This window comes from Pantoea sp. AG1095, from assembly GCF_003208415.1.
In the GTDB taxonomy this organism is placed as follows: Bacteria; Pseudomonadota; Gammaproteobacteria; order Enterobacterales; family Enterobacteriaceae; genus Pantoea; species Pantoea leporis.
On the sequence record NZ_QKMJ01000010.1, the window covers coordinates 115,343 to 173,013 of the forward strand.

General features: G+C 53.4%; 38 protein-coding genes (2 of these 38 running past the window's edge). 21 read left to right on the forward strand and 17 right to left on the reverse strand.

Annotated features, from left to right (window positions below):
• Positions 1-42: the final stretch of a M48 family metallopeptidase gene (locus DEU53_RS18500; RefSeq protein WP_101761934.1), read on the forward strand. The gene continues 711 nt to the left of window position 1, outside the view; the window shows 42 of its 753 coding nt (coding positions 712-753); its start codon lies off the left edge, out of view; its stop codon occupies positions 40-42.
• 161 nt (positions 43-203) lie between these two features.
• On the opposite strand, the gene DEU53_RS18505 is transcribed toward DEU53_RS18500, so the two are convergent.
• Both DEU53_RS18505 and speB read right to left on the reverse strand, forming a co-directional pair.
• Entirely contained in the window at positions 204-608 is a 405-nt protein-coding gene (locus DEU53_RS18505; RefSeq protein WP_110868004.1) for a YidB family protein, read from the reverse strand.
• Between the two features lie 54 nt (positions 609-662).
• Positions 663-1,583, reverse strand: a complete 921-nt coding sequence (gene speB / locus DEU53_RS18510) for an agmatinase (protein ID WP_101761932.1) — start codon at positions 1,581-1,583, stop codon at positions 663-665.
• A gap of 488 nt (positions 1,584-2,071) precedes the next feature.
• On the opposite strand from speB, the gene DEU53_RS18515 reads away from it, so the two are divergent.
• From DEU53_RS18515 to DEU53_RS18540, 6 genes are all read left to right on the forward strand, one after another.
• Positions 2,072-2,848: an ABC transporter permease gene (locus tag DEU53_RS18515; RefSeq protein ID WP_110868005.1), complete on the forward strand. Its 777-nt coding sequence runs from the start codon at positions 2,072-2,074 to the stop codon at positions 2,846-2,848.
• Positions 2,845-3,528, forward strand: coding sequence for an ABC transporter ATP-binding protein (locus DEU53_RS18520; protein ID WP_110868006.1), 684 nt, complete (start codon positions 2,845-2,847; stop codon positions 3,526-3,528). The genes DEU53_RS18515 and DEU53_RS18520 overlap by 4 nt, the downstream gene beginning before the upstream one ends.
• 46 nt (positions 3,529-3,574) lie before the next feature.
• On the forward strand, positions 3,575-5,977 hold the full coding sequence (locus tag DEU53_RS18525; protein ID WP_110868007.1) for a glycosyltransferase: 2,403 nt from the start codon (positions 3,575-3,577) through the stop codon (positions 5,975-5,977).
• Positions 5,974-6,894 carry a hypothetical protein gene (locus DEU53_RS18530; protein ID WP_110868008.1) on the forward strand — a complete coding sequence of 307 codons (921 nt, stop codon included), beginning with the start codon at positions 5,974-5,976 and terminating at the stop codon, positions 6,892-6,894. The genes DEU53_RS18525 and DEU53_RS18530 overlap by 4 nt, the downstream gene beginning before the upstream one ends.
• A gap of 71 nt (positions 6,895-6,965) precedes the next feature.
• The gene (locus DEU53_RS18535) at positions 6,966-8,078 is read left to right on the forward strand and encodes a Stealth CR1 domain-containing protein (protein ID WP_233501812.1); all 1,113 of its coding nucleotides are present in this window, start codon (positions 6,966-6,968) and stop codon (positions 8,076-8,078) included.
• An 84-nt stretch (positions 8,079-8,162) separates the two neighbouring features.
• Positions 8,163-8,804, forward strand: coding sequence for an acyltransferase (locus DEU53_RS18540; RefSeq protein WP_158527640.1), 642 nt, complete (start codon positions 8,163-8,165; stop codon positions 8,802-8,804).
• A gap of 110 nt (positions 8,805-8,914) precedes the next feature.
• Here the strand turns inward: DEU53_RS18540 and DEU53_RS18545 are convergent, their stop codons facing one another.
• The 10 genes from DEU53_RS18545 to speA all read right to left on the reverse strand — a co-directional run bounded on the left by DEU53_RS18545 (position 8,915) and on the right by speA (position 40,217).
• The gene (locus DEU53_RS18545; RefSeq protein WP_110868010.1) at positions 8,915-10,129 is read right to left on the reverse strand and encodes a capsule biosynthesis protein; all 1,215 of its coding nucleotides are present in this window, start codon (positions 10,127-10,129) and stop codon (positions 8,915-8,917) included.
• Positions 10,130-10,132: 3 nt separating this feature from the next.
• Positions 10,133-12,163, reverse strand: a complete 2,031-nt coding sequence (locus DEU53_RS18550) for a capsular polysaccharide biosynthesis protein (protein WP_110868011.1) — start codon at positions 12,161-12,163, stop codon at positions 10,133-10,135.
• Positions 12,164-12,175: 12 nt separating this feature from the next.
• Positions 12,176-13,852 carry a polysaccharide biosynthesis/export family protein gene (locus DEU53_RS18555; protein ID WP_110868012.1) on the reverse strand — a complete coding sequence of 559 codons (1,677 nt, stop codon included), beginning with the start codon at positions 13,850-13,852 and terminating at the stop codon, positions 12,176-12,178.
• A gap of 23 nt (positions 13,853-13,875) precedes the next feature.
• Positions 13,876-15,024 (reverse strand): capsule biosynthesis protein, encoded by a 1,149-nt coding sequence (locus tag DEU53_RS18560; protein WP_110868013.1) that lies wholly within the window; start codon positions 15,022-15,024, stop codon positions 13,876-13,878.
• 490 nt (positions 15,025-15,514) lie between these two features.
• Positions 15,515-16,741, reverse strand: coding sequence for an HlyD family type I secretion periplasmic adaptor subunit (locus tag DEU53_RS18565; protein ID WP_110868014.1), 1,227 nt, complete (start codon positions 16,739-16,741; stop codon positions 15,515-15,517).
• Complete coding sequence (locus DEU53_RS18570) at positions 16,738-18,909, reverse strand: type I secretion system permease/ATPase (protein WP_110868015.1); 2,172 nt, start codon at positions 18,907-18,909, stop codon at positions 16,738-16,740. Before DEU53_RS18570 ends, DEU53_RS18565 begins: the two co-directional genes overlap by 4 nt.
• Positions 18,906-20,357 carry a TolC family outer membrane protein gene (locus DEU53_RS18575; RefSeq protein WP_110868016.1) on the reverse strand — a complete coding sequence of 484 codons (1,452 nt, stop codon included), beginning with the start codon at positions 20,355-20,357 and terminating at the stop codon, positions 18,906-18,908. Before DEU53_RS18575 ends, DEU53_RS18570 begins: the two co-directional genes overlap by 4 nt.
• Positions 20,358-20,431: 74 nt before the next feature.
• Entirely contained in the window at positions 20,432-36,526 is a 16,095-nt protein-coding gene (locus tag DEU53_RS18580) for an Ig-like domain-containing protein (protein ID WP_110868017.1), read from the reverse strand.
• Positions 36,527-36,833: 307 nt separating this feature from the next.
• Positions 36,834-37,523 (reverse strand): EAL domain-containing protein, encoded by a 690-nt coding sequence (locus tag DEU53_RS18590; protein ID WP_110868018.1) that lies wholly within the window; start codon positions 37,521-37,523, stop codon positions 36,834-36,836.
• A gap of 714 nt (positions 37,524-38,237) precedes the next feature.
• Positions 38,238-40,217, reverse strand: a complete 1,980-nt coding sequence (speA, locus tag DEU53_RS18600) for a biosynthetic arginine decarboxylase (protein WP_101761914.1) — start codon at positions 40,215-40,217, stop codon at positions 38,238-38,240.
• A gap of 782 nt (positions 40,218-40,999) precedes the next feature.
• Here speA and metK point away from each other — a divergent pair.
• From metK to ruvX, 8 genes are all read left to right on the forward strand, one after another.
• Positions 41,000-42,154 carry a methionine adenosyltransferase gene (metK, locus tag DEU53_RS18610; protein ID WP_061720231.1) on the forward strand — a complete coding sequence of 385 codons (1,155 nt, stop codon included), beginning with the start codon at positions 41,000-41,002 and terminating at the stop codon, positions 42,152-42,154.
• 471 nt (positions 42,155-42,625) lie between these two features.
• Complete coding sequence (locus tag DEU53_RS18615; RefSeq protein ID WP_110868021.1) at positions 42,626-44,020, forward strand: sugar porter family MFS transporter; 1,395 nt, start codon at positions 42,626-42,628, stop codon at positions 44,018-44,020.
• Between the two features lie 82 nt (positions 44,021-44,102).
• On the forward strand, positions 44,103-44,615 hold the full coding sequence (locus tag DEU53_RS18620; RefSeq protein WP_137386420.1) for a SprT family zinc-dependent metalloprotease: 513 nt from the start codon (positions 44,103-44,105) through the stop codon (positions 44,613-44,615).
• An 88-nt stretch (positions 44,616-44,703) separates the two neighbouring features.
• Entirely contained in the window at positions 44,704-45,411 is a 708-nt protein-coding gene (endA, locus tag DEU53_RS18625; RefSeq protein ID WP_101761911.1) for a deoxyribonuclease I, read from the forward strand.
• 73 nt (positions 45,412-45,484) lie between these two features.
• Positions 45,485-46,216, forward strand: coding sequence for a 16S rRNA (uracil(1498)-N(3))-methyltransferase (gene rsmE / locus DEU53_RS18630; RefSeq protein ID WP_008107252.1), 732 nt, complete (start codon positions 45,485-45,487; stop codon positions 46,214-46,216).
• 77 nt (positions 46,217-46,293) lie between these two features.
• Entirely contained in the window at positions 46,294-47,238 is a 945-nt protein-coding gene (gshB, locus tag DEU53_RS18635) for a glutathione synthase (protein ID WP_110868023.1), read from the forward strand.
• Positions 47,239-47,320: 82 nt separating this feature from the next.
• The gene (locus DEU53_RS18640) at positions 47,321-47,884 is read left to right on the forward strand and encodes a YqgE/AlgH family protein (protein ID WP_101761908.1); all 564 of its coding nucleotides are present in this window, start codon (positions 47,321-47,323) and stop codon (positions 47,882-47,884) included.
• The gene (gene ruvX, locus DEU53_RS18645; protein ID WP_110868024.1) at positions 47,884-48,300 is read left to right on the forward strand and encodes a Holliday junction resolvase RuvX; all 417 of its coding nucleotides are present in this window, start codon (positions 47,884-47,886) and stop codon (positions 48,298-48,300) included. The genes DEU53_RS18640 and ruvX overlap by 1 nt, the downstream gene beginning before the upstream one ends.
• Before the next feature lie 143 nt (positions 48,301-48,443).
• Here ruvX and DEU53_RS18650 read toward each other — a convergent pair whose 3' ends face one another.
• Positions 48,444-49,436 carry a type IV pilus twitching motility protein PilT gene (locus DEU53_RS18650; protein ID WP_101761906.1) on the reverse strand — a complete coding sequence of 331 codons (993 nt, stop codon included), beginning with the start codon at positions 49,434-49,436 and terminating at the stop codon, positions 48,444-48,446.
• Between the two features lie 16 nt (positions 49,437-49,452).
• Here DEU53_RS18650 and DEU53_RS18655 point away from each other — a divergent pair, with 16 nt between their 5' ends.
• Genes DEU53_RS18655 through hemW form a run of 4 tightly spaced genes read left to right on the forward strand, consistent with a single transcriptional unit; the run spans position 49,453 to position 52,485 of the window.
• A complete protein-coding gene (locus DEU53_RS18655) occupies positions 49,453-50,160 on the forward strand; it encodes a YggS family pyridoxal phosphate-dependent enzyme (protein ID WP_101761905.1) in 708 nt (235 codons plus the stop codon).
• A 12-nt stretch (positions 50,161-50,172) separates the two neighbouring features.
• Complete coding sequence (locus DEU53_RS18660) at positions 50,173-50,727, forward strand: YggT family protein (RefSeq protein ID WP_008107240.1); 555 nt, start codon at positions 50,173-50,175, stop codon at positions 50,725-50,727.
• A gap of 20 nt (positions 50,728-50,747) precedes the next feature.
• Entirely contained in the window at positions 50,748-51,341 is a 594-nt protein-coding gene (locus DEU53_RS18665) for an XTP/dITP diphosphatase (protein ID WP_110868025.1), read from the forward strand.
• Positions 51,334-52,485: a radical SAM family heme chaperone HemW gene (hemW, locus tag DEU53_RS18670; RefSeq protein ID WP_110868026.1), complete on the forward strand. Its 1,152-nt coding sequence runs from the start codon at positions 51,334-51,336 to the stop codon at positions 52,483-52,485. Before DEU53_RS18665 ends, hemW begins: the two co-directional genes overlap by 8 nt.
• Before the next feature lie 40 nt (positions 52,486-52,525).
• Here the strand turns inward: hemW and DEU53_RS18675 are convergent, their stop codons facing one another.
• The 4 genes from DEU53_RS18675 to trmB form a co-directional block, all read right to left on the reverse strand.
• A complete protein-coding gene (locus tag DEU53_RS18675; RefSeq protein WP_110868027.1) occupies positions 52,526-54,289 on the reverse strand; it encodes an Ig-like domain-containing protein in 1,764 nt (587 codons plus the stop codon).
• A gap of 176 nt (positions 54,290-54,465) precedes the next feature.
• Positions 54,466-55,182, reverse strand: coding sequence for a DUF2884 domain-containing protein (locus tag DEU53_RS18680; protein WP_110868028.1), 717 nt, complete (start codon positions 55,180-55,182; stop codon positions 54,466-54,468).
• Between the two features lie 156 nt (positions 55,183-55,338).
• Positions 55,339-55,665, reverse strand: a complete 327-nt coding sequence (locus tag DEU53_RS18685) for a YggL family protein (protein WP_008107231.1) — start codon at positions 55,663-55,665, stop codon at positions 55,339-55,341.
• On the reverse strand, positions 55,665-56,384 hold the full coding sequence (gene trmB, locus DEU53_RS18690) for a tRNA (guanosine(46)-N7)-methyltransferase TrmB (RefSeq protein ID WP_008107230.1): 720 nt from the start codon (positions 56,382-56,384) through the stop codon (positions 55,665-55,667). The genes DEU53_RS18685 and trmB overlap by 1 nt, the downstream gene beginning before the upstream one ends.
• Positions 56,385-56,538: 154 nt before the next feature.
• On the opposite strand from trmB, the gene mutY reads away from it, so the two are divergent.
• Both mutY and DEU53_RS18700 read left to right on the forward strand, forming a co-directional pair.
• Entirely contained in the window at positions 56,539-57,624 is a 1,086-nt protein-coding gene (gene mutY / locus DEU53_RS18695) for an A/G-specific adenine glycosylase (RefSeq protein WP_110868029.1), read from the forward strand.
• Positions 57,624-57,671: the 5' portion of an oxidative damage protection protein gene (locus tag DEU53_RS18700; RefSeq protein ID WP_007890330.1), read on the forward strand. 225 nt of this gene lie beyond the right edge of the window; 48 of the gene's 273 nt are visible here — the first part of the coding sequence; it begins with the start codon at positions 57,624-57,626; its stop codon lies off the right edge, out of view. The genes mutY and DEU53_RS18700 overlap by 1 nt, the downstream gene beginning before the upstream one ends.

The window sequence follows — 57,671 nt, forward strand, 5'->3', positions numbered from 1 at the left end:
CGCGCCCAGCATATTCGTGAGCGTATTGCGGCTGGGAAATAGATCGTGCTTGCTGTCCCCCTCCTCGGTCCTCCCCCATGAATGGGGGAGGAAGATGCTGCCACATGTCAGTGAGGAAGCTGCATTTAGCTGCGTCTCCTTCCCCCATTCATGGGGGAAGGCCGGGATGGGGGACAGTAAGCAAAGATCAAAGCAAACAATCTTCAACGCTTAAACAATCCATCCACCATCGCACCCAAATCCTGGGTATTCGACGTCTTAATGTGGCCCTGCGGCGATAGCTCATCAATCACCTGCGGCAATAAGGCAGCCAGCGTACCGGACGCACCATGTACATCGGTGCCGAGCTTATCCGCCAGCGACTGCAGCTGATCATTGCCAAGCGCATTTTGAATCTCGCCGCCATCAATCGACATGTTACTGCCGCTGCCAAGCCAGCTATTCAGCACCTGCCCGAGTCCGCCCTGTTGAAACTTCTGTAGCAGCACTTCAACGCCGCCCTGTTCCTGCACCCAGTTCCAGATAGCCATCAGCTGTTGCATCTGGTTGCCCTGCCCGCTTCCGTTGCTGTTTCCTAGCGATCCTACTAAATCGTCCAGTAAACCCATAGTCGCCTCCGCAGATTAATTAACCGTCAATAAGTGTAGCCGCAGGAGAAAGGATTAACCTTTATTTGCCGCCTGCACGTGCAGCATGTCCAGCGCCAGTGTGGCTGCGGCCAGCGAGGTCAGATCGGCGTGATCGTAGCCCGGCGCCACTTCCACCAGATCCATACCGACGATATTCATGCCCTGCAAACCGCGAATCAGCTTGGTGGCTTTATCGCTGCTCAAGCCGCCAATCACTGGCGTGCCGGTGCCCGGTGCGTGGGCGGGATCCAGACAATCGATATCAAAGGTCAGATACACCGGCAGATCGCCAACGGTACGCTTCACTTCCGCCAGAATGTCATCAACGCTGCGATCGTTGACCTGCGCGGCATCCAGCACGTTGAAGCCCAAGCTCTTATCGAACTCGGTACGAATACCGATCTGTACAGAGTGCTGCGGATCGATCAAACCCTCTTTTGGCGCGGTGAAGAACATGGTGCCGTGATCGAAAGTAGGACCATTGGAATAGGTATCGGTGTGCGCATCGAAATGCACCAGCGCCATTTTGCCGAAGTGCTTAGCGTGTGCACGCAGCAGCGGCAGCGTGACGTAGTGGTCACCGCCAAAGGTCAGCATGCGCTTACCGTTCGCTAGCAGTTTCTCGGCGTGCGCCTGCAGTTTGTCGGAGAGATCCTGTGAATCGCCAAAGGCATAAACCAGATCGCCGCAATCCACCACGTTCAAACGCTGGCGCAGATCGAAATCCCACGGCCAGCGACAGCCTTCCCACGCCAGGTTGGTGGAAATCTGGCGGATTGCCCCCGGACCTAAACGGCTGCCTGGACGACCGGAGGTCGCGGCATCGAAAGGAACACCGGTGATCACCCACTCAGCGTCACTGTCGTAAGGCTGGAAGTTGAGGGGGAAGCGCATGAAACCAAAAGCGTTAGAAACCAATGAGTTATCATACTGATTGCCCAAGGTGTTATGCATAACTGGTCCTCTTAAGATCCGTAAGTCGATAGGTCTGTTTAGGTATAGATGAAAAAAATCCCCTCAACGTAAATACTACGAGGAAGGGATAGATGGGCGTGATTATTACGAAGATTGAAGTTGGGTGCAATCAATGCTTTGACGTGGTAAGCCTCCAGAAAAATCAAGGTCAATCATTTCGGCTGGAGAGAGCTTGAAACCACAAACGATAATAATTTAATCAAGAATGTTTTGAGCAAAGTGAATAAGGAAAATTGAGCCTTTTCTCAATTATCTTCATAGGAAGGCAGGCAATAATTTCATCGATTGAAAAGTAGCAAATACGATACAAATCAAATAACAACCCATTTAATCAGCTAACTGTAGATGGCAAATCAACGCGACCATTCGAGTCTGCTTATTATCTATTATCTTATCTTCAGCGCATTGGTAACTGTTAAGCCAAGGGCGGTAGCATATCTATTAATCAAGAATACTGTGAGTTTTAAATGGCAAGAAGTGGATTAAATGTACAAAGCGCCACGATTAACGCATTGTTTTTTAGAGAGATAAGAACCAGATTCGGTAAGTTCCGTTTGGGGTATCTCTGGGCGATACTAGAACCATCAGCCCATTTATTAATATTGATGGCCATTTTTGGCTTCATCATGCATAGGACAATGCCAGACATTTCCTTCCCTGTATTCTTACTTAATGGGATCATTCCCTATTTCATTTTTTCTAATATCTCTACTCGATCACTTGGAGCAATTGACGCGAACCAAGGCTTATTTAATTATCGACCGGTTAAACCCATCGATACTGTTTTAGCAAGGGCGATGTTAGAGACGATTATCTACGTAACTGTCTATATATTTCTGATGTTGATTGTTTGGGCTGCCGGGGAGTATTTTTCTGTAGAAAATCTACTGCAAATAGTGGGTGCATGGAGTCTTTTGATTATTTTCTCATGTGGCGCTGGACTCATTTTTATGGTGATAGGTAAAACCTACACAGAAACGCAGAAACTTTTGCCAATTCTCCTTAAACCGCTCTATTTCATCTCGGGAATAATGTTTCCACTGCACGCAGTGCCGAAAGATTACTGGCCATTTCTACTCTGGAATCCCCTCCTGCATGTGGTGGAACTCAGCCGAGCAGCCGTGATGCCGGGCTATAGTAGCGAAGGCGTCAGCCTCATTTATCTCGCCATTCTCACACTAACGACATTATTTTTGGGGCTTGCCATCTATCGCACCCGTGAAGAGGCAATGCTGACATCATGATTAAGATTGAAAATCTCACAAAGTCGTACCGCACCTCATCAGGCCGGCACTTCGTGTTTAAAGATTTGAACCTCACTCTGCCAGGTGGAAAAAGTGTGGCGTTGGTTGGCCGAAATGGCGCAGGTAAATCAACATTACTGCGCATGATTGGTGGTATTGACCGGCCTGATAGCGGCGCAATCACTACCAATAAAACGATTTCCTGGCCGGTAGGCCTTACTGGCGGTTTTCAGGGCAGTCTTAGCGGTAGGGAAAACGTTAAATTCGTCGCGCGTTTATATGCCAAACATAATGAGATGAAAGAGAAAATAGATTTTGTTGAGTCATTTTCTGAATTGGGTAAATACTTCAATATGCCGTTCAAAACTTATTCATCCGGAATGAAATCAAGATTAAGTTTTGGTTTAAGCATGGCTTTTGATTTTGATTATTATCTTGTGGATGAAGTCACCGCGGTAGGTGATGCGCGCTTCAAAGAAAAATGCTCAAAGATGTTCCAGGAACGACATAAAAGTGCGAGTTTTTTGATGGTGTCGCATAGCTTAAATACGCTCAAAGAGTATTGTGACGCAGCTATTTTCATTGGTAGGGATAATTATGTCAATTATTATGACTCGGTAAATGATGCTATTGAAGCTTACTTAAGAAGTGAAAATAACAAAAATACTATTCCAATATAAATAACACCGCTGATCATTTTACAACAATCTATTTTAGGTAAGAGAAATGAAGGGAATCGAACATCAAGATTTGTTGATACTCATTGGAGAAAAAGGAGGGTTGCAAGCCCGTGATAATGGCTTTTGTTATTTTCAGCATAGAATGAAGTCAGGATTTAAAAACACTTTTTACATATATAGCAAACAGAATGTCGACATAGAAAAACTTTTACCTTTTAATAAAAACATCATACTTAAGGATAGCAAAAAGCATCATAAGATATTTTATGATGCAGATTACCTCCTGCTTAATGACGGATATCTTGATACTTTCCCCTCTTTTAATAAAAAACCGCTAGAAAAGGGCTGGGCTCCCATCGTATACCTTCAACACGGGATCATCTCTTACAAGAGAATATTCATATTTAAAGGTCACTACAACGGTAGAATAAGATATTTTAGCACTTCGTTGAAGTCAGAGAAAAATATCGTTATCAATACACTACAAACACAAAAAGATATTAACCAAACAAAAAGATTAGCCATCAAATACAAAATACCACACTACGATGACTTTTTTTCCAGGAATAACCTGGAAGATTTCTACATCTTGCTACTCCAGCGCTATTACGTTAACAAAAATTCTGTTGAGGTAGATGATTTACAGGCGCTAAAGAAACTCATACTGAATATTGGTTTCCTCGACAAAAGAGTGATCAATAGTGGCTTGTCGCGACATGAGCTACTACCAATGAAGAAGAAAAATGAAAAAAACATATTATTCTTTTTTACCTGGCGTGAAGAGTGGACAAAACCTGGCGATGACAATCCATTTTTAGACATAGTCCAGCAGATTAAAAACAGCCAAGGAATAATAGATTATGCAAATAAAAGAAATTTTAACATTGCATTTTATTTGCATGAAAAAATACTCCATCTTAAACCAATGATAGAAAAACTCTTTGATGGAGCTATTTCATTTGTCGGGCACGATGACTTTTCAGTAGTATTAAAAGATACTGCTGTTTGCATAACAGATTACTCATCAATTGCCTTTGAATTTAACCTGATAAAAACACCGGTTATTTTCCTACAATTTGACTATGATAATTACAAGTTTGAACGAGGTCATTTTTTAAAATCCCCCTATGAATTCAACGGTTCAGTCGTGCGTACTATTGATGAACTTGAAGACCTATTTTCAGACAAAAGCATTGATTTCAAGATCAAACATCGAGCCAGAAAGGATTTCCTTAAAGTCATCCGTGATTATGAAAATTTCAATAAAACCAATAAATTTCTGGATAAAGTGATTGCCAATAAACAACAGCACATTGTTTACTGCTGTTATAATATCTATGGCGTAGGTGGAACAGTACAAACAGTTATAAACCAGGCAAATTATCTGGTTTCTGTTGGCTATCAGGTATCCATTATCTCAATGCGGCGCACCAGTGATACACCTAAGCTACAACTTGATCCCAGTGTACGTATTGAATATCTCAATGATGCACGCAGCAATGGCAAGTTCCGCACAAAGCTGGATAATCACCTCGCTCAATATTCTTCAAAGATTTTTAAAAAATCAGAAGATCTTTATAATGGCTTATCTTTGTTGACAGACTTCAAACTGGTAAGCATTTTAAAAACCATTAAGAACGCAACAATTATAGGCACATTCCCAGGCCTATGTGTGAATATCATCAAGCATGCCCATAAGTCTAATAAAGTCATTGTTCAAGAACATCGAGAATTTAGCTCACACTCTAAAGAAATACAGAAAACATTGTTAAGAAACTACCCTAAAGCTTATAAGGTACTTACTCTCACCTCTTTTCAAAAAGAAGAGTATAATGCTCAAGGAATTAGTAAGGCTACCCCCATTCCAAATGGACTCGAAGATAAGTTCCCACTAATTTCACAATCGGGCAGGGATATCCAGAAGAAAAGAATTGTTTCTTTTGGTCGTTTGGTTGAGCTAAAACAATTCAATTTATTAATAGAATCTTTTGCAAAAATAGCAAAAAAATTCCCAGATTGGATTTTAGACATTTTTGGTGACGGTGATGAAAAAGAAAACCTCATCAATCAAATTGCAACGCTAGATTTAACATCACAAGTTACCATTCATCCACCAACATCATTAGTTTATGAAGAGATCTACAATAGTGCATTCTGCGCACTCACATCTGCTAAAGAAGCTTTTGGGATGGTCTATATTGAAAGCTTTAGCATGAGCAAACCTGTGGTTAGTTATGATATAGGCTATGGTCCTAAAGATTTCCTGGTGAATGAATATAACGCTTTAGTTTCTCCCTGTTTTGATACACAACACTTTGCCATGAACATGGAAAGACTTATGGCTGATGAGAACTTACTAATTCAACTTGGAGAGAACAGTCGAAAAACCTATCTTGAAAAATACGAAATATCTAAAGTTATGGATAAGCTATTAAAGGAGTGTGAATGATGACTAAAACATCAAAATTATTAAATACCCCCGGTCTTTTCTTTAAGGATGCTTTTAAGAATATTCTGGGTGGAAGATCAAAAGAAATAATTAATGCAGTAAACACAACGCCAACGGTTGAAACAATCACTGAGCCTCCATTACTAAAATATTATAATGAAAAACTAAACATTCATTTAATAGTCATCGACACGATAAGTGATAAAATAAAATTCAAAGAAAGCTTAATAAGGTATCAGTATCGTAGTATTATTAAGTACACTAATTTTAAAAGTCTCTCATACATTAGCCAAAGTATAATAAGCAACAACAGTGACATAAGTGTTTTTAAAAACTACAGTGACGCCTTCAAAAACAAGATAAGAAACATCAGTCCAAAACGAGAGTTATTTATATTTATAGATTTGAACTTTCTATTCCTTAAGAAGGTTACGAATAAAGATTTTATATCTCCAACGGGTATTCCTTATACTTTCATTAAGAATAAAAAAAGAAACATCGACCGAGTAAAAAACACCTTTGCAGAACACTTCTGTGAATTTGATTATAATTTTTCACCCGCTGAAAAATTCTGTTGCGTTGATAATATGCAACTTTGTCATTACAACAACATACTTGAGTCTGTCAGTAACCCACATGATTACTTATTCGAGTTCTTACCCATTTCTAACACTATGACTAAGGGAGAGCAAAGTATAATTAAATCACCCATTCAGTTTGCCCTGCTTGATAGAGGATATGAAGAAAAATTCATCTGGATACAATCTGTGCATGGCTCGAAAAGATGTCCTCTCGCCGTAACATTCAACAAGATGAATGATAAAAACGATGACTATGCTATGTTTTTAGATACGATTGTTCCTCATGTTTCACGTGACGAACACTATTTATCCGTGAAGCAGGAATTGAGTCATTAAAATAAAAAAATAAATTAGTCCATTCTCAAAAATCACAGGGTGGATTAATTTTAAAAATGAAACCCAATAAGATGCTAACTATTTCTCTTAGAAAAATCAGGAAATTCAGGAAATTCAAAAGAGCACCAATACTCTTTTTGAGAGATTACCTATTAAAACGACACCCTTTAATCTTAAATCATAACAATATAATCAATGCAACAGAAGGTATTATTGTTAGTGCTTTACAAAACTCAATAGCTTCCTTCAAACCTGCCTTCAAAATCGATGTTGTATACACCTGGGTCGATGCAAATGATTCAGCATGGTTGCAAAAAAAAAGGCTGCACAGCAATGCAGACATATCATATGCACTTTATGCAACTGAAGAATCAAGATTCAGTAACCATAATGAACTCTATTACTCTCTACTCAGTATTGAAAAAAATATACCGTGGGTAAACAGGATATTTATAGTCACTGACCATCAAACACCATTAATTCCAGATAGCCTCAAGGATAGAGTGGTGTTAGTTGATCATTCCGAAATCATCCCACAACAATATCTGCCCACATTTAACTCACATGTAATTGAAGCTTACCTACACAAAATTAAGGGATTATCAGAACACTTTATTTACTTCAACGATGACTTCTTTGTTGCTCAAAAAAACACCCCTGAGCATTTCTTCAAGTCAAATGGGATAGCGAGTTTATTTGTCAGTAACAAAAGCACTTCATATTCTCCAGGTAAAGAAAGAACAACAGCAACGTTATCAGCATGTCAAAATTGTAACGGTATTTTCGAATCAAAATTTGCTGTTCGATTTGACAATACACTGACTCATACGTATGTACCTTTGATTAAATCTGTTTTTGAAGAAAGTGCGTCTATGTTTCAACATGAAATCGCTGCATTTTCCAAAAACAAATTCAGAGCGAAGAATGACTTAAATGTTGCTACCTTCCTCGTTCCTTATCATCAATATATTCTGGGCAAATCCGCGCCGAATCTGGACATCTGTTTTTATTTTAACATCCGCTCTCCTGCATCAGGCAGTTTCTATCGAGCGCTTATTAATGGCAAAAAAGACAATAATCTCCCACATTCATTTTGTGCGAATGACTTTAGCTCTAATGAATTTAATCATGATGGTTACAGTGAAAGATTGAATGAATTTCTATCATCATTTTTTATCTCGTAAAGTCATGACGTAAAAAGAATGACAAAGCTTCTTTATAGTGATTGCAATCGAAAAAAATTTAATATGAATAGGAACAACGTTGTTATGAATGATAGTTATGAGAAACAGATTGCAAGCTTCATTGCAGCAGGGAATGTTGTTATAGGTAAACCCGAAAAAGTTTTAGGTGATTTCAGTCTAAATTTCCAATCAGGTAAGAACTCCAGCATTACTTTCAGCGAAGGATGCATATTAAATAATGTATCTATTAATATGGAAAATGGTAACGGTGAATGGAAAGTTGGTAAGAAAGCTTACATTCGCGGACGTTACTTTATTGGTGCTGGATCTAAAATTGAAATCGGAGATCAAACAGCAATGAATCGTCATGTACTTATTGTTGCTACTGAAGGCGCATCAATCACTATAGGTAAGGATTGCCTCTTCTCTGACATAACGATGTCTACGACAGATTGGCATTCAATCATTGATGATATGACTGGAGAAAGAATAAATCCTGCCAAATGTATTGTCATTGAGGATTCAGTATGGCTGGGTGAGAATGTCACAATTCAAAAAGGCATTACGATTGGAAAGAATAGTATAATTGGCTCAAAAGCTTTAGTGACAAAAACCATTCCGCCAGGAAGTTTAGCCGTTGGTATTCCTGCAAAAATAATCAGAGAAAACGTCAGGTGGCAGCGTACACTCATTCCTATGGACTTCCTGCCAGCAGAACCTTACTAAACTAAAATGGGCTAAATATTGAATGGGAACCCGTAATTGACGAACCATGCTGCGCCTGAGTGTCAGCATGGCGTTAATTAACAACGCTGAAATTGAGCTCATTTAAAGTTTTACACGTCTTCTAATTCATACCAAACTTTACTTGAAAAAACGTTCCATTGGTAATAATGGATATTAACTTGCGTCTGGCAGGTCAAATGTGACATAAAATTTTTGAACAAATAATTATCTGTAGTAAATTTATCTCGCCAAAAAAAATCCAAACCCGACTGAAACGTAACTCCTCGAATGTCGTACAATGCCTCTCCCATCACTTTTAACCGCTTACCATGCATCAACGCTAAAATTCCTGCAGTGCTGTTAATCGTAACCACACCTTGAGCATGTGAAATTAATTCCCGCAAAGGGAGATCATGAATATAAACTACTCTATCTATAATATTTAAACGCTTGCAGAGCTCGTTGATCAGCGCTGCGTAATTGCGATGCCCGCAATCCATTGGATGATGTTTAATCACCAGATAAGTATCCGCTGGTGCATGCTGCGCAAAAGAGCACATTACCTCACGGATATAATCCCGCACATCATTATAAGGGCTATGATGCTCTATTTGACTGTCATTATAAACCTGTAAAATCGCCAGGTAATAGCATTGGTCTAAGCCAACCGTTAATCTATTAAGTATATGCCTCTGCTTAAATTGATATAATGTCTTGCGCCACCCAGCCCGAAACCAATATGTGGCTTCGCGCCAAGGTGAAAATGGTTTATGGTGACAATATTGGTTAAAGGTATGTCGATAATACCAGCTAATGAAGTAATACCAACTGACATGCGCCATCCTGCGGATTTTAGATGGATAACATGCCTCTATTTTCGCTGCTGGCTGCGCCAGTAGCTGTCGATAGAACTCAGCATCGCGCGGCAATGAAGAGTTGCCATTGACACCGCCCTCCTCGAGCGTAATAAAATTTGGTCGCAGATATCCTTCTTCGAATACGAAAAATCTTACCCCTTGCGTATGCGCCCAGCCCTTCGCTACCTTATGCAGCGTCCGGCAATCGCCAAAGCACAAAATCGTATCAAAGTCATAATCCCGCTTAACTTGGTTGAGCCAAGCCGAAAACTCCTTTTCTGTTTGCATGAACGCGAGGTATTTACGTTTACGGCAATAGAAGCGGTCGCCGCCGTTGAATACGACATTCACGGCTTCACGCCCTAATGACTCCAGCCAATAAGCCATGTCATTAAAGAAAGGTCCCATTGGCCCTTGCAACAATAGGAACTGCTTTCCTTTTAGCAGCTTTTTAATAGCTTCACTCATGTTTTAAAATGCTAACTTAACCTTAATAAACATTGATAACTTTTTTCCCATCCGCATAAGTCTGTCTCGCCAATTTTTATCAATCACCATATTTGCTCGTGGCGTATTGATAAGAATTTCAATGGCTTCTTCTACTGAAATAGCATCCAGTCGTAACGGATGAATGTAAGTCGGATAGGCAATTAATGCTTGATAGATCAAATCGTAAAGGCCTAATTGTTTCACTCGGCGGAAACAATCATGCTCGTCATATGTTAATCCCCATCCAGCATAGAATGGCATGCCGTAGCAGTACACGCGTTTGCCATGCAATAAAGCTTCGAATCCTGAAAGCGATGTCATCGTATGTACTTCATTGGAAACCTGAATACATTGAATAATGTCTGCATCCAGCGCCTGATAATCAGCATATTGATTAATTTCTCTATCAGTAATATGCCCTTTGCGGTTGCCTACTACTACATCTGGATGTGGCTTGTAAATAATGTATGCCGCAGGATTACGCTCCCGTACGGTTCGTAACAAATCCCGATTAGTACAGATTGTAAAGGTGCCAGTCTGAATAGATGCATCATTTTCTACCTGGCCTGGCACCAATAATACGCGTTTACCTTTTGAATCGGCTGGCAAAGTAAAATCAGCGCCAAGATTGTATTTACTGATTCTGTTATTTACGAGCCGATGATGAATCTTCCTCGCCCGCGAACATTGAGCATCGGTTAATTCACTTTCATTGAGCAACATCTCTAAATCACTGGGTCGTGTGGCATCGTAATAAATACCACGTTTATCCAATACCAAGGACAACGGCGGCATAAGATCTGAACCCAGGCCCGAAGAGCGTAAAAAACCATCTTCCATCCGCCAAACAGGTAATTGTTGGGCTTGCGCTTTTTCCAACCAACGCTGCTCGCCAGCAATTCCCCATACCACACACGCGGTAGCCAGTTTATTACTTTTTGAAAAACTCAGCGTATTGGTAGCGGTACGCAAAAACGGTTTAAGGATGGTGTATTTCCACATCGATAGACCCGGCGCCCAAAGATGTCCGATACGTGGTAGCTGATAGTTGCGTTGCAATTGGATCCAATGCAAAACATCAAACAGCGTTGCGGGCTCGCCGGTCAACGGATGGATATAGCGGCTATAGCGCAAGTAGGCCGCCGCAAACAGTTGCTCAAGCGTAGCGTTACCACGGCGTTCACTTAGCTGCTTAGCTTGTGGATGGCGATCGTCGGTCAATCCCCAACCGGCATACCAGGGTTGGCCAAAGCACGTCACCGGTTTACCTGCCATTAATGCTTCAAATCCATACTGCGAAGTCATGACATAGACACGTGAGACATGCCGCAACAGAGATTGTGGGCTCACATCATCAGCCATGAGATGTATGCGATGCGTGGATTGGAAGGAGTGGTAATATCCCGACTTCTTGCCTTGTAGTACGTCCGGATGGACCTTTATCCACACCACGGCACCAGGATTTTCCCGTATCGCCGCCTCTAACATCACGACAAAACTATTCGGCCCCGCATTGCCATAGGTTACGGACATGTCACCTAGCGTTTGGTCAATAACCAATACCACATTGCTGGTTGCACATGCTCCTGCAATAAAAGCCGGAGCCTGATTATATTTCGATAAATCTTGCTCAACGATGATGCTCATTGCTCGTTTGGCATCATCGGCAAGCCGTTGATTAACGGCTCTTTCCTGGATCATCTTCTCTAACTCGCTGGGCCGGTTAGCATCGTAATAGATCCCCAATCTATCCAGCACCAGTGAAAAAGGTGGCGCGCCATTAACGCCAAGATCCAGCGAGCGGATATAGCCATCTTCCAGTCGCAGCACTGATTTTCCTACACTACGCGCCCACGCCACCGGCTGACGTGTATTGGGACGATATCCCCACACTGCAATGGTGGTCACGGCATCGGCGACAGGCCGTTGCAGCGATAATTTCTGGCACGGCTGGGCCAGGAAATTACGCAAAAATGGAATTCGCCAGATGCCCGAAGAGAATATACCAATCATCACGATGCACCCTTACAGCGTAAGAACCACTTTCGCCGCAACGGCTAATTGATACAGGATGGTGGAGATGCCGCGCGTCACTTCGATGCTCTTCGATTCATACTTCGGCAGCACCATTAACTCATCACCTGGATTCAGCGCACCGACATCTTCCGCGTCTTCAGCCGCGCCGTTCTGGCGAATAACGATGACGCGCGCATTGCCGGACTTCTGCGTAAAGCCACCGCTTTTGGCAATGTAATCTTTCGCGCGTAAGCCTTTCTCCCAGCTCACTGCATTCGGGAACAGCACTTCACCATGTACCAGCACCAGTGAGGTTTTCTGAGGAATGCTAATCACATCACCATCTTCCAGCAGCGTGGCCGCGAGGTTTTTCTCGTTCAGAATGACTTCACCTTTTGGCACGACCTGACGCGCTTTCGCCACAAATCGGCTGACCAATTGCGCTTCCTGGAAGCGGAGGCCAGCCTCTTCCTTGGTGGATGATTGCGCAGAAAGCGAGGCTTCCTCTAACTTCTGCAACGCCAGGTTCATCATCTCTTTCTGGCGGGAGGCCACGGAGGGACGATACAGCTTGATGGCACTCATCTGCGACATACTATTAGGTCGAATCTGCTTCAACACCGCCTGCATGTTGGATCCGTAAGGCAGTACCATCGCGTGTTCACCTGAGTGTGCGCCTTCAACGCGGACCTGAATCGTGCTGGCATAGCGATCGGTGCTCACAATCAGTCTGTCACCATCTTGCAGGAAGCGGCCGTTCGCCTCGCGAATTGGATAATATTCGCTGCGCTTTGCTAAACCTTGCTGGCGCACAATAGTAATATGCGTCGCACCCGGTTTGACTCGCGCCCAGCTCAAAGCTTCGGTGACAGGAATAGTGCTATTGCGAAATTCAAAGTTATAGCTATTAAATACATCGCCTTGCACATTGAACGTATGCTGACGCGGCCCGACCACAATGGTGTCGCCGTCGGCAAATTGTGATAATCCCAATTTACCGTTAAGCAAAAAATCATACAGGTTGATATTGGATCGCACTTTATTGCCACGTTTCACTGCAATATCGACGTAACTTCCACGTTCAGGATCAACGCCGCCTGCTTTAATCAAATAGTTCAATAGGGAATCCGACGTCACGCCGCCATATAAACCCGGGCTGTGGACAAAACCGGTGACGTAGACTTTCACAGGCTGTGCCTGTAATAGCGATGCATACACACTGACGTTGGCTTGGTAGACCTGCTTCACTTTGCTGGTAATTAACGCGTTTAGCTGGCTGTTACTGATGCCAGCGACTTTTACCGGCCCCACATTTGGCAGGAAAATGTTGCCTTTGGGATCAACCTGCAACGCGCCGTCAAAAGTAAATGCGCCCCATAAACGCACCTGAACGCTATCTCCTGGATTCAGGATATAGCCGGGATTGAAACCTACGCTTGCCCCGTTCTCTCCGCTATTGCCATTGAACAGCTGAGCACCAAACATACGGCTAAGTACCACAGGTGCGGCTGGCAGAGGCGTATCATCAAATCCGCTGTTATTGCTGCTGATATTTGCCGGTGCCGAGTTGAGCAGAGATTGTGTTTTAACGCCGGTTAAGTTTGCATCAGCGTTAATATTCAAGGCCGCATTGGCCTGCGCAGTGAAGCAAGCTGCGATCATTACAAATGATTTTAAAATTTTCATAACAGACTCATTCTGCGACAGCATTAATCCCGATGATCTTCAATCACCGCCAATATCAGTTTCAGGGTGCCAAACATTAAGCAGCACACCAGCAACCAGCAGGCGATCAAATACGGAATATTGGGGAAAGTGGACTCTTGCGGCTGCTGCGGTGAACTGATCACCGAAAGCACTTTCAGTTTGCGAGCGGCTTCCACGCGTGTTTTTTCGATAGAGGTCAGCGCAAGCTTGTAAAGCTCATTATCAAAGGTGACACGCGATCTAATCTCTTCAAACTCCACCGCCATGCGGTTAAGTTTGTCGCCCTGCGGCGCGGTGATTTTGCCTTTCTCGTTATCGATCTGCGCCTGCATCGAGGCAATGGCGTTACGTACGCTGACAACTTGCGCAGCGTCATCACGCAGATAGGTCAGCAGAGTACGCAGCTCCGCTTCCATCTGGATCTTCTGCCCCATCAGCGTGTTAACCAGTGAACTGGCTGCTAACGCTTGCGCTTCAGGATCCAGCACATTGTTGCTGTTCTGATACGCCAGTAGCTCGGATTTACTGTTATTCAGGCGTGAGCGGGACTTTTCCATCTCCTTTTCCGCAAAGGTCAGCTGATCACGCGCAATACGGTGCGACAACTCATTAATGAAGCGTTCGGACTCTTTCAGCACCGCTTTATTAAAGTTAAGGGCAAAGTCCGGCGTAAAGCCTTGCGTGCGAATAGCCAGCAATCCCGCTTTATCGTCATACGTTACGCTGATACGTTCACGATAATAACGCAGGAATTTTTCGGCAGTTTCATCAGGAGACAGATGGTGCAAGAAATCCAGCCCGCTTTGGCTGAAGGCTTGACGGAAATTAAGTTGTTTATCTAGCACTGCCAGCATATCCGGCGAATTGATGTACTCCTTTAAGTAGAGTGCATCTTCCACCGAACTGGGATTAATCGCCCCTAACAAAAAGCCAAAATTCACGCTATTGCTGGCAAGATCATCGGAGCGTTTAATCGCGACTTTGGATTCGCTCACAAAACGCGGCTGACTGAATATTGCCAGATAAATAATCAGCAACGTCATTGGGAGAAAAATGATCGCTTTTCCGAGGTGCTGTTTAAGATTGGCGAAAGAAACAACGCCCAATCTTTTTTCAAACTTTGATAAGGTGGAATTCTCTTTTATTAACATGAAGCAATCATCAAATATTCATAAGCGTGCCGTAGCACATCATTGAGGTTCGGCCTGCGGCTCTGCGCATTAATAACCCTGCCGCCCCTCGAGGAAAATCCAATATTTCGTGATGTTTTTTGGTGACGAATTGCAGCGTATTAAAGAAAAGTACCGCGTCCGTCTTCCCGCGCTCGAAAATAAAACCACGTTGATTTGTTCATAATTTCATATGCGTAACGTATCAAAGCGCTCAGCTTAGCGTTAAGCGCACTTAGCGCCTTTGAGAAACGGCTTGTTATCGTTCACTTCGGGAACCCCTTTTCTCTAATAACAAGCCAGCTCAAGACATTTCTTGCTGTAATTAATTATATAAGTGTGGGATTTGATATTTAACGGTTCGTGTAATAGTTGCCGAAACTTCATGGTGCCCTCATCAATCGCCCAAATAAAAAACCGCCGTTTCCTGAAGAAAACAGCGGTTTTAAACTAACGCGTTATACCGTTCCAATTAGCGTTCCCGCATCGCCTCTTGCGCTTTGTTAAACGGCTTAATCAGATAATCCATCACCGTCTTCTCACCGGTCTTGATATCCACGGTAGAAACCATGCCGGGACTGATGGAGAAGCGCTTACCGGCTTTATTCTGCACGTAGTCGTTATCGGTGCGGATAAACACGCGGTAATAGTAAATTTCCGGTTTCACCTCATCCTGAATGGTATCCGGCGAGATGCTCTCCACCACGCCGTTCAGGCCGCCATAAATGGCGTAGTCATACGCCGAGATCTTCACCACCGCCCGCTGGCCGGGACGGATAAAGGCGATATCGCGCGGTGACAAACGCGCTTCAATCAGCAGACGATCGTTCATCGGCACAATGTTCATCAGCTCGCCATTCGGTGGGACCACGCCGCCCACGGTGGAGACTTTGATGTTTTTTACGATGCCGCGCATCGGCGAACGGATGGTCAGTCGCGTCACCGTGTCTTCACGCCCTTTCACCACTTGCGCCATGCTGTCGGCTTCGGCGTTGGCTTTCGCCAGCTCCTCACGCGCCTGCACGTAATATTGCGAACGCATATCGGTGAGTTTCAGCTCCAGATCTGATTTATCGCGCTGCAAACGCAGCACTTCCACGCTACTGGCGGCACCGGTTTTGGCCAGACGCTGCGTGATGGCCAGCTCGCGGTTAGCCAGCGCCAGCGACTCTTTAAACTGCGCAGTCGCATCAGTGAGCTGTGCGCGGCGGGTTTTATACAGCCGCGTTTCTGACGCCATCAGATCGGGGAACTTTTTCAACTCTGCCGGGAAACTCAGCGGCTGATCGTTCACTTCCGCATTGAGGCGCGCGGCGGCAGCCAATGCCGCACGATAGCGTGCCGCACTTTCGCCGACGTTGGATTGCGAGCGCGTGGCATCGAGGCGCGCCACCACTTGCCCGGCCTGCACCTGATCGCCTTCGTGCACATACAGCTCGGTGAGGATGCCGCCTTCCAGCGATTGCAGCACCTGATCGCGCGAGCTGGGAATCACTTTGCCGGTGCCGGTTGAGACTTCATCCAGCACGCCAAACCAGGCCCAGATCACCGCAACGAGGATCAGTGCGGTGCTGATGACGATCAGCCGCACCGCGCCGGTGTAATGGGTTTCTGATCGCAGCTCGCCGAGCAGATCGTCGGATGAATCCACTTCTGCCGCCGTCACTAAGCGCAGTCTTGCCGGTAATTGTTTGATCATGATTGCGCCTCCGGCAGGTTGCCGTTAGCACGCGGTGCCGGCAAGGCGTTCTCTTTCGGGCTGTCCATCACCAGTTGTCCCTCTTTCAGCACCAGCACACGATCCACTAGCGCGAGGATCGCCGCACGGTGCGTCGCCACGATCAAGGTGCGCCCGTTGAGCCACTGACCGAGACGTTCGATAAACTCTTTCTCGGTGTGATCGTCAAGCGCCGCCGTCGGTTCATCCAGCAGGATGATGTTGGGATCGCGCAGCAGCATACGCGCCAGCAGCAGCGACTGACGCTGTCCGCCCGAAAGCCCAACGCCGCCTTCCATGATCGGATGGTCGAGGCCGAGCGGCAGACGACGAATGAAATCTGCGCCGCCGCTGACGGTGAGCGCGCCAAAGATCGCATCATCGGTGGCGTGCGCCGCGCCCATGGTGAGATTCTCGCGCAGCGTGCCGTGGAACAGCCGCGCATTTTGCGTTAGCAGGCCAACGTTACGCCGCACATCGGCCACATCAATGTGCGGCAGGCTGAGGTTATCCAGCCGCAGTTCACCGCCGACCAGATCGATGCCGCCAATCATCGCCTGCAGCAAGGTCGATTTACCCGAACCGTTGCGTCCCAGCACCGCAATGCGCTCGCCCGGTTTGATGGTCAGGCTTTTAATGCGCAGCGCGATGTTCATTGAATCGGTGTAGTAACGGAACATCGCGTCGGTAAACTGGTAGTGACCAAACAGCACCGGCGTGTGAATCCGCGTTTCGTCTTTGCTGTTTTCCACCGGCAAATTCATCAGCGCATCGAGGCTGCCTTTCGCCGCTTTCACCTGCTGCCAGCGCGCCAGCACGCCGCACAGCGTCGCCATCGGCGCGATCATGCGTGAAGAGAGCAGCGATGCCGCCACAATCGCACCGGTGGTGATATCGCCGTTGATCACCATCGGCGCACCGATCACAATCACGCTGGCGTATACCAAACCCTGCACCGTCACGCCCCAGGTAATCAGCGAGTGCATCACTTTGCGCATCTCCACGCCGGATTGCGCGGTAATGCGAATGTAGCTGTTCCACTGTTGCAGGAAGCGATCCTCCGCCTGCATCAGCTTGATATCTTCCAGCCCTTGCACGCTCTCCACCAGCACCGCATTTCGCAGCGTCGACTCTTTCAGGTTCTGCTGCGCCAGCTTCGCCAGCTTCTTCTGGCTCAGCACGCCCGGCAGGATCATCAGCAGCACCGCCACCGGCGCAATCCACGCCAGTTGCGGCGCAATAATCGCCATCACCAGCATGAACAGCAGGAAGAACGGCATATCGACAATCGAGGTGACCGTGGTGGACGTAACCATTTCGCGGATCGCCTCTAGCTCGCGCAACTGCGAGATAAAGGTGCCGGTCGAGCGCGGCACCGCGCTGTTACGCAGCCGCAGTGCGTGACCAAATACCCGATCGGAGACGCGCATATCGGCACGCTTGCCCAGCAGATCGGTCACGTGATCGCGCCCAACGCGCAGAATATAAGTGAACACCACCGAGATGATCACGCCGATATACAGCACATACAGCGTGGGATAGGACTGCGCCGGAATCACCCGATCGTACACCTGCATTGAGAAGATAATGCCGACCAGCGCCAGCAGGTTAATCAGGAAGGATCCGAGCATCACGTAGCCATACGGCCGCAGATCGTGCAGCACCAAACGGCGCAGCCAATCCGGTTTTACCGTGGCGAGATAGCGATCGACGCGGCTATCTTTGGCGGCGGTAACCGGACGCAGCGCGGCGGCAAAGCGGATTTCCGGCAGCAACGTCTCCAGCGCAATTGGTGCGGGCTGTTCATCACCGGCAAAATGCACCCGCACGTCATCGTCGCCATCAAACTGGGTAATAACGCCCACCTGACCGTCGGCCAGCTCGATCGCCAGCGGCAAGCGCCAGCTGGTGATCTCCCACTTATTCTCTTCATATAATTGCAGCGATAAGCCGGCCTGGCGCGCCAGATGGCGTAACGCTTTATCGCGCGACTGTTTGCCCTGCCATTCGGCAGCGGCCATGATCATGCCCGGCGAACAGGGCAAGCGATAATGGCTGGCGATCAGGATGATTGCGGTGGCCCATCCGTGTAAGGGCACGTTTCCCCCGGACGCGCTATCAGGTGCGTCGGGAATCTGTAATTGCGTCATGGCTGGATCTCCACGGACTGGATCCGCTGATTATTCAAAGCAAACGCCGACCGCATATGCCCGGTGCTGTAGAGGCAATCGAGCTGCAGTGAGCGTAACTGGCTGATGGTTTGCTGCAATGTGAAACGGGTCTGGAACACTTCCTGCTCGGCGTTGAGCACGTCCAGCAGCGGACGGGTGCCGAGTTGCAGATACTGATCCTGATAGAGCGACTGGGTTTTCTCGCCCAGCGTCTGTTGCCGACCCATGATCGCCAGGCTGAGTGCCAGGCTTTGCGACGCGTTCTGCGACTCACTCAACTGCTGACGCGCTTTAAGTCGCGCCGAGTTGACGGCCGCATTGGCGGCCTGCAATGCATTGGCGGCCGCGTCCCGGCTGGCGGTGATGCCGCCGCCCTGATAGAGCGGCATTTCCACTTTCACAAACGCCGAATATTGGGTGCGATCCAGCGATTCGCTGCCGGAATAGTGATTATTGAGATAATGCGTCACCTGCGGTTCCAGCGAGATAGTTGGCATGTTCTGCGCGTTAGCATTATCGAGTTTGGCCTGCGCCTGATTGGCCTGCGCCCAGGCCGCCAGCACCGACGGATTGAGCTTGTCATCGGCTTTCGCCACCTGACAGGACTGGGTGAGTTTGGTGGGAAAATCGTTGCTGACCTTTTTCACCAGCGGCCAGCCAAGATAGGTTGCCAGCGTGGCGCGCCAGCGGTCGAGGTTGGCTTGATACTGCGTTAGGGTGGTACGCGCGCCTTCGATACGCGCATCGGTTTGGGTGGCATCCGAAAGCGACGCCGCGCCTTCTTCATTACGCTGGCGCGCCAGATCGCCAATCTTACTCAGCGCCGTGAGCTGCTCACGCGCAATTTTGACCAGTTGCTGATAACCCTGCACTTCCACCAGCGCCGCGGCGGTATCGTGCGCCACGGTATCAATGCTCACCAGCACGTTGGCCTGCTCCTGCGCCACGCCCGCTTCGGCGGAACGCACTGAACTGCTGACCTTGCCGAAGTCATACAACATCTGTGAAACCGACAGCACAAAAGACGGGCTGAAGCCCTTTTCGCTGTAAGCATTGCTGTAGCCGTTGTTCATGCCGGCACTGATTTGTGGATAGTATTTGGCTTTCGCCACATCAACCTGATTAGCCTGCTCCAGCATTTTTCCTACTGCCTGAGCGATATCGGGATGCCACTGAACGGCGCGCTGCACCGCCTGGTTGATGGTGAGAAAGTCGGGGACGTTGGCGAGGGCGGGTTCCGCCACTTCACCGGTTAATGAAGGCAGTTCTTGCTGTTGCGCTAAACCTGCTGAGGTGATGTGCCCCGCCCGGGTTAACGCGTCACTGGCCGCTAAAAGTGGAGAACTGTAAAGTAAAGCCATGCCCGCACAGAGAACGCTGAGCTTAAACGAACGGCGAAAAGTTGCGCCTGAGTGCATCAGTTCCATCGATAGTCCACCAGTCAATAAAGAGAAAGGGGCACATCCCTGTGCCCTAACTGCATCCCTGCATCACAGAGCGATTACGCCGTGTGGTTTTGGTGCGGTTGTTGCAGCAGCTCCTCCAGAGAAACGTTCACGCCTTCCAGCGTAATCAGCTGAGTGGTGCTGTAACCCGTACCGGTACCATCACGGTCAATGGAGAGCACCGTATTGCCATCTGAAGTATGATCCACTTTCACGAAATCATTAATATTACTTGTGGAATCATTCCAGCCGATAAGCAAATTACTGACGTCAATTTTGTCGCCTTGCGCGACATTGAAGTCGGTCCAGGTATCGTGACCGTTACCGCCGGTAGCATCCGCACTCGCCAGTAAGTGATACACCAACGTATCTGCGCCGGCACCGCTGGTGATGGTGTCGTCGTAGGCACCGCCGGTTAGCGTGTCAGCCCCCGTGGTTCCTGTGATAGTTGGATGCAGCTCAATGGTGAACGACTGCGTGGTGATGGTGCCATCACTCGCCGCCAGGGTGTAACTGAACACCTCTTTATGGGTAATGGATTGTCCATCCACGCCCGCGTTCAGTGAATAGGTGTAGTTACCGTTGGCGGCAATACTCAGCACACCAAAGTCGCCGGCAATCGACGTCGTACCCACGCTGTGAACCGTGGTGATATCGCCGTGTTCATTAGTGATACTCAAGGTTCCGGTGTGCGTGCCCGATGCTGAACCGTAGATGCTGCCGCTGGCGTCGTGGTCATTGGTGGCTTCGGCCACCAGACTGCTGGTCGCCAGCAGCGTGCTGGTGGATGCACCGTTGTGCAGGTTCACCGTCAGGCTCGCCGAGGTCACCGCGCCGCTGGCATCACGCACCGAATAGGTGAAGACGTCGGTGGCTGGCACCAGATCGGCATCCAGTCCCGCCTTCAGCGTATAGGTGTAGTTACCGTGCGAATCGATGGTCAGCGTACCGTAGCTGCTGGTGATCACCGTGTTACCGGTGGCCGCAATCGCATTGCCAGTCACCTGGGTGACCACCGTACCGTTCGGCACCGTACCGGCGACGGAGCTGGTATCGTTGGTCAACAGGTTGCCGGTGACAGTTGCCGCCACGGTCAACGCCAGCGTCGTAATATCCGACGTGGTGGTGACGGTAGTCGATGGCAACACACCAACACCGGTGCTGGTGCCCAACAGCACGGCATAGTTACCTGTACCGAGGTTGCTGTAAGTCACGTTGCCACCGGTTTGTGTACCAATGGTCAGAACCGTGGTGATGTAGTTGGCGTTGCTGGATTTCAGCGCCCAGGTGCCGTTCGCCTGCTGTTGATAGAGGTACAAGGTATAAGTCGATGTCAGCGCCGCCAGGCTGGTGGCCGAGGCGTGTAATGTCACCGTGCGCGTATCCCCTGCGCCAACGTTAAACATATAGGCGTTAGTGCTGCTCAATACTCCCACACCCAGCACGCTGCCGAGGTTAACGCTCAGCAATGCGACGCTGGTCGAACTGGTATTGGCATTGGTGATGGTGCCGATTTGGGTGGTGTAATCCACTTCGTTGACATCATTCGCTGCCACGATTTGAATCGCACCGGTCAGCGGGGTGCTGGTCGATACGTTGCCTGCGCGGTCAGTCTGAATCACCGACAGCGAAGCACCGGTGGTTTGCGCCGTACTCAGGCTCACCGACCATGAACCGCCGCTGCCTACCGTCGTTGTACCCAGCGCGTTACCGCCCGCATCACGAACCGTTACCGTTGCCCCCACTTCACCGCTACCGGTGACCGTGGTACCGGCACCGTTGATTGCCAGGCCACTTACCGCCGCAGGCGGCACAGTATCGACGTTCACCGTCACCGCCGTGTTACCGGTGCTGACGTTACCCGCCGAATCAGTCACCGTTACGCTCAACGGATGCGCACCGTTCGCCAGTGCGCTGGGGGTGTAAGTCCAGCTGCCACCGGCGCCAACCGTTACTGAACCCAGCGCGGTGGTGCCATCGTAGATGGTGACAATCGCGCCCACTTCCGCCGTGCCGTTCAGCACTGGCGTGGTGTCACGGGTGTACGCGCCATTGGTCAGCGTCACCGGCGTGCTGCCGGCGTCGTCGGTAATGGTGAGCGTACTGGCCGTTGGTGCCACAGTGTCGATGCGCAGCGTGGTCGAGGCGTTCGGGCTGACGTTGCCCGCCGCATCGGTTGCCGTCACGTTCAGCGTATGGGTGCCGTTGCTCAGCGCAGTCGAGACGAAGCTCCATGTGCCACCGCTGCCCACCGTGGTGGTGCCCAGCAGTGTGGTGCCGTCGTACACGCTGATCCTTGCCCCGACTTCGCCGTTACCGGTCAGCAGCGGCGTGCTGTCGTTGGTGATGCCGTTATTCGGAATGGTCACCGCCGTGCTGCCGTTGTTATTGGCGGCAACCAGGTTGGTGACCGCCGCTGGCGGCGTGGTATCGATAATGACCGACGCCGACGTAGTCCCGCTGACGTTACCGGCCGTGTCCGTTACCGTCACGCTCAATGGATGCGTGCCCTGCGTGAGCGCGGCGGTGGTGAAGGTCCATGCGCCAGTGCTACCCGCAATCGCCGTGCCTAACAAGGTGCCACCATCGTAGATCGAGACGCGGCTGCCCGCTTCCGCCACGCCGCTCAACGTTGGCGTGGTGTCGTTGGTAGCACCGCCGCTCGGCACCACGGTACTGGTGACATCATTGGTGATCACCAGCGTTGACGCCGCTGGAGCCACGGTATCCACCGTAATGGAAACCGTCGCCGATGCCGCACTGGTGTTACCCGCGGCATCGGTCACCGTCACGCTCAGCGGATGGCTACCGTTGCTCAGGGTCGCGGTGGTGAAGCTCCATGCACCTGAACCATTGGCGGTGGTGGAACCAATCACGGTGGTACCGTCGTAGATGGTCACAATCGCGTTGGCTTCCGCCGTGCCGCTCAGGGTTGGCGTGGCGTCATCGGTAAAGGCACCGTTCGCCAGCGTCCCCTGAAGAGGGCCGACGTCATCATTGATCACCAGATTGGTCACCGGATTCGGCGCCACGGTATCAATCGTCAGGGTGGTTGAGGCGTTCGGGCTCACGTTACCCGCCGCATCGGTTGCCGTGACGTTCAGCGTATGTACACCGTTGCTCAGCGCCGTCGAGACGAAGCTCCATGTGCCACCGCTGCCCACCGTGGTGGTGCCCAGCAGCGTGCTGCCATCGTAAACGCTGATCTTCGCGCCAATCTCGCCGGATCCGGTCAACAGCGGCGTATTGTCGTTGGTCACGCCGTTGTTCGGAATGCTCACCGCTGTACTGCCGTTATTGTTAGCGGCCACCAGATTGGTGACTGCCGCTGGCGGCGTGGTATCGATGGTTACCGAGGCCGAGGTACTGCCACTAACGTTACCCGCCGCGTCGGTGACCGTAACGCTGAGTGGATGCGTGCCGGTGGAGAGTACGTCGGTGGTGAAGGTCCACGCGCCTGTGCCATTCGCAATCGCCGTCCCCAGCAACGTCGCGCCATCATAAATCGACACGCGGCTGCCCGCTTCCGCCACACCGCTCAGCGTTGGGGTGTTGTCGTTGGTGAAGCCACCACTCGGCACCGTGGTGCTGGTGATGTCGTTGGTGATCACCAGCGTTGAAGCCGTTGGCGCCACGGTGTCTACCGTGATGGAAACCGGCGTGGTGGCGGCACTGGTGTTACCCGCCGCATCTTTCACCGTCACGCTCAGCGGATGCACACCGTTGCCTAGCGTAGCAGTAGTAAAGGTCCATGCACCGCCCGCGCCAGCCACCACTGAACCCAGCACCGTGGTGTCGTCGTAGATAGTGACAATCGCATTCGCTTCTGCCGTACCACTCAGCGTTGGCGTGGCATCATCGGTCACCGCACCGTCCGCCAGTGGCCCCTGAATGCCGCCCACATTATCGTTGATCACCAGGTTAGTGACGGGCGCCGGTGCCACGGTATCCACCGTCAGGGCAAGCGTTGCATTCGGGCTGACGTTGCCCGCTGCATCCGTCGCCGTGACGTTGAAGGTGTGCGCCCCCTCCGCCAGCGTTGGCGTGGTGAAGCTCCATGCGCCGTTAGTGCCTGCGGTAACAGAACCGATAATCGAGGTGCCATCGCGGATAATCACCAGACTGCCCGCTTCTGCCGTACCGCTCAGCGCTGGCGTGTTGTCATTGGTGCTGCCGTTATTGGCAATCGCCACCGGCGTACTGCCGTTGTTGTTGGCCGCGGCCAAACCGGACACCGCCCCCGGCGCGACGGTATCGATAATCACCGTGGCCGAGGTGCTGCCGCTGACGTTACCTGCCTCATCGGTGACCGTGACGCTCAGTGGATGAGCGCCTTGCGTCAGGACGTCGGTGGTGAAGGTCCATGCGCCGTTGCTGCCTGCCACCGCCGTACCGAGCAGGGTGCTGCCATCGTAAATCGACACGCGGCTGCCCGCTTCTGCCGTACCGCTCAGCGTTGGCGTGCTGTCGTTGGTTGAACCGCCATTCGGCACCGTGGTGCTGGTGAGATCATTAGTGATTAACAAGGTTGCGTTGGCTGGCGCCACCGTATCGACATTGACCGTGAAGTTGGTCGCCGCGCTGGTGTTACCGGCTGCATCACGCACCGTCACGCTCAACGGATGCGATCCGTCGCTCAATGCGGCAGTGGTAAAGCTCCACGCACCATTGCTGCCCGCCACCACAGAACCCAGCACCGTGGTGCCTTCCGAGATAATCACGATATTGCCAGCGGTGGCATTACCGCTCAGCGTTGGCGTGTTGTCATCGGTCGCCGCACCGCTGGTAAGTGCCCCTTGTGTTGCACCTACGTTGTCAGAAACCACCAGATCGGTGACTGGCGTTGGTGCTGCCGTGGTCACAGTGAAGCTGATCGCCGCATTCGGGCTGACGTTACCGGCGAGATCGGTCGCCGTCACGTTCAGGGTATGCAGACCATCAGCCAGCGTGGGTGACGTGAAGCTCCATGCGCCGTTGCTGCCTGCGGTGACAGAACCGATAACGTCGGTGCCATCACGGATCACCACCACGCTACCCGCTTCCGCCGTACCGCTCAGCGCTGGCGTGTTGTCGTTGGTGTTCCCCCCCGCAGCAATGGTCACCGGCGAACTGCCGTTGTTGTTGGCAGCAGTCAAACCGCTCACCGCCGTTGGTGCGACGGTATCTACGATTACCGTTGCCGTGCTGGATGCCGCGCTAGTGTTACCGGCGGCATCTGTTACGCGAACGGTGAGCGAATGGCTGCCTTCGCCCAGTACCGGTGAAATAAAGCTCCATGCTCCGCCTGTTCCGGCAGCAACCGAACCGAGCAAGGTCGTACCGTCGTAAACGGTGATCACACTGCCAACTTCTGCGGTACCGCTCAGCGTCGGCGTGTTGTCGTTGGTCGAACCGCCATTTGGCACCACTGTGCTGGTGACGTCGTTGGTGACCACCAGCGTCGAAGCGTTGGGTGCCACGGTATCGACCGTGAGGTTCACAACATCAGAGCGTGGACTGACGTTACCCGCCGCATCCGTCACGGTGACGCTCAGCGCATGTCCGCCCTGACTCAGCGTTGGCGACGTGAAGTCCCACTCACCACTACCATTGGCGACCGTTGAGCCAATAACCGTGTTGCCGTCATAAATCGTAACAATGCCGTTGGCTTCCGCGAGACCGGCGAGCCGCGGGGTACTGTCGTTGGTGGTGCCATTGTTAGCAATGGGCACGGTTACGCCGTCGTTGTTATTAGCGGCAGAGAGGTTAGTTGCTGCAAGCGGTGCCACGGTATCAATAGTGAAGTTCACCGTTGGCGAGGTTGCGCCCGGATTACCCACTGAATCGACCGTGGTGACATAGACGCCGTGCGGTCCATCAGCCAGCGTTGGCGTGAAGGTCCACTGCCCGGACGCCCCGACGGTGACGCTGCCTAACACCGTTGCACCATCGTGAATGGTAATCACATCACCGACCGTCGCCGCACCGGTTAATACCGGCGTACCGTCCTTGATGTTGGCGCCGTCATTCACGGTAACCAGTGAATTGCCGCTATCGTCGGTGATCACCAGCGTACTGACCGCTGGCGGCAGATCCGCTGCGATATTGAGCGTAAACGCCGGACTGCTTGCCGCGCTGACGTTGCCTGCTGCATCGGTCACTGTGAAGATGAAGTTATGCTCGCCGTTAGAGAGCGCGCTGCCCGGCGTGAAGCTCCATGTGCCGCCAGTGGCGATCACGGTGCCCAGCAGCGTGGTGCCATCGTAAACCGACACTCGGCTGCCCGCTTCAGCGGAGCCGCTCAGCGTTGGCGTGTTGTCATCGGTGGTGTCACCCGACAGCAACGGACCGGTGCTGCCCCCCTCATCGTCTGTTACGACAAGATTGCTGACCGTTGCCGGTGCAGCCGTATCAATATTAATCGTAATCGGTATCGCTTCCGGGCCCGTCGTGCCCGCAGCGTTGGTGACCGAAACGGTGAAGCTGTGCTGGCCATCATCTAAAGCCGCAGTTTCAAAGCGCCACTCGCCGTTGTCGCCTACCGTGGTGGTGCCAAGAAGATCGCTGCCCTCGTAGATGTTGATGATGGTGCCCGCTACGCCGGTTCCGCTTAGCAAAGGCGTGTTGTCGTTAGAGTCACCGTCATCCGCCACCTGCACGGTGGTAGTGGCCGCATTATTGTAAATAGCAAAGCTCGACACCGCTGCCGGCGTAGAGGTGTCCACCGTCAATGATACCGAGGCATTGGCGCTCACGTTGCCCGCCGCATCGGTCACGGTGACATTCAGCGTATGCGTTGCATCCGTCAGCGCGCTGGTGGTGATGCTCCATGCGCCGTTGCTGCCTGCCACGACTGAACCCACTAAGGTGGTGCCGTCATAGACGCGAACGATCGCGTTGGCTTCCGCCGTGCCGCTGATGGCTGGCGTGCTGTCATTGGTAATGCCGCCATCGGCAATGGTCACCGGTGAGCCACCATTGTTATTTTGCAGCAGCAGATCGTCAGCCGGCTGCGGTGCGGTAGCATCCACCACCACGGTAAAGGTCGAGGATGGCGAACTGACGTTGCCGACCTCGTCGGTTACGGTGGCGGTCAGCGTATGCGAACCCTCAGTTAAGGTCGGTGAGCTGAAGCTCCAGGTTCCGCCCGACGTTGCGGTGGTCGAGCCGATCACGGTGGTGCCATCATAAAGAGTGACCAGGCTGCCCGCTTCCGCTGTGCCACTCAGCAACGGCGTGTTGTCGCTGGTGGTGGCGCCGTTCGGCACCAGTACGGGCGTCCCGCTGTTGTCATTGTTCACCACCAGCGTGGCTGGCGCTGGAACCACGCTGTCGACGGTAAAATCAATCGCCGGTGACGCTGTACTCACATTGCCCGCCGCATCCACCACGGTGGTGCTCAGGCTGTGCGCGCCCTCATCCAGCGTGGGTGAGGTGAAGCTCCACTGGCCGTTGCTGCCCACCGAAGCGCTACCGATGATGGTTGTGCCGTCACGGATAATCACCGTGCTGCCCGCTTCGGCTGTACCGGTGAGGAATGGCGTGTTGTCGTTGGTGAAGCCGCCGTTGGTGATAGCCACCGGCGACGTACCTTCATCATTACTGGCCACCACGTTCAGCGCTGCCGCTGGCGGTGTGGCATCAATCACGACACCAATGGTGCTCGGCGCACTGACGTTTCCTGCCGCATCGCTGGCCGTGACGCTAAAGGTATGGGTTCCATCCGCCAGCGCGTTCGCCGGCGTGAAGGTCCAGGTTCCGCCCGCCCCGACGGTGGTGGATCCCAACACGCCGTTCTGATCGGACACGGTGATGATGCTGCCCGCTTGTCCAGAACCGCTCAGCACCGGTGTGCTGTCGTTGGTGAGCCCGCCGTTCGGAATGCTAACGGGTGTACCAATATCGTTGGTCAGCGTCAGGCCGGTCGCCGCTGGTGGTGCCACGGTATCTACGGTGACGGTGATGGTGCTGCTTGCCGGTCCGGTGTTACCTGCGGCGTCACGCACCGTCACGCTCAGGTTGTGCGTGCCATCGGTCAGATTGGGTGAGAAGCTCCAGGCGCCCTGCGCATCGGCGACGGCGCTGCCCAGCACGGTGGTGCCGTCAGACACAATCACAATGCTGTTGGCTTCTGCGGTACCGCTCAACTCTGGCGTGTTGTCGTTGGTGGTGCCGTTGTTAGCAATCGGCACCGGCGAACCGCCGTTGTCGTTGTTCAGCACCAGTCCGGTTGCCGCAACAGGCGCAACGGTATCAACGTTAAAGGCAATGGCTGCGGAGGCAGGACCGACGTTACCCGCAGGATCGGTGACGGTCGCCGTCAGGCTGTGCGCACCTTCACCCAGCGTTGGCGTGGTGAAGCTCCACTGTCCGGTACTGCCAACAATCGCGGTGCCCAGCACGGTAGCGCCATCCAGCACGGTCACGGTGCTGCCGGCTGCTGCGGTACCGCTGATCGCCGGTGTGGCATCGTTGGTGGTGCTGCCTGCCTCAATCGTAACCGGTGAACTGCCGTTGTTGTTGTTCAGCGCGATCGCACCTGGCGCCACTGGTGGCGTGGTGTCAATACTGAAATTCAGGGCCGCGGACGGCGAACTGACGTTACCTGCAGCATCGGTCACCGTGGTGGTCAGGCTGTGATCGCCCTCGCCCAGCTCCGGCGAAGTGAAGCTCCAGCTGCCGCCGCTGCCGACCACAACAGATCCCAGCACGTTGCTGCCGTCAGAAACAATCACGATGCTGCCTGCTTCAGCGCTGCCGCTCAACACGGGTGTGGTGTCGTTGGTGGCGCCGCCCGCAGCAATCGGTACCGGCGTTTGGCCAGAATCATTGCTCAGTTGCAGCCCTGTCGCCGCATTCGGTGCCTCGGTATCGACGGTAAAGGCGATTGCCGTAGACGGAGCGCTGCTGTTGCCTGCGGCGTCAGTTACGGTTGCCGTCAGGCTGTGCGCGCCCTGGCTCAGCGCTGGCGAGGTGAAGCTCCAGGTTCCATCGGTGCCAACAATCGTCGAGCCCAGCACGGTGGTGCCGTCACGCACGATGATGATGTTGTCCGCCTCGGCGGTACCGCTCAGCACCGGCGTGGTGTCGTTAGTGGCTCCGCCCGAGACGATTGGCGTTGGCGTGCTGCCCTGATCGTTACTGAGTGCTACCGTAATCACGGCTGGCGGCGCGGTGATATCGATGATAACCGCGTACGGCGTAGAGGCCGGGCCGACGTTACCGGCCGGATCGGTGACGGTAGCGGTCAGGCTGTGCGCGCCCTCGTCCAGCGGATTGGCCGGAGTGAAGCTCCATTTGCCATCGGTGCCGACGGTGGTGCTGCCCAGTACCTCGGTGCCATCACGCACGGTGACGACGCTGCCCGCTTCGGCACTGCCGCTCAACACTGGCGTGGTGTCGTTGGTGCGACCGCCGGTATCAACAGGAATCGCCGTGCCGCTGTTGTTATTGCTGAGCTGCAGATCGGTGGCGGCGGCTGGCGGTGAGGTATCCACGGTAAAGGTAACCGGCGCGGATGCGCCGCTGCTGTTGCCCGCCGCATCGGTGACGGTGGTGGTCAGGCTGTGTGCGCCCTCGCCCAGCGCGATCGTTGGCGTAAAGCTCCAGTTGCCGTCGGTGTCCGCCGTGGCGGTGCCCAGCACGGTGGTGCCATCCAGTACGGTGACGGTGCTGCCCGCTTCGGCGCTGCCGCGCAACACCGGCGTGCTGTCGTTGGTGATACCGCCAGCGGCAATCGCCGTGCCGCCGTCGTTACTCAGTTGCAGACCGGTTGAGGTTGCCGGTGGCTGCGTATCCACGGTGAAGTTAATCGGCGCAGACGGATCGCTAACGTTACCCGATGCGCTGGTGACGGTGGTGATCAGGCTGTGCGCGCCTTCGCTTAACGCCGGCGTACTGAAGCTCCAGCTGCCGCTGCTGCCAACCACAACGGTGCCGAGCACGGTGGTGCCATCCAGTACGGTCACGGTACTGCCCGCCGCTGCGCTACCGCTGAGCACCGGCGTGGTGTCATTGGTCGCGCCGCCGGACGCAATCGGAACTGGCGTGCCGCCGTTGTCATTGTTCAGCTCAAGATCATCTGCAACTGGCGGTTGGGCGGTGTCGATATTGACGACGATGGGGGCCGATGCCGGGCCAACGTTACCGGCCGGATCGGTGACGGTCGCAGTAAGCGTGTGCTCTCCCGCCGTCAACGGTGCGGTTGGGATCACGCTCCAGCTGCCATCGCTGCCAACGGCTGCGCTGCCGATCACGGTAGTGCCATCACTCACCGTGACGATGCTGCCCGCTTCTGCGATGCCGCTCAGCGCAGGTGTGGTGTCATTAGTGGTGCCGCCCGCAGCAATCGGTACCGGCGTCGCTCCTTCGTTGTTGCTGAGTTGCAGACCCGTTGCCGCCGCAGGTGGCGTGATATCCACGGTGACCACAATGGGCGCAGAGGGCGCACCGGTGTTGCCCGCCGGACTGGTAACGGTGGCGGTCAGGCTGTGATTGCCCTCGTTCAGCGCTGGCGTGGTGAAGCTCCATGTTCCGCCGCTGCCGACGGTGACGGTACCGAGTACGGTAGCGCCATCAGAAACGGTAATGGTGCTGCCCGCCGCTGCGGTGCCGCTCAATACTGGCGTTGCATCATTGGTTGCCGCACCAGAGGGAATAGGAACAGACGTGCCGCTGCTGTCGTTACTCAGCTGCACACCGCCCGGTGCTGGCGGTGCCGTGGTATCGATGGTGAAGGTCAATGGCGTGCTGGCCGCGCCGGTATTGCCCGCCGCATCGGTCACGGTGGTGGTCAGGCTGTGTGAACCATCGCCGAGCACCGGAGAGGTAAAGCTCCAGTTGCCATCGTTGCCGACGGTCACCGAACCCAACGCCGTGCTGCCATCAGACACCGTCACGACGCTGCCCGGTTCCGCACGACCGCTCAACACCGGCGTAACATCGTTGGTGGTGCCGCCATCCACGACCGGCACCAGCGTGCCGCTGCCATCGTTGCTCAGTTGCAAATCGGTCGCCGCTGCCGGTGGCGTGGTATCCACAATCACAATCACCACCGACGACGCAGGGCCGACGTTACCGGCCGTATCGGTGACGGTGGTGGTGAGATTGTGCTGCCCTTCACTCAGCGGATCGGTTGGTGTAAAGCTCCAGTTGCCGTCGATGCCGGTGATTGCGGTGCCCAGCACCGTAGTGCCATCGCTCACCGTCACGGTGCTGCCCGGTTCGGCGGTGCCGTTCAGGGTTGGCGTGGTGTCGCCGGTAGTGCTACCTGAAGCCAGCGGTGTGCCATCATCGTTGGTGAACTGCACATTGCCCGCTGCGGCAGGCGGTTGGGTATCGATGGTCACCGTCACCGGCGTAGAAGCCGGGCCAGTATTGCCAGCGGCATCGGTAACGGTTGAGGTCAGGCTATGATCGCCATCGCTCAGCGGTGGCGTGGTGTAACTCCAGCTGCCACCGTTGCCCACTGTGGTGGTGCCGAGCACGGTGGTGCCATCCGAGATGGTCACTGTGCTGCCAATTTCACCGCTGCCGCTCAAGGTTGGCGTGTTGGTGTTGGTGCTGCTGCCTTCCGGGATCGGCACACCTGCACCATCTTCCAGCGCCACGCCGGTTGGCGCGGTCGGCACCACGGTATCAATGGTGATGTTGATGGTTGGCGAATCGGTCTCCACGCCGGTCGTCGCGTTAGTGGCGACCGCATGGAAAGCGTAAGTGGCATCGGCCAGCGCCGCAGGCGTGAAGTTCCACTGCCCATCGCTACCCGCGACCGTGCTGCCAATGAGGGTGGTGCCGTTATACAGCGTGATCAGATCGCCCGCGCCCGCCTGACCGCTAAGAATCGGCGTGGTGTCGTTAGTGCTGGAGTTGTTTGGCAGTTCAACCAGCGTGCTGCCGCTGTCGTCGGTCACCACCAGCAGGCTGCTGGTCGCCGGAACGCCAGCATCGACATTGAGGGTAAATACCGGCGACGACGGGCTAACATTGCCTGCCGCATCGGTGACGGTGGTGGTCAGGCTGTGTTGGCCGTTAGTCAGCGCGGCATCTGGCGTGAAGCTCCAGCTACCGTCGCTGCCCGCTGTCGCTGAGCCCAGTAGCGTGGTGCCGTCATAAACGCGCACCACCGATCCCGCTTCGGCGGTGCCGCTCAGGGTTGGCGTGCTGTCGTCGGTGAGGGTGCCCGAAGTCAACGGACCGGTGCTGCCGCCGACGTTATCATTGACCACCAAACCGCTGACCGGCGCTGGCGCGGTGGTATCTACGCTGAAGGCGATCGGTGTGGTCGCCGGGCTGACGTTGCCCGCCGCATCGGTCACGGTGGTGCTCAGGCTGTGATTGCCCTCCGCCAGCGTCGGTGTGGTAAAGCTCCAGTTACCGTCGCTGCCGACCGTCACGGTACCCAACACGGTGGTGCCATCAAGGATAGTAACGGTGCTGCCCGCTTCCGCGCTGCCGCTTAAGACTGGTGTCGCATCATTGCTGGCCCCGCCAGCGGTAACTGGCTGCGTAATGCTGCCCGCATCGTTGGTGAGTTCCACGCCGGTTGCGGCATCGGGCGCAATAGTATCGACGGTGATGTTAATGGTTGCGGTATCAGTGACGTTGCCGTTGGCATCGGTAATGGTGCCGTGCAACGCATGCGGACCATTGCCTAAACCGGTGACATAGAAAATCCACTGACCGTTACTGCCCGCTGTGGTGCTGCCCAGCACGGTGGTGCCGTCATACAGGGTTATGATATTGCCGGGCCCCGCCAAACCGGTTAATACCGGGCTGTCATTGTTGGTGCTGCCGCCGTCAGTCAGCTGACCCACGGTATTGCCGTTTTCATCCGTCACTTCCAGCGACGATGTGGCTGGCGGAATAGCCGCATCAACGTTAATCACGATGGGTGGACTGGCTGGACCAACGTTACCGGCGCTGTCCGTGGCACTGACGGTGAGGGTATGGCTGCCATTGCTCAGCGCTGGCGTGGTGAAACTCCAGGTTCCGTCGGTGCCCACGGTGGTGTTACCCAGCAGCGTGGTGCCATCGTAAATGCTGATAGTGGCATTCGGCTCGCCGGTGCCGCTCAGGGTTGGTGCGCGGTCATCGGTAGTATCGCCGGACGTTAACGGTCCTTGTACCGCGCCGACGCTATCTTCGATCACCAGATCGGCAATAACGGCTGGCGGCGTGGTATCCACTGTTAAAGTAACGGCTGGCGACGCCGGACCGGTGTTACCGGCCGGATCGGTGACGGTGGTGGTGAGGCTGTGGTTGCCGTCACTCAGGGTTGGCGAGGTGAAGCTCCAGCTGCCGTCGCTGCCCACCGTTGCGCTGCCGATCACGTTGGTGCCATCCAGCACGGTAACGGTGCTGCCCGGTTCTGCGGTGCCGCTCAAGGTTGGCGTGTTGTCATTGCTGGTGCCGCCAGAGGCAATGGGTACCACAGTGCTGCCGCTGTTATCGCTCAATTGCAAGTCGCCAGCCGCTGCCGGCGCGGTGTTATCAATAGTGATGTTGAGGGTGCCGGAATCGGTCACATTGCCATTGGTATCAGTGGCCGTGGCGTGGAAGGCATAAGTCCCGTCAGCCAGCGCGGTAGCTGGCGTAAAGCTCCATTGCCCATCCGCACCCGCGACGGTGCTGCCGAGCAGCGTGGTGCCGTTATATAACTCGATGAGCGCGCCCGCCGAGGCCAGACCGCTCAAGGTTGGCGTGGTGTCCTGCGTGCTGGAACCTTCTGGCAACAGGCGAAGTGTGCTGCCGCTGTCATCGGTGATTTCCAGCGTGCTGGTGGTTGGCGGTACGCCAGCGTTGACGGTGAAGCCAACACCGGTTGTCGCCGGGCTGACGTTACCTGCCGCATCGGTCACCGTTACGCTGAGCGAATGGCTACCGTTGCTCAACGTTGGCGTGGTAAAGCTCCAGGTGCCGTCGTTGCCAACGGTGACGCTGCCGAGAAGCGTGCTGCCATCATAAATTTTGACGATGGCGTTGGCTTCACCGTTACCGGATAGCGTGGGTGTGCTGTCGTCGGTGGTGCCGCCCGCGGTGATTGGGCCGGTTGCAGCACCGACGTTATCGCTGATCACCACATTGCTGGCACCCGCAGGTGCCTGAGTATCCACGGTGAAGGCGATCGGCGTCGAGGTTGGACTCACATTACCTGCCGCGTCGGTGACCGTGGCGGTCAGGCTGTGACCGCCTTCGGTTAAGGTCGGCGCAGTGAAGCTCCATGACCCATTGCTGCCCACGGTTGCCGTACCGAGCACGCTATCGCCATCACGCACGGTGACGGTGCTGCCCGGTTCAGCGGTGCCGCTCAGCACCGGCATGGTGTTATTGGTCGCGCCACCGGCGGCAATCGGTTGTAGCGTGCTGCCATCGTTATCGCTCAGCGTTACGCCACCGGCCGCAGCAGGTGCGACGGTATCCACCGTGATGGTGATGGTTGGCGTTTGCGTCACGCTGCCCGCGTTGTTATCAACGGTGGCGTGCAGCGCGTAGGCACCGTCAGCCAACGCTGTTGGGGTAAAGGTCCACTGACCATCGCTGCCCGCAACCACGCTACCCAGCACCGTGGTGCCGTTATACAGCGTGATCAGCGCACCCGCCGTCGCCAGGCCGCTCAACGTTGGCGTGTTATCGTGAGTGCTGGCGCCGTTGCTGAGCTGCACCAGCGTGTTGCCGGAATCATCGGTGATTTCCAGCGACGTTGTGGCCGGCGGAATAGCGGCCTGCACGGTGATTTCATAAGGGGCTGATGGCGCGCTGACGTTGCCAGCCGCATCGGTCACGGTCACAGTCAGGCTGTGGCTGCCGTTACTCAGGGCGCTGGTGGTGTAACTCCAGCTGCCATCGGAACCCACGACCGCCGTACCCAGCAGCGTTTGCCCATCATAAACGCTGACGATCGTCCCCACTTCACCGCTGCCGGTAAGCGTCGGCGTATTGTCATCGGTCGTCCCGCCGTTAGTTACGGTGCCGCCGCTGCCGCCTGAATTATCGTTAACCTGCAGGTCGATGACTGCTGCTGGCGCTTGCGTATCCACGGTGAAGGTGATGGTCGCTGGCGTGCTGACGTTGCCCGCCGCATCGGTGGCGGTGATGCTCAACGTATGGCTGCCCTCACCCAGCGCTGGGCTGGTAAAGCTCCATGCACCGTTGCTGCCCACCGTGACACTGCCGAGCACCGTATCGCCATCGCGGATAGTGATAATTGAGCCCGCTTCTGCGGTTCCGCTCAGCACTGGCGTAGTGTCTTTGGTCGCGCCGCCGTTAGCTATGGGCTGCGCAGTCGAACCGCTGTTGTTGATGACGCTCAGGTCGCCAACCGTTGCGGGCGCCACGGTATCCACGGTGAAATCCACCGGATTGGTCGCTGGGCTGGTGTTCCCCGCCGCGTCGGTGACGGTAGCGGTCAAACTATGCTGACCCTCCGCCAGCGCTGGCGTGGTAAAGCTCCAGCGGCCATCGGCGCCAACGGTGACAGTGCCGAGCAGCGTGCTGCCATCGTAGATGCTGACAATCGCGCCCGCTTCAGCGGTGCCGCTCAGCGTGGGTGTGTTGTCATCGGTAATGGCACCCGCGCCAATCGCGCCCTGGTACGGACCTACGGCGTCGTTGATCACCAAATCCGTGATGGCGGTTGGCGGCGTGGTGTCGTTTTCACCGGGATCGGTGGGATTGGTTGGGTTGGTAGGATTAGTTGGGTTGGTGGGATTGCCGCCGTTGTTACCGTCATCGGGATTGGTCGGCGAGGCATTACCGCCACCACCACCTGAACCGGCAAACAGCGCACCTAAGCCCGCCAGCGCCGCACCACCGATACCAAAGGCGGCAATGGTGCCGTTATTGGTGGTGTTTTCCGCTAACAGCCCTTCGGTGCTGTCGATTGAAACGTACTGGAAACCTTCTGTACCGGGATCTTCAACCCACCACATGGCGCCGCGATCGTCCTGCAGAACCAGATCGCTATCGCCATTCGGGCTATAAAAATTATGAATAACAACCACTTCACCAGACTTCGTGGTGACGACTAAATCATTACCATTGCGTGTGAAAGACTTAATATCAGACTGATTAAGATGCAGCTTCACCAAACTCGGAGCGGTCAAATTAACTTGATTTCCACTCAGCTCAGAAGCAACGGTCCCACCTTTTGGGGTTACTGAGATATTATTCATGTTATCGAGATCCCGCAGTTTCCATAATCACGCCCGGTATCAGCAGACACCGGCTTTTACAGCGAATAATCGCGACGATTATTCACTTCTTCTCTTGATCGATTTCATACAGGCTAAGAATGAAATCGCGTTGAGTTTTGTTTAGCCGCCATCCTGATAACTGATTGGTTTTATTTCTTAAAATCACCACGGGAAAAATATATTTATTCTCAAGCGGCCGGGCACAAATGACGTGAAACGCATAAAGCCCAGGCTTTGACATTTTTTCAGTTCCCCGAGGGATGAAACCAACTCAATAATTTCAGGATTAAGCTAATAAATCATCGAGATAGACGCTCTGCCACAAATAGCCCTGCATGCCATAAATTGCTTTATGCGACAGCAGGTCGACCTGTTGTTGATTTTCAACACCCTCAACGATGACGCCGTTGCATAATTCGTTGAGATGGTCGAGCAGAATGTCAAAGGTGCGACCGTCGCCAAATTGCCAAAAAAATTCTTTGTCAATCTTGACGATTTCAAATATTCCGCTATCAAACATGGAAAGGTTGGAATAACCCGGACCAAAGTCATCGAGCCATAAAGGGGCTGGCGTCACTTTCGCGACACCTTTTAAAATCAACAGATCGGCGCTATTAAATCGCGCGGTGAAGAATGCTGATATTTCCAGACGCAACAGCGTCAGTTGAGCCAGTTTTTCTTGTATTTCAGCATGTTTAAAAATGCTGGCTACGATATCTCTATCAACATTGACACTGACAATCTGGTCGAACCCTTTCTGGTATAGCTGAATAAGTTTTTCGATCTGGTGGAGGAATAACTGCCATTTAACGTCAGCAGAAAGCTGACTGAAGAACCCAACATCCCTTTCAGGGTTACGCTTATTATTGATATTTGCGTCGTCTGCAAGACGCGTTAACAATTCCCTGGCAATCACCTGGCCGGATAAATCGTAAACCGGCTCCAACAAGAACACTGTCTTCGGTTGATTGCTCATTTCACATCCTTACTGCAACTGCCTGATAGCCTTAAACTGTCAGGATTTCTCATGTAAGAAGTAAGGTAAACATTGATAAAACTTAATGTCTTAACTGAAGGTTAACGTACTACTTACACTTTGAGAAATAGATTTCAGTAAACACTTTAGGTAACTTCAATCGTTTAAATCAATCAATAACGTAAGTAAATTTCTCTAAAATTCACAAAAGCTCAGAAAATTCTTAATCTAATTTAACTTATCTTTTACTTTAATAGATCTGTAAAAAACTTATCGAATTGAAAAATAATGATAAAAAAAGATTCTGCACGATTTGATAGCCCTCCTTAACTCAAATTGCAAAATGCTTTATCTGGCATCTATGCTTCCAAAAAGCGCCAATAACCACTAATTTCTATGGTGACTATTAAAACCTTAATGTTTAAATTTTTATTATGCATTGCAAAGAATACATAACAGAATAACTGCTTAATCCATGATGAATCAGTAAGTAAGGTAAGGATATTAAGACAATAATCAGCGTTGCCGACTCGCTTTATTAGAGAAAAGAAGGAGATAGCATTTTGGGAGGTAAATGTGGGATTTACGTGGCGGGTTACAAATAAGCCAAAGGTGATCGTCTTCACAAATCAAATTAAATTATTGTTGCCAGGCGCGGATATAGCAGGAAAAGCGAAAACCGAGCCCTTGCGAGCTCGGTTTAAGAGCAATTAATTACTCATCTTCTAAATAGGTATAACCGTACAAGCCACTCTCGAATTCAGACAAGAACTGCGCGCGCAGCTCTTCATCTATATCCGTTTGTTGCGTTACCTGATCGCGGAACAGCGTCATCAAATCGTTAGGATTCAGCTGCACGTACTCAAGCATATCCGCTACGGTATCGCCCTCATCCGACAGCTGAACTTCCACGCTGCCATCCGGGAACGCAAACACATCAACCGCTTCGGTATCACCGAACAGGTTATGCATGTTGCCGAGAATTTCCTGATACGCGCCCACCATAAAGAAGCCGAGCATCGGCGGATTGTCGATGTCGTATTCCGGCATCGGCATGGTGGTGGCAATGCCATCGCCATCGACGTAGTGATCGATGGTGCCATCGGAGTCACAGGTGATGTCGAGCAACACCGCGCGACGCTTCGGCATTTTATTCAGCCCTTCCAGCGGCAGCACCGGGAACAGCTGATCGATGCCCCACGCATCCGGCATTGACTGGAACAGCGAGAAGTTGACGTAAATCTTATCCGCCATGCGCTCCTGCAGCTCATCAATGATCGGGCGATGCGCGCGGTTGCTGGGATCGAGATGCTGCTGAATGTAGTGGCAGATGCTCAGATAAAGCTGCTCTGCCCAGGCGCGCTGGCCGAGATCGTAGGTGCCTGATGAATAACCGGTATGGATGTCGAACAGATCCATTTGGCTATCGTGCAGCCATTCGCGCAGCGAACGACGCACGTCGGGTTCGTGCATCTCCTGCCACGTATCCCACAGGCTCTGAATCGGACGCGGTGAATCGGCATCCGGTGCCACCGGCGTGCTGAACTCGTTACGCTCAACACCAATGATGTTGGACACCAGCACGGTGTGGTGCGCCGTCACCGCACGACCTGACTCGGTGATCACGGTTGGATGTTCCAGCCCGTTCTCTTCACAGGCATCGCCAATCGCCCAAATCACGTTGTTGGCGTATTCGTTCAGACCGTAGTTGACCGAGCAATCTGACTGCGAGCGGGTTCCTTCATAATCCACGCCCAAACCGCCGCCCACATCGAAGCATTTGATGTTAACGCCCAGCTTCGCCAGCTCCACGTAGAAACGCGCCGACTCACGCACGCCGGTCGCGATGTCGCGGATGTTGGACATCTGCGAACCGAGATGGAAGTGCAGCAGCTGCAGGCTATCGAGACGGCCCGCTTTGCGCATGATATCGACCAGCTGTAACACCTGCGATGCCGCCAGGCCAAACTTCGATTTTTCACCGCCGCTCGACTGCCACTTGCCTGAGCCCTGCGACGCCAGACGCGCACGGATACCAAGACGCGGAATCACATTCAGACGCTCGGCCTCTTCCAGCACCAGACGCACCTCGGTCATCTTCTCGATCACCAGATAGACTTTGTGGCCGAGCTTTTCACCGATCAGCGCCAGACGAATGTATTCGCGGTCTTTGTAGCCGTTGCAGACAATCACCGAACGGGTTTTGCCGGCGTGGGCCAGCACAGCCATCAGCTCGGCTTTCGAACCGGCTTCCAAGCCCAGCGGTTCGCCAGAGTTGACCAGCGACTCAATCACGCGCTTATGCTGATTCACCTTGATTGGGTAAACCAGGAAGTAATCACCTTTATAGCCGTAAGATTCACGCGCGCGTTTGAAGGCGGCATTAATCGAACGCAGACGATGCTGGAGAATCTGCGGGAAGCAGAACAGCGCCGGCAGACGTTGACCGTCGGCTTCGCGCTCTTTCACCAGCTTCGCTAAGTCAACGCGCACTTCCGGCTGATCCGGATCGGGACACACGCTGATGTGCCCCAGCTCGTTGACGTCGTAATAGTTGTTTCCCCACCAGGCAATGTTGTAGGTACGCAGCATTCTGCTCGCTTCCTGATCGTTCATCGCCACCTCCTGCATGGAGCGGAGTACACCTTGTTCGCCAGCTGACGAACCCTTGATATTCTTCATGTCGTCAGACATCGCGAACCTCAATTTTCCGTTGAAATATGAATTTGTTACCGAGTTTTGTCATGGTGGCGCCAGGTAAAAATTGCCTCATCCTGCTTGCTGCCTCTGTAAGGTTGCACTGTGCAATGCTGACTCTAAGTGTAAAACACCGCGCCAAAGTCGGGGCAAATAGCCTGAGACTTCCACGGTCAGTAGACAGCGAAATAGAGTAATAGATGCAGAGAAATGTTAACCGGCGCGCGTGTCGGGAGAATGAACACAACGTCGATAAGAGAAAAGAACGGTTTTGGAGTGTGAAAGGAGTGCCAGCGCGCCGGAACAGCGCAGTGAACCAAAGCGAAAGAAAGAGTGGTTCATTACTTTAATCACCTCCATCGCCTGCTTAAAGCACGCGAGAAACGGCTTGGGTGAAGGTCAGATTAAATGGCATCTGACGGCGCGACGCACGGCGGCGTCATCCTTTGCGGCTGTGGTCGACAGCAGCGGCGTTTTATACAGCCACACGGGGTAAATTGCAAAATCTTTGTCAGTAACTGCGCGCGGTGTCAGGAAATGATTCCACTTATGATGTTGCGGAAAATGCGGGATCGGAAAAAGCACTGGAAAAGTGCTCACTGAGTAACCTAGAATAGCCGTCCAGATGGTTTTCCATCTAAACTGATTAACATTCAGGCGGTGTGAGTTAATGCTCTCGCTGCCACTGCTTGCGGCTTTGCCTGAAGGGGCGTCGAGTCGGTCTGATCCCGCTTACGCTATGCAGTCGTATTCAAACCATTTTTAAGGTAAAGAACAGAATGGCTAAACACCTTTTTACATCTGAGTCCGTATCAGAAGGACATCCTGATAAAATCGCTGACCAAATTTCCGATGCCGTGCTGGATGCGATCCTCGAGCAGGATCCGAAAGCGCGCGTGGCCTGCGAAACTTACGTGAAGACCGGTATGGTGCTGGTTGGCGGTGAAATCACCACCAGCGCATGGGTGGATATCGAAGAGATCACCCGTAATACCGTACGTGAAATCGGCTATGTCCATTCCGATATGGGCTTTGATGCGAACTCTTGCGCAGTGCTGAGCGCGATTGGTAAGCAATCTCCAGACATCAATCAGGGCGTTGACCGTACCGATCCGCTGGAACAAGGCGCGGGCGATCAGGGCCTGATGTTCGGCTACGCCAGCAACGAAACCGATGTGCTGATGCCAGCGCCGGTCACCTACGCGCACCGTCTGGTGCAGCGTCAGGCTGAAGTGCGTAAAAGTGGTTCACTGCCGTGGCTGCGTCCGGATGCAAAAAGCCAGATCACCTTCCAGTACGATGACGGCAAAATTGTCGGTATCGATGCAGTTGTACTCTCGACCCAGCATGCTGAAGATGTGACCACCGCCGATCTGCGTGAAGCGGTGATGGAAGAGATCATCAAGCCGGTTCTGCCGACTGAGTGGATCACCGCCAGCACCAAATACCACATCAACCCAACTGGCCGTTTTGTCATCGGTGGTCCAATGGGCGACTGCGGTCTGACCGGTCGTAAAATTATCGTTGATACCTACGGCGGTATGGCGCGTCACGGTGGCGGCGCGTTCTCAGGTAAGGATCCGTCAAAAGTCGACCGTTCTGCCGCTTACGCCGCACGTTATGTGGCGAAGAACATCGTCGCGGCTGGCCTGGCTGACCGTTGTGAAATCCAGGTTTCTTACGCCATCGGCGTGGCTGAGCCAACCTCGATCATGGTTGAAACTTTCGGTACCGAGAAAGTCTCCACCGAGCAGCTGACGCTGCTGGTGCGCGAGTTCTTCGACCTGCGTCCATACGGCCTGATTCAGATGATGGATCTGCTGAAACCGATCTACAAAGAGACCGCAGCATACGGTCACTTTGGTCGTGAGCACTTCCCGTGGGAGCAGACTGACAAAGCCGCGCAGCTACGCGAAGCGGCGGGTTTGAAGTAATAGACTACTCTGCGGGCTGATGCCCTCGCCCCGGCCCTCTCCCACGTGAGAGGGCGACGCTGTACGATTTGACATCGAAGCTCGCTTTTGGCGGGCTTTTTTTATGCCTTTGCATCGTCAGGCACATTTTTCTCCGCCGTCTACACTTCTTTCACCTCGCTTACAACTTAGTGATAACGATTACATTTTGAAATCCTTTATCAATCGGCAATTTAGAGATTTTTCAGCGTAGTTATTACTCTGAAAATGCGTTATTTTCAGCGTCGTCTGATAGCCGGTATTTAGTGCGATGTCAGAAACTTAAAGGGTGCTATACCTTACTGGTTACGTAACTATTTCGGGCGGAAAATGCTGGATTGCAGGGTTTCAGCGTGTGTAACCGATTACACTGGTGTGATCTTACTCACTTTTTTCCGCCGACAGGTTTCATAACATTGATAACAACAACGATGGATAAACTTTGGAGGCTTCATGCCTGGTAATAATCACAAGAGCAGAACTTCAAATAAGGTCATGACCTTGTTTGTCTGCTTCTTAGCGGCGCTGGCCGGCTTGCTGTTTGGTCTGGATATCGGTGTTATCGCCGGTGCTCTGCCTTTCATCGCGAAAGATTTTAACGTCACTGCCCACCAGCAAGAGTGGATCGTCAGCTCAATGATGTTTGGTGCTGCAGTCGGTGCGGTGGGCAGCGGCTGGATGTCATCGCGTCTGGGTCGTAAAAAGAGCCTGATGGCCGGTGCGATTCTTTTCGTTATTGGTTCACTGTGGTCTGCGGGTGCAACCAGCCCGGAAATGCTGATCGCCGCACGCGTGGTGCTTGGCCTGGCCGTGGGTGTTGCTTCTTACACCGCGCCGCTGTATCTCTCGGAAATCGCACCGGAGAAGATTCGCGGCAGTATGATTTCGCTGTATCAGCTGATGATCACCATCGGTATTCTGGCGGCGTATCTCTCCGATACCGCATTCAGCGATGCTGGCGCATGGCGCTGGATGCTGGGCATCATCACCATTCCTGCGGTACTGCTGCTGGTTGGCGTCTTCTTCCTGCCCAACAGCCCACGCTGGCTGGCGGCTAAAGGTGACTTCCGCAGTGCTGAGCGCGTGTTATCGCGCCTGCGTGATACCAGCGAACAAGCCAAACGTGAACTGGATGAAATCCGTGAAAGCCTGAAAATTAAACAGTCGGGCTGGCAGCTGTTCCAGAGCAACAGCAACTTCCGCCGCGCAGTGTTCCTTGGCGTGCTGTTGCAGGTGATGCAGCAGTTCACCGGCATGAACGTCATCATGTACTACGCACCGAAGATCTTCGAAATCGCTGGCTTTGCCAACACCACGCAGCAAATGTGGGGCACGGTGATTGTTGGTCTGGTGAACGTATTGGCGACCTTTATTGCTATCGGTCTGGTGGATCGCTGGGGCCGTAAACCTACGCTGCTGCTGGGCTTCCTGGTGATGGCGCTGGGTATGGGCATTCTCGGCACCATGCTGCACATCGGCATCCATTCTCAAGAAGCGCAATACTTCGCGGTGGCGATGCTGCTGATGTTCATCATTGGTTTTGCGATGTCTGCTGGCCCGCTGATTTGGGTACTGTGTTCCGAGATTCAGCCGCTGAAAGGCCGCGACTTCGGTATCACGGTGTCCACCGCGACCAACTGGATTGCCAACATGATTGTCGGTGCTACCTTCCTGACCATGCTGAATACGCTGGGCAACGCGCCAACCTTCTGGGTTTACGCCGGTCTGAACGTGTTCTTCATTCTGCTGACGCTGGCGCTGATTCCAGAGACCAAAAACGTTTCGCTGGAGCACATCGAGCGCAACCTGATGTCCGGCAAAAAACTGCGCGATATCGGTCAGAAGTAATCCCGATGAGCGAATGCAAGGGCTGCCAATTGGCAGCCCTTTTTATTTGAGATCGTTCCGGCAACCTTTTATGCTGCCCTCCATGAAAACACCGCGCCTTCCCATCGCCTTACAACAAGCCGTTATGCGCTCGCTGCGCCACTATTTACAGCTGGCCAACGAGAAGCTGGAACGTCGCTTTGATGAGCCCTCGCTGGTTTATCAGCAGCGCGGCACCGCTGCAGGTACCGCATGGCTGGAGAAGTGGGAAATCCGCATCAATCCGGTGCTGCTGCTGGAGAATCAGCAGGCATTCGTTGATGAAGTGGTGCCGCACGAACTGGCGCATCTGCTGGTGTGGAAAACCTTTGGCCGCGTGCCGCCGCACGGCAAAGAGTGGAAATGGATGATGGAGAGCGTGCTTGGCGTGCCTGCGCGCCGCACCCACCAGTTTGAAATCGCCTCGGTGCGCAGCAACACCTTCCCCTATCGCTGCCGCTGTCAGCAGCATCAGCTCACCGTACGGCGCCATAATCGCGTGCTGCGCGGAGAAAGCGAATATCGCTGTGTGCACTGCAAATCCCTGCTGCAACCCGGTGAGTTTTTATCGAATTAGTTCAGCAACCTAGCCTAATCTCATATCCCGTGCGTCATCATTCTGTTACCCTGCCGCCCTTTTTCAGGACCAGGTTAATTTTTGGAATATGTCTCGCAAAACGTTGCTGTTACTTACCTTGTTAGTTGCCCCACTTAGCGCTTACAGCCTCAGTTTCACTCACTATCATCAAAACAATTTTAGTCAGGCCAAAGCGTATGCGGCGCAGATCAATGCTGATGCGCCAGCCGACTTTTACTGCGGCTGCAAAATCAGCTGGCACGGCAAAAAGGGCGTACCGGATCTAAGCAGTTGCGGCTACAGCGTGCGTAAGAACGCTAATCGCGCCGAACGCATTGAGTGGGAACATGTGATGCCCGCGTGGGAGTTCGGCCATCAGCGTCAGTGCTGGCAAAACGGCGGCCGCAAAAGCTGCAGCAAAGATGCCGATTACCGCCGCATTGAGAGCGATCTGCATAACCTGCAGCCGGCGATTGGTGAAGTGAACGGCGACCGCAATAATTTCCAGTACAGCCAATGGAACGGCGGCGAACAGCAGTACGGTCAATGCAGCATGAAGGTCGATTTTAAGCAGAAACTGGCGCAGCCGCCGGAGCGTGCGCGTGGCGCCATTGCCCGCACTTACTTCTATATGCGCGACCAATATCACCTGCGCCTGTCGCGTCAGCAAACCCAGCTGTTTACCGTGTGGGATAAGCAATATCCGGTGACGAGCTGGGAGTGTGAGCGCGACAATCGCATCGCCAAAGTGCAGGGAAATCACAATTCCTACGTACAGCAGGCTTGCCAGCGCTAAAAGCGCTACCCTACACTAGCTTTTTTCGATTGCGCCGTGTCCGCTGACACGGCATAACGCTGGCAGGAACCGCATGCGTATACCTCGCATTTATCATCCCGAATCTCTCGAAGTTAACAGTGAAGTCTTCCTCGATGAAGATGCCGCTAACCATGTTGGACGCGTGCTGCGCATGACGGCCGGTCAGCAAATTGAGCTGTTTGATGGCAGTAATCTGACTTTTAGCGCCGAAATCACCCAGGCTGATAAAAAGCGTGTAAAAGTAAGGGTCCTTGCCAGCCAGGCTGATGACCGTGAATCCCCGCTGCATTTACATCTTGGTCAGGTGATGTCGCGCGGTGAAAAAATGGAATTCACTATCCAGAAATCGATCGAACTTGGCGTGAATGTGATTACGCCCTTGTTTTCTGAACGCTGCGGCGTAAAGCTGGACGCCGAGCGGCTGGCAAAAAAAATTCAGCAATGGCAGAAAATCGCGATTGCCGCCTGTGAACAGTGCGGCCGTAATCGTGTGCCGGAAATTCGCGAGCCGATGACATTGCAAGCCTGGTGCGCGGAAGCCGAAGACGGTTTGAAGCTCAATTTGCATCCGCGCGCCAGCCACAGCATCAACACGCTGCCGCAGCCGGTAGAGCGCCTGCGCTTGCTGATTGGGCCGGAAGGTGGCTTAACCGCCGATGAAATTGCCATGACCGCGCAGCAGGGTTTTACCGATATTCTGCTTGGACCCCGCGTGTTGCGCACCGAAACCACCGCACTCACCGCTATTACGGCACTTCAGGTGAGGTTTGGTGACCTCGGTTAAGCGATACTTTCGGGTTCGAACGTAACTTCACAGCACAACGCTTTCGGGGTAAATGCTTCCCCATTTAGGAGAGAATAATGATTAAGCTTGGCATCGTTATGGACCCGATTTCGTCCATCAATATTAAAAAAGACACCAGCTTCGCCATGTTGCTGGAAGCACAGCGCCGTGGTTACGAAATTCATTACATGGAGATGGGCGATCTCTCCCTGCGCGGTGGCGTGACTTACGCGCGCACGCGTCTGCTGAGCGTTGAGCAGAACTACGACAACTGGTACACGTTTGGCAGCGAGCAGAATATCCCGCTGGCCGATCTTAACGTGGTGCTGATGCGTAAAGATCCGCCGTTCGACACCGAATTTATCTATGCCACATACCTGCTGGAACGCGCAGAAGAGCAAGGTACGCTGATCGTGAACAAACCGCAGAGCCTGCGCGACTGCAACGAGAAGCTGTATACCGCATGGTTCGCCGACCTGACGCCAGATACGCTGGTCACGCGTAATAAAGAGCAGCTGCGCGCCTTCTGGCAGGAGCATGGCGACGTGATCCTTAAGCCGCTGGACGGCATGGGCGGCGCCTCGATCTTCCGCGTGAAACAGGACGATGCCAACTTCGGCGTGATCACCGAAACCCTGACTAATCACGGCCAGTACTTCTGCATGGCGCAGAACTATCTGCCGGCGATCAAAGACGGCGACAAACGCGTGTTGGTGGTGGATGGCGAACCTGTACCTTACTGCCTGGCGCGCATTCCGCAAGGCGGCGAAACGCGCGGTAATCTGGCAGCCGGTGGCCGTGGTGAAGCACGTCCGTTGAGCGACAGCGACTGGGAAATTGCGCGTCGCGTTGGCCCAACGCTGAAAGCCAAAGGGCTGATTTTTGTCGGCCTGGATATTATCGGTGATAAACTGACTGAAGTTAACGTGACCAGCCCAACCTGCGTACGTGAAATCGAGGCCGCGTTCCCGATATCGATCACTGGCATGCTGATGGATGCCATTGAGAAACGCCTGGGCTGATGCCGTCGGAGTCTCCCCTCCGTGAACACCCAAAACCGGCGCTGCCGCGGCTGCGCCGGTTATTTTTGGTATACGAGTGATAATGAATTTACAGCATCATTTTCTAATTGCGATGCCGTCGCTGCAGGACCCACTGTTCAAACGCTCGGTAGTCTATATCTGCGAGCACAATGAAGATGGCGCCATGGGTTTGATCGTTAATAAGCCAATGGACAACCTGACGGTCGAAGGCATCCTTAAAAAGCTTAAAATTAGCCCATCCGAACGCGATCCTGCCATCAAACTGGACAAGCCAGTGTTTGCCGGTGGTCCGCTGGCGGAAGATCGTGGTTTCATACTGCACTCGGCGCAGCGCATTTACTCCTCGAGCATTCGTATTTCAGACACCACGGTGATCACCACATCACGTGATGTGCTGGAAGCGATCGGCACCACATCACAGCCCGATAACGTGCTGGTGGCGCTGGGTTATTGCGCCTGGGAGAAAGGTCAGCTGGAAGAGGAGTTGCTGGAGAATGCCTGGCTCACCTCGCCCGCTAACACCAATATTCTGTTCCAGACGCCCATCGCTGAACGCTGGCGTGAAGCGGCACGCGGATTGGGCGTCGATATTCACAACATTGCCACCGATGCAGGGCACGCCTGATGGCCAGTGAAACTTTACTGGGCTTCGATTTCGGCACCAAAAGCATCGGCGTTGCTGTCGGTCAGCAATTAACGGGCGCCGCGCGCGCGTTGACGGCGCTAAAAGCGCAGGATGGCACGCCGGACTGGAAGCTGATCGAAAAGCTGCTGAAAGAGTGGCAGCCCGATTATGTGGTAGTGGGCTTGCCGCTGAATATGGATGGCACCGAACAGGAACTTACTGCGCGCGCACGTAAGTTCGCCAATCGCCTGCATGGTCGTTTTGGCGTACGCGTCGAGCTGCAGGACGAGCGCCTGAGCACCGTTGAAGCGCGTGCCGATCTGTTTGAACGCGGCGGCTTTCGCGCGTTGCAGAAAGGCCAGGTTGATTCCCAATCCGCGGTGATCATCCTCGAAGATTGGTTTGATACGCATTAAAGCCATCCAGATCTGGCACATGGCGTAGCGGCGCATTTATTGCGCATTGCCAGGGATGAGCAGGGCAGCGGTATAAACATGCGCGATGAATCGCGCCGCTACAATGGTTGGTTTTCCGGCTCTGAGCGCCTATCTGGATCTCTTCAAATCATCCCCGCCGCCTGACGCCCCTGCTCGCTCTGCGCAAAGGTTTGCATGCCCGCCTGCGCGCCGGTTTGCAACACGCCAGGCAACTGATGCATCTTGCCTTCGCGGATCAGGTTCGCCACCGCCGGCGTCGCCACCAACACTTCAAACAAGCCAATCCGCCCGCCCGCTTTTGCCGGCACTAAACGTTGCGCCAGCACCGCTTTCAGGCTGCCCGCTAATTGAGTGCGCACCAGGTTTTTCTCTTCAGCGGGAAAGACATCCACCAGCCGATCAACCGCCTGGGTTGCGCCGCGCGTATGGAGCGTAGCCAGCACCAGATGTCCGGTTTCTGCTGCAGTGAGCGCCAGGCGGATGGTTTCGCTGTCGCGCAGTTCGCCGAGCAGAATCACATCAGGATCTTCACGCAGCGCGGCTTTCAGCCCGTGTTGAAACGAGGCGCAGTGCGCACCCACTTCGCGCTGTTGAATCAGCGAGCGCTGGCTGCGATGCACAAACTCAATCGGATCTTCCAGCGTCAGAATGTGCCGCGCCTGCTGACGATTCAGACAATCTACCATCGCCGCCAGCGTGGTGGATTTGCCGCTGCCGGTGGCGCCGGTAATTAAAATCAGTCCCTCTTCCAGCTGTAACAGCTGGCTCACCACCTCGGGCAGATGCAGGCTGCTGAGATCGGGCGCCTGGCTGGCAATCAGCCGTAGCGCCAGCGATAAGCCGTGACGCTGCATAAACAGGTTGGCGCGCAGCCGTATGCCGCTGGCAAGCGTAATCGCGAAGTCAACGTGGCCGTTCTCCTCCAGCTCGGCCTGCTGCGACGCCGTGAGCCACTGCTGCATAAAGGCTTCCAGCCAGCCGCCATCCAGCGCGCTCTGCTGCGGAATCGGCTCCAGCACGCCTTGTCGCCGCCAGTGCGGCAAATGTCCGCTGCAAAGGTGCAGATCGGCGGCGTTATGCTTTACACTAAGGGCCACTATTTCATCCAACTCCATTTAGCTTCTCCTGACTATGACTTCCATTGAGCACAACTTACAGCAAGTGCGTGAGCGTATCGCCGCCGCCGCCGCACGTTGCGGCCGCGCGCCAGAAGAAATTACGCTGCTTGCAGTGAGCAAAACCAAACCTGCGAGCGCGGTCGCAGAAGCCATTGCCGCTGGACAACACGCATTCGGTGAGAATTACGTGCAGGAAGGGGTTGAAAAAGTGGCTGAGCTGGCCGCACATCCTGATTTGCAATGGCACTTTATCGGCCCGCTGCAATCCAATAAAAGCCGTCTGGTGGCGGAAAACTTCGCCTGGTGCCACACCGTGGACCGCCAGCGCATCGCGCAGCGTCTGAACGATCAGCGCCCGGCGTCGTTGCCACCGCTCAACGTGTTAATTCAGGTAAATATCAGTGACGAGAACAGCAAATCTGGCATCATGCTGGAGGCGTTGCCGGAGCTGGCGCAGCAGATCGCCGCACTGCCGAATTTGCGCTTGCGTGGGCTGATGGCGATTCCGGCGCCAGAGTCAGAATACGCACGGCAACTGGCGGTGTGTCAGCAGATGGCCGCCGCGTTTCAAACCTTAAAACAGGACTATCCTGACGTCGATACGCTTTCTCTGGGAATGAGCGACGATATGGACGCGGCAATCGCCGCGGGCAGCACCATGGTGCGTATTGGCACCGCCGTTTTTGGCGCGCGGGATTATGCGCGACCTTCACAACAATAATTGAGGAACCTCATGTTAACACTGACGTTTTTAGTCAAAACGCTGATCGATTTGTACGTGATGGTGCTGCTGCTGCGCATCTGGATGCAGTGGTCGCGCTGTGACTTCTACAACCCGCTGGCGCAGTTTGTCGTGAAGATCACCCAACCGATTATCAAGCCGCTGCGCCGCGTCATTCCGGCCATTGGCCCGATTGATACCGCATCGCTGCTGCTGGCCTTTGTGCTGACCACGCTGAAATATCCGATCCTGCTGCTGATTCAGGTCGGCGTGTTCTCCGTTGATCCCACCAACCTGCTGGTTGGCCTGCTGTCGCTGGTGAAGTCCGCCGGTTATCTGGTGTTCTGGGTGATCATCATTCGTTCGCTGATGAGCTGGATCAGCCAGGGTCGCGGCCCGGTGGATCAGGTTCTGATGCAGCTGACTGAACCGCTGATGTCACCGATTCGCCGTATTCTGCCGGCGATGGGCGGTATCGATTTCTCTGCCATGATTGTGATTCTGGTGCTGTACGCGCTGAATTTCCTCGGCATGGACCTGTTCCCAGGTCTCTGGTATTTGCTGTAATTCGTCTATCTGGAACTGTTATGCAAAAAGTTGTACTCGCGACCGGAAATCCCGGCAAAGTCCGCGAACTGGCCGATCTGTTAGCGGCCTTCGGACTTGATATCGTGGCGCAAACCGAACTCGGCGTTGAGTCGGCGGAAGAAACCGGCCTGACCTTCATCGAAAACGCCATCCTGAAGGCGCGTCATGCGGCTGAGATTACCGGTTTACCGGCGATTGCCGACGATTCCGGTCTGGCGGTCAATGCGCTGGGCGGCGCGCCGGGGATCTACTCCGCGCGCTATGCGGGTGTTGATGCCAGCGACCAGCAAAATCTGGATAAGCTGCTGGTGGCATTGGAAAACGTGCCGGATGGCAAACGTCAGGCTCAGTTCCACTGCGTGCTGGTTTACCTGCGTCACGCTGCCGATCCCACGCCGCTGGTGTTCCACGGTAGCTGGGCTGGGGAAATCACCCGCGCGGCAGCGGGCGCAGGCGGTTTTGGTTACGATCCCATCTTTTATGTCCCTGAATTGGGTAAAACGGCGGCAGAGCTGAGTAAAGACGAAAAGCGCGCCGTCTCTCACCGTGGTAAAGCATTGACGCTGCTGCTGGAAGCGATGCGCAATGCCTGAGTTTTCACCTACGTTGCCGCCATTAAGCCTGTACATCCATATTCCGTGGTGTGTGCAGAAGTGTCCGTACTGTGATTTCAACTCTCACGCGTTAAAAGGCGAGGTGCCGCACATTGAGTATGTGCAGCACCTGCTCAACGATCTCGAACAGGATTTACCGCTGACTGGCGGCCGTGAAGTGCGCACTATTTTCATCGGCGGCGGCACGCCAAGCCTGTTGAGCAGCAATGCGATGCAGATGCTGATGGACGGCGTGCGTGCGCGTTTGCCGCTGGCGGCCGATGCGGAAATCACCATGGAAGCCAATCCAGGCACCGTTGAAGCAGATCGCTTTAGCGCCTACCAGAAAGCCGGTATTAACCGTATTTCGATTGGCGTGCAGAGTTTCAGTCCACAGAAGCTTGAGCGTTTAGGCCGCATTCACGGGCCGGAAGAAGCCGTGCGCGCCGCCCAGCTGGCTGAAGGATTAGGCCTGCGCAGTTTTAACCTCGACCTGATGCACGGCTTGCCGGATCAGTCGCTGGGGGAAGCGCTGGATGATCTGCGCCAGGCGATTGCGCTCAATCCGCCGCATCTGTCGTGGTATCAGCTGACGATTGAGCCGAACACCTTATTCGGTTCGCGCCCGCCAAAACTGCCGGATGACGATGCGCTGTGGGATATTTTTGAGCAAGGTCATCAACTGCTGAGCGCCGCAGGTTATCAGCAATATGAAACCTCGGCGTATGCCAAACCGGGTTATCGCTGCGAGCACAATCTCAACTATTGGCGCTTCGGGGATTACCTCGGGATTGGCTGTGGTGCCCACGGTAAGCTGACGCAAGCCGATGGTCGCATCGTGCGCACGGTGAAAACCCGTCATCCGCGCGGCTTTATGAAAGGCAACTATCTCGATAAGCAGCACGACGTGGCCGAGAACGACAAGCCGTTCGAGTTCTTTATGAACCGTTTTCGTCTGCTGGAAGCCGCACCGCGCGCCGATTTCCGCCGCTATACCGGCATGGATGAGCAGGTGATTCGCCCGCAAATCGATGCGGCGATAAGTGCAGGATACGTGGAGGAAACCACGGAGAGCTGGCAGATCACTGAGAAAGGCAAACTGTTCCTGAACTCGCTGCTGGAACTGTTCCTGACGGAAGAGTAATGAAAAATGCCCGGCTTATACCGGGCATCTTTTTTGCGTATTAGCCGTAAGTAATTTCAATTTCCTGATTCACTAACAGTGTGTAATGCGCCTGGCTATTGGTTAACAGTGTCCAGTTTTCCCCGCCGATCTGGACTTTATTCTGCGAAGTTAACCAGCCGTCGCTGAATTGCGTGCGATCAAGCGTGATGCGGTCGCCCATGTCGCCATTAATCATCAATTGCTGGCTATCGTCGTTAATAAATAGCCCCTCACCGCCTTCATTCAGTAACGAGTGCAGATCGAGATTAAGCAGATTATTACCTTTGCCACTTATATCTATTTTCTGCAAACCTTCCACACGTGCACTTAGCGCAGCAAAATCAATTATCTGGTTTTCACCCGAAAAAATAATATTTGCCGCTTTCACCAGATAATGAGACGGATAAGTATTTAACCAGCTCGCGACATCATAAATGTGGCGTTCTCCTGGGATGGGCAAATAGCTCGTCCCATTCCCATCATCTCTTGATTCACTTTCATAATTGGCTTGATATTGGGGTGAAGGGATGAATCTCACCGGATAATTTGCAGAGTAGGAACTTTCATTCCCAGCTTCATCTATCGCCTTCACACCAAAATTATTCAGCCCTGCACGCATATCATGCTGCGGAGTCATTCTCCAGTCACCCTGACTATTTGCATAAGCCGATCCCACCGCCGTACCATCCTGATACAGAATCACCAGGCTGTTAACTTCGGCCTTACCGATAAAATCCAGACGTGCATCGTCGGTATTTTGCCCTGGGAATACCGATTCAATGGGTCCCCTATCATCGAGCACCTGCATAATGAGGGGCTGAATTGTTGTGGTATCAATCAGCAACGTGACGGTGCTGCTCCATTTACTGACGTTGCCAGCATGATCAATGTTACGCACGCGAAAATTCCATTCGCCATCGGAGAGATTTTGCGGTGGAGTCCACAGCCAGGTGCCATCACTGTCTACCGCAACGGTCGCGGTTGTTACCCAACTGCCGTTTTTGCTGGCGTATTGAACGCGTACATATTCATTAGGGTCGCCAGTGCCGTACAGCTCAGGGCGGCGATCGTCAGTGGCCCGGATGAGATCAAACTGTCCGCGATACAAACCAACATCATCCTCAAAGTAATTGATGGTGGCGCTATCCGGTTTCTCGGTATCAAGCTGAAATGGCCACTTTAGCGACGGCTGGCTGCGATTATTTGCCCGGTCTTCTGCCACGGCACTCAACTCATATGCACCGTCGTTAGGCAGGTTCACTTCCACCTCCCATTTGCCATGCTGATTAGCGGTTACCGAAGCCAGGGGCGTTTTGCTGTTTTTGTTGTAGATATATACTAGGCTATTTGCTTCTGCCTCGCCACGCACGACAGGATTTGCGTCGTTGGTGTAACCATGTCGCTTAATGCTATTGCCGTTATGTATTCCACCCGCTGTATAGTCTTCGATTGCAGTAATTTGCGGCTTGTATGGCGCGATTGTATCGATGTTGTAATTGACCAAAACGATATCACTTTGGTTATTAGCGCGATCAACGGCAACAAAGGTCAGCACATGTTCACCGTCAGGCAACGGTTGAGAAGGCGCCCAGGAAAAACGGCCGCCACTCACTGGCACACTTATTGGGTTTTTACCATTGACCATGATGATGACTGCAACGGTATCTGGCGAATGCGCACTGCCTTCCCATCGCTTCTGCGCATCGTTATACCAGTCGGATTGAATATGCACGGTGTGAGGTGAAGGGGTATTACTGGAAGCAGAGGCGTTAAAAAATAACATAAAAACTCCTTAAAAATAAATGATTTCAATGAGTTGCTAACTCACTTTCATCTTTATTATTTTGGTGTTTTTACGGTTATCAGATTCGTCCCGAATCTAAGGTTCTTAAATGCAGTGCATATTAAAAGCAAAAAGCCAGCCGGGACTGGGCTGGCTTTGTTAGCTGAAGCAAATCATTAGCTTTTAACGTTCTGCATCAGTCCTTTGCGCTGCTCTTCCAGCACGGTTACGCGGTTGCATACTTCGTGGCCGAAGTTCTGGAAATCCTGCTCCTGCTTATTCCACTCCGCCTGCACCGACTGTTGTAAACCGCCAAGGTTGCCCATAATGGCCTGCAGTGGATTGCTGCCACTCGCCGCCTGGCTGCTGCCCATTTCGTTGAGACTATCCTGCATGATGCCGCCTAGCGTGCTCTGCACCAGCTTCTCGCCTTCCGCACGCACCTGATCGATAGCCTGATGATGGAACGTCAGTCCGTCTGGACGATGCTCAATAATGCGGTTCATTTGCTGCTTGAGCTGGCCATCCAGTTTAGTAAGACGGTTACGCACATTGCTGTTCGCGCCGAGCTTGTCGACAATCACTTTATCCAGCGCCACGCGGCTGCGTTCCAGACGCGAGGTTGCGCCGCTATCGATCCACGGCAAATCGCGACGCAGCGCGGTCTGGTAGTCGATGGCTTTCTGGCGCGCGGCGTTATCAACGTTGACCTTCTGGCCATTAAACTGCACGTCACCCTGCGGAGTGATTTCGAGGTTGCCGTTGGTTCCCACCACCTGCACGCTCTGCGGTTTAATGATCACATCATCCTGTGGCTTGACGCTGCACTCGTATGCAGCCTGAGCCTGAGTTGCCGCCAGCAGCAGCGCGGCGATAAGTGCCTTACGAACCATGAAATCTCCCTTTTTACGCGCTGAAAGGTCGGGCGTTGAGCGTCGCAGCCATTTTTGTGGCGGCCAGCGCGCAGCATCCGGAGCGTACATAAGTACGTGAGGAATGCGAGCACTGCCCGGTGCAAAAAGGGCAAGTAAGCTAGCCCGATACGATCTTTAGTCCCACCAAACGTCGAAGAGTTCAGTCACCTGCACATCCGTCAGGTTATGAGCTTCCAGCCACTTACGCACCAGTTCGCGGTGCTCGTCGGTGCATTTGCCGGTTTCCTGCAAGCACACCAGACCTTCCCACACCAGATAACCGCTGCCGTCATACGCCAGACCGTTCGGCGCGATCACTTCATTAATGAACTGATCAACAGTGGCGTCGATTTGCTCCTCGGTGGTGCCTTCGGCGAAACGCCAGGCGACGGAGAAGCCTAATTCCTGAAACTCATCAATATGCAGTTTTTTACGCAAACGACGGCTACGCTGTACGGCCATTATTTCACCCTCTCAAACATCAGATCCCATACGCCATGGCCCAGTCGCTGCCCGCGCTGCTCAAACTTGGTTAACGGACGCGTTTCCGGACGCGGCACGTAATTGTTACTTTCCGACTGATTTTTATATCCGTCGATGCTGCTCATCACTTCCAACATATGTTCGGCGTAGGCTTCCCAATCGGTCGCCATATGGAACACGCCGCCCAGCTTCAATTTGCGCATCACCAGCTCAGCAAACGGCACCTGTACGATGCGACGTTTGTTATGGCGCGCTTTGTGCCACGGATCCGGGAAGAACAGCTGCACCATGCGCAGCGAGTTATCCGGAATCATCTTCTGCAGCACTTCTACCGCGTCGTGACACATTACGCGCAGGTTCTCCACGCCCGCTTCCTTCGCCGACGCCAGGCAAGCACCCACGCCCGGCGCATGCACTTCCAGGCCAAGGAAATTCTGATGTGGATTGTTCTGCGCCATGGTCACCAGCGAGGCGCCCATGCCGAAACCGATCTCCAGCACTACCGGCGCGTCACGGCCAAACAGCGTCACCAGATCCAGCGGCTCCTGCTGGAACTCCACGCCCATCTCCGGCCATAAATTATCGAGCGCGAGCTGCTGTCCTTTCGTTAAGCGCCCCTGACGGCGCACAAAACTGCGGATACGGCGTAATGGCCGCCCGTTCTCATCAAATTCTGGGGTGATGACGTCATTAATCATGTTGAAGCCTGCTGGTTAGCCTGTTCTGGGAAACGGGCATTATGCAAAGTTAGGAAGCAGAAGCAAGCCTTTGCAATGTTCCGGTTTACACCCTGAGGTCTCTGTGCTGGAATTCCTGCCTGATTGTAGAGTAAACACGGAAAATTTCCTTCTTATGATGCAAGCGCCGACGTTCGCGCAACAAGTGCTGGATTGGTATCAGCGCTTTGGTCGCAAAACCCTGCCGTGGCAGCAGGAGAAAACGCCGTACAAGGTATGGCTCTCTGAAGTGATGCTGCAGCAAACCCAGGTTGCTACCGTCATTCCTTATTTTGAACGCTTTATGGCGCGCTTCCCGACGGTGGCCGATCTGGCAGCGGCACCGCTGGATGAAGTGCTGCATCTGTGGACCGGTCTCGGCTATTACGCGCGCGCGCGCAATCTGCACAAAGCCGCGAAACAGGTGGTGGAGAAGCACGGCGGCGAGTTCCCGCGAAACTTCGACGATGTCGCGGCGCTGCCGGGCATTGGCCGTTCTACCGCGGGCGCGGTGTTATCGCTGTCGCTCGGTCTGCACTTCCCAATTCTGGATGGCAACGTAAAACGCGTGCTGGCGCGCTGCTACGCGGTGGGCGGCTGGCCGGGTAAAAAGGAGGTTGAAAAACGGCTGTGGCAGATCAGCGAAGATGTGACGCCAGCGGCAGGCGTCAGCCAGTTCAATCAGGCGATGATGGACCTTGGCGCATTAGTATGTACTCGCTCACGCCCTAAATGCGAAATCTGCCCGCTTAATAGCAGATGCGTTGCTTATGCCAACAACAGCTGGGCGGAGTATCCCGGTAAGAAACCCAAACAGACCTTGCCAGAACGTAGCGGCTGGATGCTGATGATGCAGGATGGCGATGACGTGTGGTTAGAGCAGCGCCCGCCGGTTGGCCTGTGGGGCGGACTGTTCTGCTTCCCGCAGTTTACAAGTGAGCAAGCGCTAACTGACTGGCTAACTGAGCGCGGCATTCATGTTAAACCGCAGCAGCTCACCGCATTCCGCCACACCTTCAGCCATTTCCACTTAGACATTGTGCCTATGTGGCTCGCAAAGCCTTCCGCTGGGTCGCTGATGGATGAAGCGGGCGGTCTCTGGTATAACTTAGCGCAACCACCGTCAGTGGGTTTGGCGGCGCCGGTTGAGCGCTTGCTGCATGAATTGCGCCATCCCCAGCAGCTTACGCGTCGAGCAGACGTGACCGAAGAGGAAGAGTAATGAGCCGCACCATTTTTTGTACTTATCTGCAACGCGATGCTGAAGGT

Coding starts and splice junctions, on each gene's coding strand:
- DEU53_RS18660 (WP_008107240.1), top strand. CDS start 50,173: ATGTTAACACTGACGTTTTTAGTCAAAACGCTGATCGATTTGTACGTG.
- DEU53_RS18515 (WP_110868005.1), top strand. CDS start 2,072: ATGGCAAGAAGTGGATTAAATGTACAAAGCGCCACGATTAACGCATTG.
- DEU53_RS18545 (WP_110868010.1), bottom strand. CDS start 10,129: ATGAGTGAAGCTATTAAAAAGCTGCTAAAAGGAAAGCAGTTCCTATTG.
- speA (WP_101761914.1), bottom strand. CDS start 40,217: ATGTCTGACGACATGAAGAATATCAAGGGTTCGTCAGCTGGCGAACAA.
- DEU53_RS18560 (WP_110868013.1), bottom strand. CDS start 15,024: ATGTTAATAAAAGAGAATTCCACCTTATCAAAGTTTGAAAAAAGATTG.
- DEU53_RS18530 (WP_110868008.1), top strand. CDS start 5,974: ATGATGACTAAAACATCAAAATTATTAAATACCCCCGGTCTTTTCTTT.
- DEU53_RS18675 (WP_110868027.1), bottom strand. CDS start 54,289: ATGTTATTTTTTAACGCCTCTGCTTCCAGTAATACCCCTTCACCTCAC.
- DEU53_RS18620 (WP_137386420.1), top strand. CDS start 44,103: ATGAAAACACCGCGCCTTCCCATCGCCTTACAACAAGCCGTTATGCGC.
- hemW (WP_110868026.1), top strand. CDS start 51,334: ATGCCTGAGTTTTCACCTACGTTGCCGCCATTAAGCCTGTACATCCAT.
- DEU53_RS18680 (WP_110868028.1), bottom strand. CDS start 55,182: ATGGTTCGTAAGGCACTTATCGCCGCGCTGCTGCTGGCGGCAACTCAG.
- speB (WP_101761932.1), bottom strand. CDS start 1,583: ATGCATAACACCTTGGGCAATCAGTATGATAACTCATTGGTTTCTAAC.
- DEU53_RS18525 (WP_110868007.1), top strand. CDS start 3,575: ATGAAGGGAATCGAACATCAAGATTTGTTGATACTCATTGGAGAAAAA.
- rsmE (WP_008107252.1), top strand. CDS start 45,485: ATGCGTATACCTCGCATTTATCATCCCGAATCTCTCGAAGTTAACAGT.
- mutY (WP_110868029.1), top strand. CDS start 56,539: ATGATGCAAGCGCCGACGTTCGCGCAACAAGTGCTGGATTGGTATCAG.
- DEU53_RS18640 (WP_101761908.1), top strand. CDS start 47,321: ATGAATTTACAGCATCATTTTCTAATTGCGATGCCGTCGCTGCAGGAC.
- DEU53_RS18550 (WP_110868011.1), bottom strand. CDS start 12,163: ATGATTGGTATATTCTCTTCGGGCATCTGGCGAATTCCATTTTTGCGT.
- DEU53_RS18615 (WP_110868021.1), top strand. CDS start 42,626: ATGCCTGGTAATAATCACAAGAGCAGAACTTCAAATAAGGTCATGACC.
- DEU53_RS18535 (WP_233501812.1), top strand. CDS start 6,966: ATGCTAACTATTTCTCTTAGAAAAATCAGGAAATTCAGGAAATTCAAA.
- trmB (WP_008107230.1), bottom strand. CDS start 56,384: ATGATTAATGACGTCATCACCCCAGAATTTGATGAGAACGGGCGGCCA.
- DEU53_RS18685 (WP_008107231.1), bottom strand. CDS start 55,665: ATGGCCGTACAGCGTAGCCGTCGTTTGCGTAAAAAACTGCATATTGAT.
- DEU53_RS18655 (WP_101761905.1), top strand. CDS start 49,453: ATGACTTCCATTGAGCACAACTTACAGCAAGTGCGTGAGCGTATCGCC.
- DEU53_RS18580 (WP_110868017.1), bottom strand. CDS start 36,526: ATGAATAATATCTCAGTAACCCCAAAAGGTGGGACCGTTGCTTCTGAG.
- DEU53_RS18665 (WP_110868025.1), top strand. CDS start 50,748: ATGCAAAAAGTTGTACTCGCGACCGGAAATCCCGGCAAAGTCCGCGAA.
- DEU53_RS18650 (WP_101761906.1), bottom strand. CDS start 49,436: ATGGAGTTGGATGAAATAGTGGCCCTTAGTGTAAAGCATAACGCCGCC.
- DEU53_RS18565 (WP_110868014.1), bottom strand. CDS start 16,741: ATGATCAAACAATTACCGGCAAGACTGCGCTTAGTGACGGCGGCAGAA.
- DEU53_RS18575 (WP_110868016.1), bottom strand. CDS start 20,357: ATGGAACTGATGCACTCAGGCGCAACTTTTCGCCGTTCGTTTAAGCTC.
- DEU53_RS18505 (WP_110868004.1), bottom strand. CDS start 608: ATGGGTTTACTGGACGATTTAGTAGGATCGCTAGGAAACAGCAACGGA.
- endA (WP_101761911.1), top strand. CDS start 44,704: ATGTCTCGCAAAACGTTGCTGTTACTTACCTTGTTAGTTGCCCCACTT.
- DEU53_RS18555 (WP_110868012.1), bottom strand. CDS start 13,852: ATGAAAATTTTAAAATCATTTGTAATGATCGCAGCTTGCTTCACTGCG.
- ruvX (WP_110868024.1), top strand. CDS start 47,884: ATGGCCAGTGAAACTTTACTGGGCTTCGATTTCGGCACCAAAAGCATC.
- DEU53_RS18540 (WP_158527640.1), top strand. CDS start 8,163: ATGAATGATAGTTATGAGAAACAGATTGCAAGCTTCATTGCAGCAGGG.
- DEU53_RS18520 (WP_110868006.1), top strand. CDS start 2,845: ATGATTAAGATTGAAAATCTCACAAAGTCGTACCGCACCTCATCAGGC.
- metK (WP_061720231.1), top strand. CDS start 41,000: ATGGCTAAACACCTTTTTACATCTGAGTCCGTATCAGAAGGACATCCT.
- gshB (WP_110868023.1), top strand. CDS start 46,294: ATGATTAAGCTTGGCATCGTTATGGACCCGATTTCGTCCATCAATATT.
- DEU53_RS18590 (WP_110868018.1), bottom strand. CDS start 37,523: ATGAGCAATCAACCGAAGACAGTGTTCTTGTTGGAGCCGGTTTACGAT.
- DEU53_RS18570 (WP_110868015.1), bottom strand. CDS start 18,909: ATGACGCAATTACAGATTCCCGACGCACCTGATAGCGCGTCCGGGGGA.